Annotated in this window: 57 protein-coding genes and 1 riboswitch (1 of these 58 only partly in view); of the genes, 41 read left to right on the forward strand and 16 right to left on the reverse strand. The window is 74.5% G+C overall.

Annotated elements, in window-relative coordinates; genetic code table 11:
• Window positions 1-123 precede the first annotated feature (123 nt).
• Window positions 124-327 (reverse strand): hypothetical protein, encoded by a 204-nt coding sequence (locus M8330_RS00005; RefSeq protein ID WP_250051700.1) that lies wholly within the window; start codon window positions 325-327, stop codon window positions 124-126.
• Window positions 328-455: 128 nt separating this feature from the next.
• Between M8330_RS00005 and M8330_RS00010 the strand changes: the two genes are divergently transcribed.
• From M8330_RS00010 to M8330_RS00020, 3 genes are all read left to right on the forward strand, one after another.
• The gene (locus M8330_RS00010) at window positions 456-1,466 is read left to right on the forward strand and encodes a hypothetical protein (protein WP_250825652.1); all 1,011 of its coding nucleotides are present in this window, start codon (window positions 456-458) and stop codon (window positions 1,464-1,466) included.
• A 96-nt stretch (window positions 1,467-1,562) separates the two neighbouring features.
• Window positions 1,563-2,030, forward strand: a complete 468-nt coding sequence (locus M8330_RS00015) for a hypothetical protein (RefSeq protein ID WP_250825653.1) — start codon at window positions 1,563-1,565, stop codon at window positions 2,028-2,030.
• Between the two features lie 91 nt (window positions 2,031-2,121).
• On the forward strand, window positions 2,122-3,129 hold the full coding sequence (locus M8330_RS00020) for an NADPH:quinone reductase (RefSeq protein WP_250825654.1): 1,008 nt from the start codon (window positions 2,122-2,124) through the stop codon (window positions 3,127-3,129).
• Between the two features lie 22 nt (window positions 3,130-3,151).
• On the opposite strand, the gene M8330_RS00025 is transcribed toward M8330_RS00020, so the two are convergent.
• Complete coding sequence (locus tag M8330_RS00025) at window positions 3,152-3,577, reverse strand: TIGR03618 family F420-dependent PPOX class oxidoreductase (protein WP_250051708.1); 426 nt, start codon at window positions 3,575-3,577, stop codon at window positions 3,152-3,154.
• Window positions 3,578-3,643: 66 nt separating this feature from the next.
• On the opposite strand from M8330_RS00025, the gene M8330_RS00030 reads away from it, so the two are divergent.
• The 6 genes from M8330_RS00030 (at window position 3,644) to M8330_RS00055 (ending at window position 10,060) form a co-directional block, all read left to right on the forward strand.
• Window positions 3,644-4,081, forward strand: a complete 438-nt coding sequence (locus M8330_RS00030) for a hypothetical protein (RefSeq protein ID WP_250825655.1) — start codon at window positions 3,644-3,646, stop codon at window positions 4,079-4,081.
• A gap of 81 nt (window positions 4,082-4,162) precedes the next feature.
• On the forward strand, window positions 4,163-4,798 hold the full coding sequence (pyrR, locus tag M8330_RS00035) for a bifunctional pyr operon transcriptional regulator/uracil phosphoribosyltransferase PyrR (RefSeq protein WP_443689921.1): 636 nt from the start codon (window positions 4,163-4,165) through the stop codon (window positions 4,796-4,798).
• Entirely contained in the window at window positions 4,795-5,745 is a 951-nt protein-coding gene (locus M8330_RS00040; protein WP_250825656.1) for an aspartate carbamoyltransferase catalytic subunit, read from the forward strand. The genes pyrR and M8330_RS00040 overlap by 4 nt, the downstream gene beginning before the upstream one ends.
• Window positions 5,742-7,031: a dihydroorotase gene (locus tag M8330_RS00045; RefSeq protein WP_250825657.1), complete on the forward strand. Its 1,290-nt coding sequence runs from the start codon at window positions 5,742-5,744 to the stop codon at window positions 7,029-7,031. Before M8330_RS00040 ends, M8330_RS00045 begins: the two co-directional genes overlap by 4 nt.
• 11 nt (window positions 7,032-7,042) lie before the next feature.
• On the forward strand, window positions 7,043-9,511 hold the full coding sequence (hrpB, locus tag M8330_RS00050) for an ATP-dependent helicase HrpB (RefSeq protein ID WP_250825658.1): 2,469 nt from the start codon (window positions 7,043-7,045) through the stop codon (window positions 9,509-9,511).
• Between the two features lie 63 nt (window positions 9,512-9,574).
• Entirely contained in the window at window positions 9,575-10,060 is a 486-nt protein-coding gene (locus M8330_RS00055) for an SHOCT domain-containing protein (RefSeq protein ID WP_250825659.1), read from the forward strand.
• A gap of 10 nt (window positions 10,061-10,070) precedes the next feature.
• On the opposite strand, the gene M8330_RS00060 is transcribed toward M8330_RS00055, so the two are convergent.
• The 8 genes from M8330_RS00060 to M8330_RS00095 form a co-directional block, all read right to left on the reverse strand.
• The gene (locus tag M8330_RS00060) at window positions 10,071-10,259 is read right to left on the reverse strand and encodes a hypothetical protein (protein WP_250825660.1); all 189 of its coding nucleotides are present in this window, start codon (window positions 10,257-10,259) and stop codon (window positions 10,071-10,073) included.
• Window positions 10,260-10,304: 45 nt separating this feature from the next.
• Window positions 10,305-10,724: an aromatic ring-opening dioxygenase LigA gene (locus tag M8330_RS00065; protein WP_250825661.1), complete on the reverse strand. Its 420-nt coding sequence runs from the start codon at window positions 10,722-10,724 to the stop codon at window positions 10,305-10,307.
• Window positions 10,725-10,871: 147 nt separating this feature from the next.
• A complete protein-coding gene (locus tag M8330_RS00070; protein ID WP_250825662.1) occupies window positions 10,872-11,789 on the reverse strand; it encodes a sugar phosphate isomerase/epimerase family protein in 918 nt (305 codons plus the stop codon).
• Window positions 11,786-12,988 carry a phytanoyl-CoA dioxygenase family protein gene (locus M8330_RS00075; protein ID WP_250825663.1) on the reverse strand — a complete coding sequence of 401 codons (1,203 nt, stop codon included), beginning with the start codon at window positions 12,986-12,988 and terminating at the stop codon, window positions 11,786-11,788. Before M8330_RS00075 ends, M8330_RS00070 begins: the two co-directional genes overlap by 4 nt.
• Window positions 12,989-13,077: 89 nt before the next feature.
• The gene (locus M8330_RS00080) at window positions 13,078-14,193 is read right to left on the reverse strand and encodes a Gfo/Idh/MocA family protein (RefSeq protein ID WP_250825664.1); all 1,116 of its coding nucleotides are present in this window, start codon (window positions 14,191-14,193) and stop codon (window positions 13,078-13,080) included.
• Complete coding sequence (locus tag M8330_RS00085) at window positions 14,190-15,068, reverse strand: sugar phosphate isomerase/epimerase family protein (protein WP_250825665.1); 879 nt, start codon at window positions 15,066-15,068, stop codon at window positions 14,190-14,192. Before M8330_RS00085 ends, M8330_RS00080 begins: the two co-directional genes overlap by 4 nt.
• Window positions 15,068-16,069: a Gfo/Idh/MocA family protein gene (locus M8330_RS00090; protein ID WP_250825666.1), complete on the reverse strand. Its 1,002-nt coding sequence runs from the start codon at window positions 16,067-16,069 to the stop codon at window positions 15,068-15,070. Before M8330_RS00090 ends, M8330_RS00085 begins: the two co-directional genes overlap by 1 nt.
• Before the next feature lie 87 nt (window positions 16,070-16,156).
• Window positions 16,157-16,969 (reverse strand): SDR family oxidoreductase, encoded by an 813-nt coding sequence (locus M8330_RS00095; RefSeq protein WP_250825667.1) that lies wholly within the window; start codon window positions 16,967-16,969, stop codon window positions 16,157-16,159.
• Between the two features lie 104 nt (window positions 16,970-17,073).
• Between M8330_RS00095 and M8330_RS00100 the strand changes: the two genes are divergently transcribed.
• Window positions 17,074-18,102 (forward strand): LacI family DNA-binding transcriptional regulator, encoded by a 1,029-nt coding sequence (locus tag M8330_RS00100; protein WP_250825668.1) that lies wholly within the window; start codon window positions 17,074-17,076, stop codon window positions 18,100-18,102.
• Between the two features lie 28 nt (window positions 18,103-18,130).
• On the opposite strand, the gene M8330_RS00105 is transcribed toward M8330_RS00100, so the two are convergent.
• Both M8330_RS00105 and M8330_RS00110 read right to left on the reverse strand, forming a co-directional pair.
• The gene (locus M8330_RS00105; protein ID WP_250825669.1) at window positions 18,131-18,655 is read right to left on the reverse strand and encodes a hypothetical protein; all 525 of its coding nucleotides are present in this window, start codon (window positions 18,653-18,655) and stop codon (window positions 18,131-18,133) included.
• 32 nt (window positions 18,656-18,687) lie between these two features.
• Window positions 18,688-19,188 carry a hypothetical protein gene (locus M8330_RS00110; protein WP_250825670.1) on the reverse strand — a complete coding sequence of 167 codons (501 nt, stop codon included), beginning with the start codon at window positions 19,186-19,188 and terminating at the stop codon, window positions 18,688-18,690.
• 228 nt (window positions 19,189-19,416) lie between these two features.
• On the opposite strand from M8330_RS00110, the gene carA reads away from it, so the two are divergent.
• The 13 genes from carA to M8330_RS00175 all read left to right on the forward strand — a co-directional run bounded on the left by carA (window position 19,417) and on the right by M8330_RS00175 (window position 34,619).
• On the forward strand, window positions 19,417-20,637 hold the full coding sequence (gene carA / locus M8330_RS00115) for a glutamine-hydrolyzing carbamoyl-phosphate synthase small subunit (protein ID WP_250825671.1): 1,221 nt from the start codon (window positions 19,417-19,419) through the stop codon (window positions 20,635-20,637).
• A gap of 3 nt (window positions 20,638-20,640) precedes the next feature.
• Window positions 20,641-24,036: a carbamoyl-phosphate synthase large subunit gene (gene carB, locus M8330_RS00120; RefSeq protein ID WP_250825672.1), complete on the forward strand. Its 3,396-nt coding sequence runs from the start codon at window positions 20,641-20,643 to the stop codon at window positions 24,034-24,036.
• Window positions 24,037-24,061: 25 nt separating this feature from the next.
• Window positions 24,062-25,174 (forward strand): quinone-dependent dihydroorotate dehydrogenase, encoded by a 1,113-nt coding sequence (locus M8330_RS00125; RefSeq protein ID WP_250825673.1) that lies wholly within the window; start codon window positions 24,062-24,064, stop codon window positions 25,172-25,174.
• A gap of 18 nt (window positions 25,175-25,192) precedes the next feature.
• Window positions 25,193-26,071 (forward strand): iron-sulfur cluster-binding protein, encoded by an 879-nt coding sequence (locus tag M8330_RS22260; protein ID WP_250825674.1) that lies wholly within the window; start codon window positions 25,193-25,195, stop codon window positions 26,069-26,071.
• The gene (locus M8330_RS00135) at window positions 26,068-26,940 is read left to right on the forward strand and encodes a beta/alpha barrel domain-containing protein (RefSeq protein ID WP_250825675.1); all 873 of its coding nucleotides are present in this window, start codon (window positions 26,068-26,070) and stop codon (window positions 26,938-26,940) included. Before M8330_RS22260 ends, M8330_RS00135 begins: the two co-directional genes overlap by 4 nt.
• A 71-nt stretch (window positions 26,941-27,011) precedes the next feature.
• The gene (pyrF, locus tag M8330_RS00140; protein ID WP_250051749.1) at window positions 27,012-27,893 is read left to right on the forward strand and encodes an orotidine-5'-phosphate decarboxylase; all 882 of its coding nucleotides are present in this window, start codon (window positions 27,012-27,014) and stop codon (window positions 27,891-27,893) included.
• Entirely contained in the window at window positions 27,890-28,387 is a 498-nt protein-coding gene (locus M8330_RS00145; protein ID WP_250825676.1) for a hypothetical protein, read from the forward strand. The genes pyrF and M8330_RS00145 overlap by 4 nt, the downstream gene beginning before the upstream one ends.
• Before the next feature lie 219 nt (window positions 28,388-28,606).
• Window positions 28,607-28,933 (forward strand): integration host factor, actinobacterial type, encoded by a 327-nt coding sequence (gene mihF / locus M8330_RS00150; protein WP_250051754.1) that lies wholly within the window; start codon window positions 28,607-28,609, stop codon window positions 28,931-28,933.
• A complete protein-coding gene (gene gmk / locus M8330_RS00155) occupies window positions 28,930-29,538 on the forward strand; it encodes a guanylate kinase (RefSeq protein WP_250825677.1) in 609 nt (202 codons plus the stop codon). Before mihF ends, gmk begins: the two co-directional genes overlap by 4 nt.
• Before the next feature lie 55 nt (window positions 29,539-29,593).
• Complete coding sequence (rpoZ, locus tag M8330_RS00160; RefSeq protein WP_250051758.1) at window positions 29,594-29,914, forward strand: DNA-directed RNA polymerase subunit omega; 321 nt, start codon at window positions 29,594-29,596, stop codon at window positions 29,912-29,914.
• 10 nt (window positions 29,915-29,924) lie between these two features.
• Entirely contained in the window at window positions 29,925-31,178 is a 1,254-nt protein-coding gene (gene coaBC / locus M8330_RS00165) for a bifunctional phosphopantothenoylcysteine decarboxylase/phosphopantothenate--cysteine ligase CoaBC (RefSeq protein WP_250825678.1), read from the forward strand.
• A 110-nt stretch (window positions 31,179-31,288) separates the two neighbouring features.
• Window positions 31,289-32,485 carry a methionine adenosyltransferase gene (gene metK / locus M8330_RS00170; RefSeq protein WP_250825679.1) on the forward strand — a complete coding sequence of 399 codons (1,197 nt, stop codon included), beginning with the start codon at window positions 31,289-31,291 and terminating at the stop codon, window positions 32,483-32,485.
• A 61-nt stretch (window positions 32,486-32,546) separates the two neighbouring features.
• Entirely contained in the window at window positions 32,547-34,619 is a 2,073-nt protein-coding gene (locus tag M8330_RS00175; RefSeq protein ID WP_250825680.1) for a primosomal protein N', read from the forward strand.
• Here the strand turns inward: M8330_RS00175 and M8330_RS00180 are convergent.
• The gene (locus M8330_RS00180) at window positions 34,607-35,239 is read right to left on the reverse strand and encodes a DEAD/DEAH box helicase family protein (RefSeq protein WP_250825681.1); all 633 of its coding nucleotides are present in this window, start codon (window positions 35,237-35,239) and stop codon (window positions 34,607-34,609) included. The two genes, M8330_RS00175 and M8330_RS00180, sit on opposite strands and share 13 nt — an antisense overlap.
• Before the next feature lie 78 nt (window positions 35,240-35,317).
• Here M8330_RS00180 and def point away from each other — a divergent pair, with 78 nt between their 5' ends.
• From def to ribH, 13 genes are all read left to right on the forward strand, one after another.
• On the forward strand, window positions 35,318-35,863 hold the full coding sequence (gene def / locus M8330_RS00185; RefSeq protein WP_250051768.1) for a peptide deformylase: 546 nt from the start codon (window positions 35,318-35,320) through the stop codon (window positions 35,861-35,863).
• Complete coding sequence (gene fmt, locus M8330_RS00190; RefSeq protein WP_250051770.1) at window positions 35,863-36,786, forward strand: methionyl-tRNA formyltransferase; 924 nt, start codon at window positions 35,863-35,865, stop codon at window positions 36,784-36,786. Before def ends, fmt begins: the two co-directional genes overlap by 1 nt.
• A gap of 1 nt (window position 36,787) precedes the next feature.
• Window positions 36,788-37,225: an MmcQ/YjbR family DNA-binding protein gene (locus M8330_RS00195; protein WP_250825682.1), complete on the forward strand. Its 438-nt coding sequence runs from the start codon at window positions 36,788-36,790 to the stop codon at window positions 37,223-37,225.
• A complete protein-coding gene (locus tag M8330_RS00200) occupies window positions 37,218-38,654 on the forward strand; it encodes an RsmB/NOP family class I SAM-dependent RNA methyltransferase (RefSeq protein ID WP_250825683.1) in 1,437 nt (478 codons plus the stop codon). Before M8330_RS00195 ends, M8330_RS00200 begins: the two co-directional genes overlap by 8 nt.
• 16 nt (window positions 38,655-38,670) lie before the next feature.
• The gene (gene ligD / locus M8330_RS00205; RefSeq protein WP_250825684.1) at window positions 38,671-39,627 is read left to right on the forward strand and encodes a non-homologous end-joining DNA ligase; all 957 of its coding nucleotides are present in this window, start codon (window positions 38,671-38,673) and stop codon (window positions 39,625-39,627) included.
• Between the two features lie 354 nt (window positions 39,628-39,981).
• The gene (locus M8330_RS00210) at window positions 39,982-41,001 is read left to right on the forward strand and encodes a YegS/Rv2252/BmrU family lipid kinase (RefSeq protein ID WP_250825685.1); all 1,020 of its coding nucleotides are present in this window, start codon (window positions 39,982-39,984) and stop codon (window positions 40,999-41,001) included.
• A 19-nt stretch (window positions 41,002-41,020) separates the two neighbouring features.
• A complete protein-coding gene (rpe, locus tag M8330_RS00215) occupies window positions 41,021-41,689 on the forward strand; it encodes a ribulose-phosphate 3-epimerase (protein ID WP_250826031.1) in 669 nt (222 codons plus the stop codon).
• Window positions 41,686-42,165, forward strand: a complete 480-nt coding sequence (locus tag M8330_RS00220) for a maleylpyruvate isomerase N-terminal domain-containing protein (RefSeq protein WP_250825686.1) — start codon at window positions 41,686-41,688, stop codon at window positions 42,163-42,165. Before rpe ends, M8330_RS00220 begins: the two co-directional genes overlap by 4 nt.
• 87 nt (window positions 42,166-42,252) lie before the next feature.
• A riboswitch (FMN riboswitch) is annotated at window positions 42,253-42,382 on the forward strand.
• Window positions 42,383-42,504: 122 nt separating this feature from the next.
• Window positions 42,505-43,587, forward strand: a complete 1,083-nt coding sequence (ribD, locus tag M8330_RS00225; RefSeq protein WP_250825687.1) for a bifunctional diaminohydroxyphosphoribosylaminopyrimidine deaminase/5-amino-6-(5-phosphoribosylamino)uracil reductase RibD — start codon at window positions 42,505-42,507, stop codon at window positions 43,585-43,587.
• A gap of 3 nt (window positions 43,588-43,590) precedes the next feature.
• Complete coding sequence (locus tag M8330_RS00230; protein ID WP_250825688.1) at window positions 43,591-44,214, forward strand: riboflavin synthase; 624 nt, start codon at window positions 43,591-43,593, stop codon at window positions 44,212-44,214.
• On the forward strand, window positions 44,211-44,942 hold the full coding sequence (gene pnuC, locus M8330_RS00235; RefSeq protein ID WP_372490064.1) for a nicotinamide riboside transporter PnuC: 732 nt from the start codon (window positions 44,211-44,213) through the stop codon (window positions 44,940-44,942). Before M8330_RS00230 ends, pnuC begins: the two co-directional genes overlap by 4 nt.
• A complete protein-coding gene (locus M8330_RS00240) occupies window positions 44,939-46,336 on the forward strand; it encodes a bifunctional 3,4-dihydroxy-2-butanone-4-phosphate synthase/GTP cyclohydrolase II (protein WP_372490065.1) in 1,398 nt (465 codons plus the stop codon). Before pnuC ends, M8330_RS00240 begins: the two co-directional genes overlap by 4 nt.
• Window positions 46,333-46,824, forward strand: a complete 492-nt coding sequence (gene ribH / locus M8330_RS00245) for a 6,7-dimethyl-8-ribityllumazine synthase (protein WP_250051788.1) — start codon at window positions 46,333-46,335, stop codon at window positions 46,822-46,824. The genes M8330_RS00240 and ribH overlap by 4 nt, the downstream gene beginning before the upstream one ends.
• Here ribH and M8330_RS00250 read toward each other — a convergent pair.
• Window positions 46,790-47,917, reverse strand: a complete 1,128-nt coding sequence (locus tag M8330_RS00250; RefSeq protein ID WP_250825690.1) for an ABC-2 transporter permease — start codon at window positions 47,915-47,917, stop codon at window positions 46,790-46,792. The two genes, ribH and M8330_RS00250, sit on opposite strands and share 35 nt — an antisense overlap.
• Window positions 47,918-48,000: 83 nt before the next feature.
• On the opposite strand from M8330_RS00250, the gene M8330_RS00255 reads away from it, so the two are divergent.
• From M8330_RS00255 to M8330_RS00265, 3 genes are all read left to right on the forward strand, one after another.
• Complete coding sequence (locus M8330_RS00255; RefSeq protein ID WP_250825691.1) at window positions 48,001-48,603, forward strand: TetR/AcrR family transcriptional regulator; 603 nt, start codon at window positions 48,001-48,003, stop codon at window positions 48,601-48,603.
• A gap of 79 nt (window positions 48,604-48,682) precedes the next feature.
• Window positions 48,683-49,288, forward strand: a complete 606-nt coding sequence (gene coaE, locus M8330_RS00260; RefSeq protein ID WP_250825692.1) for a dephospho-CoA kinase — start codon at window positions 48,683-48,685, stop codon at window positions 49,286-49,288.
• Window positions 49,285-50,727: a glycoside hydrolase family 3 N-terminal domain-containing protein gene (locus tag M8330_RS00265; protein ID WP_250825693.1), complete on the forward strand. Its 1,443-nt coding sequence runs from the start codon at window positions 49,285-49,287 to the stop codon at window positions 50,725-50,727. The genes coaE and M8330_RS00265 overlap by 4 nt, the downstream gene beginning before the upstream one ends.
• Window positions 50,728-50,746: 19 nt before the next feature.
• On the opposite strand, the gene M8330_RS00270 is transcribed toward M8330_RS00265, so the two are convergent.
• Window positions 50,747-51,715 (reverse strand): sigma-70 family RNA polymerase sigma factor, encoded by a 969-nt coding sequence (locus M8330_RS00270; RefSeq protein WP_250825694.1) that lies wholly within the window; start codon window positions 51,713-51,715, stop codon window positions 50,747-50,749.
• 224 nt (window positions 51,716-51,939) lie between these two features.
• Entirely contained in the window at window positions 51,940-54,150 is a 2,211-nt protein-coding gene (locus M8330_RS00275) for a S9 family peptidase (protein ID WP_250825695.1), read from the reverse strand.
• Window positions 54,151-54,207: 57 nt separating this feature from the next.
• Here M8330_RS00275 and M8330_RS00280 point away from each other — a divergent pair, with 57 nt between their 5' ends.
• Together M8330_RS00280 and M8330_RS00285 are read left to right on the forward strand one after the other, a co-directional pair.
• Complete coding sequence (locus M8330_RS00280) at window positions 54,208-54,948, forward strand: LamB/YcsF family protein (protein ID WP_250825696.1); 741 nt, start codon at window positions 54,208-54,210, stop codon at window positions 54,946-54,948.
• Window positions 54,945-55,464 carry the 5' portion of a 5-oxoprolinase subunit B family protein gene (locus tag M8330_RS00285; RefSeq protein ID WP_250825697.1) on the forward strand. It continues 173 nt past the right edge of the window, so only the first 520 of its 693 coding nucleotides appear in the window; it begins with the start codon at window positions 54,945-54,947; its stop codon lies beyond the right edge, outside the window. Before M8330_RS00280 ends, M8330_RS00285 begins: the two co-directional genes overlap by 4 nt.

The following is a 55,464-nucleotide window of genomic DNA, read 5'->3' on the forward strand; positions in this document are numbered from 1 at the left end:
CGCTGGCCATCCGAGGACGGCATCAACGACTCGATCCGCTCCCACTGAGCGTCATTCAGCACTGCCACACGCGACATGTGTCAACCATCGCCGACCACCACGCCCGGATTAAGCAGACACGCTCTAGACGAACCACTGCCGGCGCTCGCGCGCGGCCTCCTCCTGCGCCGCCTCCGCACGCTGCTCGCGCCGGTGGCGGCCGAGCAGGGAGAGGAAGATGAGGGACGCGGACCCGGCCAGGCCGATGGTCGTGCAGCCCGGCGCCAGGCCCGCGAGCAGCACCAGGCAGACCGTCAGCGCGGCCATGGCGGCGTGCGGGCTCCTCATGCGCGTCCCATCGGCGGGCGCGCGCCGGACCTGACCCGGCAGCCTGTGGAGAGGAGGTGTGAGGGCGGACCTGGCGGGGAATCACTCCCTGCGATCCCCTCATCCGCTCGACATCTCGGGAGATGCCGATGACCCAGACCGACGACCGCACCGAGCAGCGGCAGGGCGCCCCGCGCGGAGGCGCGCACGCCGAGCCGCGTCGGTTCGCCACCGCCACCGACTTCCTCGACCGGCGCGCCGCCGAGGCGACGACCGGTCCGGCCACCTGGGGCTGGCGGGGCGCCGTGCGGCGCATGAGCGGCGGCCTGGTGTCCCCGGCGATGGGTCCGGCCGAGGCCGAGCACCACGACCTGCGCCGTCGCGTGCAGCGCGACCTCGACGGGCCGCGCACCATCGCCTTCGTGAACCCCAAGGGCGGGGCCGCCAAGACCACCGGCGTGCTGGCGGCCGGCTGCACGTTCGGCACGGTGCGCGGCGGCGGGGTCGTCGCCTGGGACAACAACGAGACCCGCGGCACCCTCGGCATCCGGGGTGCCCGCGCCGGGCACCACAACACCACCCGCGAGCTGCTGGAGGACCTGGAGCGCTTCGACCAGGTCGGTTCGTCGCGCATCGGGGACCTCGGTGCCTACGTCCGCTCGCAGGGCGACGCCCACTTCGACGTCCTCGCCTCCGACGAGCGTCCGGACGTCACGGGGACCATCCACGCCGACGACTTCGGCGCGGTGCACGGCCTGCTCGAGCGCTTCTACCGAGTGATCCTCGTCGACACCGGCAACAACATGCGTGCCGAGAACTGGCTGGCGGCCGCCGGTGCCGCCGACCTGCTCGTCGTGACCTCCACCGTCCGCGAGGACACCGGCTACTCGGGCCTGTGGATGCTCGACGCCCTGGCCGACGCCGGCGTCCCGGACCTCAAGCACCGCACGCTCACGGTGCTCTCCGACCCCTCGCCCACGGTGGACAAGGGCCTCGCCGCCGACCTCGTGGACGTCTACGAGCAGCGCACCCGCAGCGTCCACCGCGTGCCCTACGACCCTGCGCTCGTCTCGGGCTCGGTGGTGCCCTACACCGAGCTCTCGCGTGCGACCCAGCGGTCGTGGCTGGCGGCCTGCGCCGCGATGGCGGACGCGCTCTGACCCACCAGCCGGGACCTTGGTCCCGATCCTCGGCGCGACGGCGTGGACTGCCCGGACGTTCCTGACAGGACGGTCCGGCGGCCCTACGCTGCGGGCATGGCCCGACCCGTCCTGCTCACGCGCCCCGAGGGCGCCGACGTCGCCACCGCCACGCAGAAGCCCGTGCTCGGCGACTACCACTACGACGGGCGCCGGTGGCTGCGGTTCAGCGGCCGCCGGTGGCAGCGGGCTCTGTACTCCTGCGACCCGGCGGTGCTCGAGGCGAAGGCGGGGCCCGAGGCCTGGCACGAGGTCGACGACGCGGAGCGATCCCGTCTGCTGGACGTGGCGGTGCGTGACCGCGTGCTGACCACCAACGGGCAGGTCCTGTACCGCGACGACCACTCCGCGGTGCTGCGGCACCGTCGTCGGCCCGCGCACGTCGCGCACTTCCTGTCCACGGTGATCACGCTCGGCGCGTGGCTCGTGGTGTGGATCGCGGCCACCGTGCTGGCCGGCGAGGACCGCGTGATGCTGGTCGTCGACCGGTGGGGCCACGTCTGGCCGCAGACCAGCACCCGCTGACTCTCGCCGACCCGACGAGACGCCGGTTCTCACCCCCTCGTCGGGAACACCGCCCGGGGGTCGGGGCGCTGCACACGACATGCGAGCAGTCGTGTACTCCGAGACCGGTCCGTCCTCCGTCCTGACCCTCGTCGACCGGCCCGTGCCCGAGCCGGGCCCGGGCGAGGTCCGGGTCCGGGTGGTGCGCGCGGGCGTGAACCCGACCGACTGGAAGTTCCGGGCCGCCGGCATGAACGGTGACTTCACCGAGGTCAGCCCCGGGCAGGACGCCGCCGGTGTCGTCGACGCCGTGGGCGAGGGCGTCACGGGGCTGAAGGTCGGCGAGCGGGTCTGGACCTACCTCGCCCAGGCCGCGGGCCGCGCCTACGGCACGGCGATCGAGCACACCGTGCAGCCGGCCGCCCACGTCGTCCCCCTGCCGGTCGGGGCCTCGTTCGACCTGGGCGCCGCGCTCGGCGTCCCGGCGATGACCGCGCACCGCGCGCTCACCAGCGGTGAGGACGCCGACCGGATCGCCCCCGGCAGCCTGAGCGGGACGACGGTGCTCGTGCAGGGCGGGGCCGGCGCCGTCGGCAACGCCGCGATCCAGTTGGCCCGGTGGGCCGGGGCCCAGGTCGTCGCGACCGTCTCCAGCGAGGAGAAGGCCGCCCTCGCGATCGCCGCCGGTGCGCACCAGACGGTGAACTACCGGGCCGGCTCCGTACCGGAGGCCCTGGCCGAGATCTGCCCCGAGGGCGTGGACCTGGTGGTCGACGTCGCGCTCGGGCCGAACCTGGCCGACGACGTCGCCGTGCTGCGCAACCGCGGCACGATCGCCTTCTACGGCGCGAACCCCGGCGACGAGGCCCACGCCCCGGTGCGCGACCTGATGATCAAGAACGTCCGGCTCCAGGGCGCGATGCTCTACTTCGTCGGCGCGGACCTCCTCGAGGCGGCCGCCGCCGACGTCAACGCCGCCGTGGACGCCGGTGCCCTCCGGGTCGGGCCGGACGCCGGCGTCCCGCTGCACCACTTCGCGCTGGAGGACGCGGCGGCCGCCCACGACGCCGTCGAGAACGGCGCCGTGGGCAAGGTGCTGCTCGACGTGAGCGAGGCCTGAGCCGGCCGCAGCCGGGGCGGCCTCAGCCCCGCTTGCTGAGGTCGTCCTTGTGCGCGCCCCAGCCGTGCCAGTCGGAGATCCGCACCCAGACGTTGGTCCGCGGGCTGACCTGGTCGGGGTAGTCGTGGCCGGTGTAGTGCTGCGAGACCTTGTTCGCGCCGGCCAGCCCGGTGTCGGAGGCGATCTCCACGACCTCGCCCTGGAACGAGACGTGGGTGTACCAGTTCTCCGGGTCGGTCACGGTCAGGGCGATCCGCGGGTCCCGCTTCAGGTGCTGGAGACGGGTGCGGGTGTCGTCGAGGGTGAGGAGCACGCGGTCGTCGTCCTCGAGCAGGTACCAGGTGGCGACCGTGATCGGCGCACCGCTCTTGCGCAGCGTCGCCATGACGGCCGGGTTGGGGCGGGAGAGGAAGGCGCGGACGTCGTCCGGGAAGGGGAGCTTCGACATGGTCCGAGCCTCCTCCGTGCCGCCGGCGCAGCCCACCCCCTGGGGGGATCTGGCACCATGGTCGGCATGAGCGAGGACACGACCAACGCCGAGCGGCCCGTCGACCTGTTCACCCCGGTGCCGGGCCTCGACCTCGGCGTGCGGCCCTCGTCCTCCTGGCGGGGCCTGGTCACCCCGCGCCGGCTGCTGGCCACGGTCGTGCTGAGCGTCGTCCTGGTGCTCGTCTACACCTCCGGCGTGCAGGGCACCGTGACGTCCGGCTACCAGGCCATGATCGCCGTGGCGGCGCTGCTCGGTGGCCTCGCGCTGGCCACCTACGTGCCCGACCCGCGGGCCTCGGTCGCGTCCTCGCCCTGCGCCACGATGGCGGCGGCGTGGGTCGTCCTGCCCGCGTTCGTCCTCGCCTCGCCGGCCGAGCCGGTCACGGCGCTCATGGCCATCGGCGCCGCCGGCTTCGGCCTGCTCCAGCGCGTCCGGGGCGGGGCCTGCGGGATGGCCGGGTGAGCCGTCCTCGCTGCTAGGCTGCGCAGCAGTTCGACATCCTTTAACGAGCCGTCCCGTGAGGCGGAGAAGGAGGTCCGCAGCGTGGTGCCGTCCGGCATTGAGCAGCAGCCCGACCAGCAAGGCCCCCCGTCCGGCACGAGCGGCGAGGACCGGCCCGGCCGGGTCGTCTTCGACGCCGACGAGATCGCCCGGTCGCTGACCCGCATCGGTCACGAGATCCTGGAGCGCAACCGCGGCGCGGAGGACCTCGTCCTGCTGGGCGTGCCCAGCCGCGGCGTCCCGCTCGCCCAGCGCATCGCCGCGCGGATCGCCGCCGTCGAGGGCGTCGAGGTGCCGGTGGGCTCCCTCGACATCACCTTCTACCGCGACGACCTGCGCAAGAACCCCGCGCGCGGTCCGCAGCACACCGAGATCCCGCCGGTCGGCATCGATGGCAAGACCGTCGTGCTCGTGGACGACGTCCTCTACTCCGGCCGCACGGTGCGCGCCGCGCTGGACGCGATGAACGACCTCGGCCGCCCCGACGTCGTCCGCCTCGCCGTGCTCGTCGACCGGGGCCACCGCGAGCTGCCGATCCGCGCCGACCACGTCGGCAAGAACCTCCCCAGCGCCCGCAGCGAGCGCGTGATGGTCCGGCTGGCCGAGACCGACGGCTACGAGGAGGTCCGCATCGCGGAGGGCCCGAGCAACGTCGGGCGGAAGGGGGAGCAGGCGTGAAGAAGCACCTCCTGAGCGTCCACGACCTCTCGATGGACGACGTCGAGACACTCTTCGCCACCGCCGCCGAGATGCACGACGTGCAGCACCGGCAGGTCAAGAAGCTGCCCGCCCTGCGCGGCCGCACGGTCATCAACCTCTTCTTCGAGGACTCCACGCGCACCCGCTCGAGCTTCGAGATCGCGGGCAAGTGGCTCTCGGCCGACACCATCAACATCACGGGCAAGGGCTCGTCGGCGTCCAAGGGTGAGTCCCTGCGCGACACCGTGCTCACGATCTGCGCGATGGGCGTCGACGCCCTCGTCATGCGCCACTCCGCCTCGGGCGCGGCCCTGCAGGTCAGCCAGTGGGTCGACGCCGCCGTCATCAACGCCGGTGACGGCACCCACGAGCACCCCAGCCAGGCGCTGCTCGACGCGTACACCCTCCAGCGGTACTTCGAGGCCAAGAACCTCGGCCCGCTCGAGGGCAAGCACGTGGCCATCGTGGGCGACCTGACCCACAGCCGCGTCTTCCGCTCCAACGTCGGCCTGCTGACGAAGCTCGGCGCCCGCGTCACGGTCGTCGCCCCGCCGACGCTGATGCCCTCCGGCGTCGGCCCGTGGAGCCAGGACGCCGGGTACGCCACGTCCTACGACCTCGACGAGGTGCTCCCGACGGCGGACGCGGTGATGATGCTGCGCGTGCAGAAGGAGCGGATGAGCGGCGGCTTCTTCCCGACGGGTCGCGAGTACACGGTCGGCTACGGCCTCACCCGCCAGCGGCTCTCGCTGCTGCGCCAGGACGTGCCGATCCTGCACCCCGGCCCGATGAACCGCGGCCTGGAGATCGCCGCCGACGCAGCCGACGCCGCGTCCTCGGTCGTGCTCGACCAGGTCTCCGCCGGCGTCGCCGTGCGCATGTCGATCCTGTACCACCTGCTCGCCGGCGAAGGGAACGAGAAGTGAGCCGCCTGCTGATCACCGGGGCCTCCATCGAGGGCGGGGCCGCCGCCGACGTCCTCGTCGTGGACGGCGCCATCGCCGAGGTCGGCCACGACCTCGACCGCAGCGGCGCCGAGGTCGTGGACGCCGACGGCCTGGTCGCCCTCCCGGGCCTGGTCGACCTGCACACCCACCTGCGCGAGCCGGGCCGCGAGGACGCCGAGACGATCCTCACCGGCTCCCAGGCCGCCGCGGTCGGCGGCTACACCGCCGTGCTGGCGATGGCCAACACCAACCCCGTCACCGACACCGCCGAGGCCGCCGAGCGCGTGCACGCCCTCGGGCAGGCCGCCGGCGTCGTCGACGTCCACCCGGTCGGCTCGGTCACCAAGGGCCTGGCCGGCGAGGAGCTCTCCGAGATCGGCCTGATGGCCCGCAGCAAGGCGCGGGTCCGGGTCTTCTCCGACGACGGCAGGTGCGTCGGCAACGCCCGCGTCATGCGCCGGGCCCTGGAGTACGTGAAGGCGTTCGGCGGCGTGATCAGCCAGCACTCCCAGGACACCGACCTCGCCGGGTCGGCCTCCTGCTGCCACGAGGGCGAGCTGTCCGGCCGCCTCGGGCTGCCCGGCTGGCCCGGCGTGGCCGAGGACGTCATCGTCGCCCGCGACGTGATGCTGGCCCGGCACACCGGCTCGCGCGTCCACGTCGCGCACGTCTCCACCGCCGGGTCGGTCGAGGTGCTGCGCTGGGCGAAGTCGCAGGGGATCGACGTGACCGCGGAGGTGACGCCGCACCACCTGCTGCTCACCACCGACCTGCTCGCGGGCTACGACCCGACGTTCAAGGTCAACCCGCCGCTGCGCCCGGCCGAGGACGTCGAGGCACTGCGGGCCGCCCTGGCCGACGGCACCATCGACGCCGTCGCCACCGACCACGCCCCGCACGCCCGGCACGACAAGGAGCACGCCTTCGTCGACGCCGCCTTCGGCATGCTGGGCCTGGAGACGGCCGTGCAGGTCGTCGCGCAGGTGATGGTCGAGTCGGGGCGGATGACCTGGGCGGACCTGGCCCGGGTGATGTCCACGACCCCCGCCCGGATCGCCGGGCTCGAGGGTCAGGGCCAGGGCCTCGTGGTCGGCGCGCCGGCGAACCTCACGCTGGTCGACCCCTCGGCCGACGTGACGGTCGACCGCGCCGACTCGGTCTCCCTCTCGCGCAACAACCCGTACCACGGGCGCTCCTTCGGGGCGTCGGTGCGCGCGACGTTCCTGCGTGGTCGGGCCACGGTGCTCGACGGCACGCTGGTCTGACCACCCCGCGCGTGGACGCGCTCGCGCGCCTGCTGGCCGACCCGCCCGACCTCCCGGTCGCAGGCGGGCTCGGCCGGCTCCGCGCCGCGCTGGGCGAGTCCGGCTCGGCGGTCGTCACCGCGCCACCGGGCTCGGGCAAGACGACGCTGGTGCCGCCCGCCGTGGCCCTCGACGTGCCCGGCCGCGTCGTGGTGACCCAGCCTCGGCGGATCGCCGCACGAGCGGCGGCCCGTCGCCTCGCCTCCCTGCTCGGTGAGCGCGTGGGGGAGACCGTCGGCTTCTCCGTGCGCGGCGAGCGGGCCGTCTCCCCGGCCACCCGGATCGAGGTCGTCACCACCGGCCTGCTGCTGCGGCGGCTCCAGGCCGACCCGACGCTGGACGGCGTCGACGCCGTCGTCCTGGACGAGGTGCACGAGCGTGCCCTCGACGCCGACCTCGCCCTCGCGCTGCTGCTGGACGCGCGGGCGGCGCTGCGCGAGGACCTGCGCCTCGTCGCCATGTCGGCGACCCTGTCCGCCGACCGGTTCGCCGCCCTCCTCGACGCCCCCGTGGTCGACGTGCCCGGCTCCCTGCACCCCGTCGAGGTCCGCTGGGCGCCGCCCGCCCCGGGCGTCCTGCCCGTCGACGAGCGGGGCGTGCCGCCGACGTTCCTGGCCCACGTCGCCGCGACCGTCCGCACCGCGCTGGCCGAGCACGAGGGCGACGTCCTGGTCTTCGTGCCCGGCGCCCGCGAGGTCGACCGGGTCTGCTCCGCGCTGGCCGGGTGCGGCGCCGACGTCCTGCCCCTGCACGGGCGGCTGCCGGCCTCCGCGCAGGACGACGCGCTCAGCCCCCGCCCGGGCCGCCGGGTCGTCGTCTCCACCGCCGTGGCCGAGTCCTCGCTCACCGTGCCCGGTGTCCGCGTGGTCGTGGACGCCGGTCTGGCCCGCGAGCCCCGCCACGACCCCGCCCGCGGGCTCGGCGGTCTCGTGACGGTGCGGGTCTCGCGCGCCGGGGCCGAGCAGCGCGGCGGCCGCGCCGGACGCGAGGCCCCGGGCACCGTGCTGCGCTGCTGGTCGCAGGCCGAGCACGCGCACCTGGCCGCGCACCCGCTGCCGGAGATCGCGGTGGCCGATCTCGTCGGCTTCGCGCTCGAGACCGCCGCCTGGGGCACCCCCGGCGGGGTCGGCCTGGCCCTGCCGGACGCGCCGCCCGCCGCCGCCCTCGCCTCGGCCACCTCCACCCTCACCGACCTCGGGGCGCTGGAGGAGACGGGCGGGCTGACCGCGCGAGGCCGCTCGCTCGTCGGCCTCCCGGTCGACCCGCGCCTGGGGCGGGCCCTGCTCGACGGAGCACCGCTCGTGGGTGCCCGCCGTGCCGCCGAGGTGGTCGCCCTGGTCGCCGAGGACCGGACCCCCGACGGCGACCTCGTGGCCGCCCTGCGGTCGGTGCGGAGGGAGAGGCCGCGCAGCTGGACGGAGACCGTGCGTCGGCTGCTGCCGAGCGTCGGCGACGCCCCCGAGCCCCGCGAGACGCTCACCGACGACCTCGCGGTGGGCGCCGTCGTGGCGCTGGCCCACCCCGACCGGGTCGCGCGTCGCCGCACCGGCTCCGCCGGCCACCTGCTCGTCGGCGGCACCGGCTGCGACGTGCCCGGTGCCCTGGCCGAGCTGGAGTGGCTGGCCGTGGCCGACGTCGACCGCCGCCCGGGGCAGGCGCGGGCCCGGGTGCGCTCGGCGGCACCGCTGACCGAGGAGCTGGCCCTGGTGGCGGCGGCCGCGCGCCGCACGACCGAGGACGAGGTGACCTGGCGCGAGGGACGGCTGCGTGCTCGCCGCGTCACGCGGCTGGGCGCGATCGAGCTGTCCGCGACCGCGCTGGCGCAGCCGTCGTCCACGGCCGTGACGGCGGCCGTGCGCGAGGCGCTGGCCCGCGACGGCCTCGACGTGCTGCCCTGGACGGACTCCGCCCGAGCCCTGCGGCACCGGCTGGCCTTCCTCCACCGCGAGCTGGGGGCACCGTGGCCCGACGTCTCCGACGAGGCGCTCGCCGACGGCCTCGACGACTGGCTCGACGTCTCCCGGGTCCGCTCGGGCAAGGACCTCGCGCGGCTCGACGTGCTGAGCGGGCTCCGGGGCCTGCTTCCGTGGCCCGAGGCCACCCGGCTCGACGAGCTCGCGCCCGAGCGGCTGCCCGTGCCCTCCGGTGCCACGCACCGGGTCGACTACGCGGACGCCTCGGGCCAGCCGGTGGTGGCCTGCAAGCTGCAGGAGTGCTTCGGCCTGGCCGAGACCCCGCGGCTGGCCGACGGCCGGGCGCCCGTGCTGTTGCACCTGCTCTCACCGGCCGGGCGCCCGCTGGCGGTCACCGCTGACCTGGCCTCCTTCTGGGCCGGGCCCTACGCCGGCGTGCGCGCCGAGATGCGCGGGCGCTACCCCAAGCACCCCTGGCCGGAGGACCCCTGGTCCGCGCAGGCGACGGCGAGGACCAGCCGGCGCTGAGCACCGGATCGTCAGGACGGGGCTGTCGTGCGTCGTGGGGTCCCCGGGCGATACCGTGGGGGCATGTTCGCGGGCGACGGGGGCTTCTGGCTGGTGGCGGTCGTCGCCGTCGTCGTGCTCCTGGCCGGCACGGGCTCGGCCGTGCGTCGGCTCGTGCGCAGCCGCTCGGACCTGACCCCGCCACCCGAGGGCGTGCGGGCCTCGGCCCTGCGCCAGGAGGGTCGCGAGCACGAGGCGGACGAGGTGGAGGCCCGCGCGGCTGGCACGCGCGCCGCCACCGACGCGCCCGACATGCCTGATGTGTCCGGCGCGGCCGACGTGCCCGACCTCGCGGGGGACACCCTGGCCGACCACCCCTGGCTGGCTGGTGACGCCGGCGCCGCGCGCGGCTCGGCGGTGGGGCCGGAGGCCTCCACCGGGCACACGCAGGACGACGTCAGCCGCTCGCCGGTCGACCGGCTGCGCGTCATCGACGAGCTGTTGGCGAAGGGCTACATCACCGACGAGGAGCACGCGGCCGCGCAGCGCCGGATCGCCCAGGACCTCTGAGCCCGGCGCCTCAGCCCTGGTAGGTCCAGCCGATGCGGTGCCCCACGTGCGGAGCCTCGCCGAGGCCGATGCCGACCCCGGGCTGCACCGGGCGCACCTGGCTGTGGGCACGGCGCCGCTGCGCGCGCTCCAGCCGGACCACGAACACCACGAAGGCCAGCGTGCCCACGACGCCGAGCGTCCACCAGAGCCAGGTCATCCACCGACGGTAAGGCGGCCCTGACGGGTGGTCAAGGGTGCACGCTCATGAGACGGGCACCGGCTCGGCCTTGCGGCTGACGTCGCGCATGCCGAGCCCCAGGAGCACGAAGATGAGCCCCATCGCGACGGCCACGGCGCTCATCCCGAAGGCCAGCACCGAGGTGAACAGCGAGGACTGGAGGAACGCGGAGGTCATCGCGGTCTGGCGCAGCGGGTCGTCCTGGTCCAGCTCCGCGTAGGTCTTGCCGCCGGTGATCCCGAGGGTGTGCTTGTCGATCACCTTGGCCTGGCAGTAGGCGGCGAAGGGGTTGTCGACGTCCGCCCCGGCGAAGCAGTCGGCGTCCGCCGAGACGGTGATCCGCTGCGCGGACAAGGTGGAGGCGACCACCGACCAGGTCACCACCCCACCCAGCACGAGGACGATCCCGAGGACGATCGAGGAGATCCAGGCTGCTGCGCGCATGGAGGGTGCCCTTCCGTTGGTCCGAGTGCCGCCGGCCGGGACGGGTGCCCCGCCACGGCCAGCGAACTCGTGGACACCGAGCGGTGCAAGGCTTTGCACACGACCTCGGCCGTCGCGGTACGCGATACCGCAGGGGGTGTGCGTGTGCTAGGAGCGCGCACCTGCCCCGACCACGGACGAGACGACGGCACGCGCGGCGCGCAGGTTCTCCGCCAGCACCTCGGCCAGGGGGCCGCGGCGCTGCTCGTGCGAGATGATCTCCACGCCCCACGGGCCGGAGAACCCGACGTCGTGCAGGGCGCCGACCATCCCGTGCACGTCGAACGTGCCTCGACCGAGGTCGAGCCTCCGGTCGCGGGTCTCGGGGAACGGCGCCTCGCCGGTGGGAGCCGGCCCGTCGTTGAGCTCCACCACGAACACCTTCTCGCCCGGCAGTGCCCGCAGGTCGTCGACCGTCGAGGGCCCGCGGTCGACGTGCCACAGGTCCACGACGAGCCCGACGCCGGCGTGGTCGGCCGCCAGCACCAGGTCGGCCGCCCGGCGGAAGTCCCGGATGTTCGCGAACGGCAGGGGCTCGATGGCCACCCGCGCCCCGACCGGGGCGAAGTCGTCGCCGAGCCGGTGCAGCTCCTCGGCCCAGTGAGCCACCTCGTCCGGGTCCAGGAGCTCGGGGATCGAGCCGCTGAGGTCCCCGACGGCCGGGCCGGCCTTCACGGAGACGGCCCCGAGCACGCCCGCGGCCTCCACGAGCGCGGCCCGCGTGGCGTCCGAGGCCCGGCGCAGCTCACCCGTGGTCCACCAGTCCTCGACCAGCTCCACCTCGCGGTGCACCAGGCCCAGGTCGTCCAGCATCGCCCCCACCTCCTCGAGCGAGAGGGGCGAGGCCTGGAGGTCCTCGATGGTGAAGCCGATGCCGGTGAAGCCGGCACCCGCCGCCGCCTCGGCCCGCGTGCGCAGGTCGAGGGGCGAGAGGTGCCGACCGCCGGGGCCGGGCTGGGCGTCACCGGTGTGCGACCAGCAGGTGGCGAGGAACGCGGGGGAGACGGCCACGGGGCTCGTGCTCACGCGAGCCCGGGGCGGGTGCGCTCGGCCTGGGCGTCCAGGGCCTGCTCCAGCTCCTCGACCGACCACTTCTCGGCCAGGGCCTGGCGCATGAGGCCGGCCTGGGTCTGGGGTGCGATGAGGCCTACAGGCTGGTCACGGTCGAGGTTCGTCGGGAACGAGTAGCCCTCGGCCGACGACGCGATCACGTTGTCGAGGTCGGCCTGGTCGGCGCCATCGGCCTGCCGCTGGAGCAGGACGGGGTAGAGCGCCTTGCACATCGCGACGCGGTCGACGGACTCCATCGCCCGGCCGAACGGGGAGGAGACCTGGAGGAGGTTCGCCATGCGGCGCACGTCGGCGGAGACGTTGGTGCCGGCCCCGTGGAAGAGCGCGGGGTTGAAGAACGCGGCGTCGCCCTTGGCCAGCGGCAGCTGCACGTAGTTGGCCAGGAAGTAGTCGGTGAACTCCTGGAGGTGGAAGGCGAGGTAGCCGGGCTCGTACTGGTGGGAGTAGGGCAGGTACAGCGTCGGGCCGGTCTCCACGGGCATGTCGCAGTGGGCCACGGCGCCCTGCAGCGTGAGGGCGGGGGAGAGCAGGTGGGCGTGCGCCGGGAACTGCACCGAGGTTGCCGCGTCCATGAAGCCGAGGTGGTAGTCGCGGTGCGCACGCTGGGCCTGGCCCCCGGGATTGACCACGTTGACCTGCGAGGTCACCTGGTAGCCGGGGCCGAGCCAGGCCTCGCTGATCAGCGCGAGGGCGTCGTTGGCGTAGTAGTCGGCGAAGACCTCGGGCTCGGCGACGGCCAGCTTGTCGAGGGCGCCCCAGACGCGGTCGTTGGCGCCGGGCTTGGCGAAGTGGTCGCCCGCGGCGGTGCCCGCGGCCTTCTCGAGCTCGATGCGGGCCAGGAAGGCGTCGGTGGCCCGGTCGACGACGCCGTGGTCGTCGAAGGCGCCCTGGAGGACGACGATGCCGGGGCCGTCGGTCAGCGCCCGCATGAGCTCGGCCTGCACCTCGCGGCGCTGCGGCCCGGCCATGGCGGCGCGGAGCTTCTCGCCGTACAGCAGGACGTTGCTGGCGACCGCGTCCGCGAACGGGTAGTCGGCGAGCTCCGTGGTCTGCTCGACGACGGCCTTGAAGTCCTCCAGCGAGCAGTCGTCGGCCGACAGCCAGCCGGTGGCGGTGCGGGCCGACGCGGCGGTGGAGCTGGTGAGTGAGGGCATGTCCCTGACTCCTTCCCGATGGGGTCGAGGTGGGCTGGTGTGAGGCACGTTACGCCTGGCGTCAGGGCCGCGGAACGTCATCCGATCCGTCAAAAATGCCTCAGCGGACGGGAGCCGTGGGCGGGTTGCTGGGCCGGGGAGCGAGGCCGAGCGCGCGGTAGGCGTCGTCGACCAGCGCCATGGTGGCCGGCGTCGTCGGCGTCCGTGGTCACGGGGCCGCCACCCCGCACGGCTGCGGTGAAGACGCGCAGCTGGTGGGTGTAGGTCGAGTCGGTGCCGCCGTGCTCCACGCGCTCGGCTCCGCCGGCCTCCGGGGAGGCGCGGACGACCACCCGGTCGTCGTCCTCGCGGTAGAGCAGGTCGGGCACGGAGACGGAGCCGCGGGTGCCGTGCACGTGCACGGCCATCTCCCAGTGGCCCGAGGTCATCGAGCAGCGGGCCAGGCCGGTCGCGCCGGAAGGAAAGACGACCTCCACGTCCGCCCAGGCGTCGACGCCGGGGGAGTGCTCCTCGCAGCGGGCGCCGGTGACGACGGGCGCGCCGCCGGCGTGGGCGCCCAGCACGCGCTGGGCGTGCAGGGCGTAGCAGCCGAGGTCCATGATCGCGCCCCCGGCCAGCGCCATGTCCCACCGCGGGTCGGAGTCGTGGGGCGCCGGCATGAGCAGCGTGCTCTCGACGTGCCGCACCTCGCCGACCTCACCGGAGGCGACGATCTCGAGAAGGCGGACGAACATCGGGTGGTAGAGGTAGTGGAACCCCTCCATGAACACCTGGCCGGCGAAGCGGGCGGACGTCGCCGCGAACCGCTGCTGGACCCAGGACGCCTCGGCGTGGTTGCTCGCCGACGGCTTCTCGGTGAGCACGTGCTTGCCGGCCTCCAGGGCCGCCACGTTCCAGGCGGCGTGCAGGCTGTTGGCCAGCGGGTTGTAGACCGCCTCGACGTCGGAGTCGGCGATCACGTCGGCGTAGGAGTCGAGCACGCGCTCGACACCGTGCTGGGCCGCGAAGGCCTCGGCCCGGTCGCGGCTGCGGGCGGCGACCGCCACGAGCCGTGCGCCGGTGGCCAGCGCCGGCTTCACGATCGAGGTCTCGTTGATGCGGGCCGCCCCGAGGAGCCCGATCCGCAGTGGATCGAACGGCTGGTGCTCGAGCCGCTGGGGCTCGTCACCGGCGCCGGAGGCCTCCTCGGGGCGGCCGCCACTCACAGCGAACCCAGGACGGAGCGGACGTGGTCCGCGCTCGTGCGGACGTCGGCCAGCGGGCCCTCGCCCGCCGGAGCCTCGGTCAAGATCGTGTCCTGCTCGAGGACGTACCAGCCGTCGTAGTGGTGAGTGCCGAGCGTGCTCACGATCGAGGCGACGTCCACGTCACCCAGGCCGAGCGGGCGGTACATGCCGTTCGCGACGCCCTCGGTGTAGGAGATGCGTCCCGACTGCACCTTGGCGGCCACCGAGGCGTCCACGTCCTTGAGGTGGGTGTGCGCGATCCGCTCCGGCGCCTGCCGGGTCAGCTCGGCGGGGTCGGTGCCGCCGATGAGCAGGTGCCCGGTGTCCAGGCACAGCGAGACCGTGGAGCCGGCCAGCACGCGCTGCACCTCCTCGCCGTTCTCCACCATGGTGCCCACGTGCGGGTGCAGCACCGCGCGGACGCCGTGCTCGGCCGCCCGGGCGGTGATGCGGTCGAGGTTGCCGAGGAGCAGCTTCCAGCCGTCGCCGTCGAGGACGGGGCGGGAGTCGTAGCCGTCCTGGCCGGAGTCGGCGGAGAGCACCAGCACGTACGCGCCGGTCGCGGCGAACTGCGCGAGCACCCGGTCGACCTCCGGCATCGGGTCGTGACCCTTGACGTGCATGATCACCGGCGTGAAGCCGCCGACCGCGGTGAGCTCGTGCTCCTTGAGCACGGCCGCCATCTCGGCGGGGTCGCGCGGCAGGAAGCCGTCGGGCCCGATCTCGGTGGCCACGAGGCCGGCGTCACGCATCTCCCCGAGCACACGGGTCGGGTCCATCTGGTGGCCCCACCCGGGGACCTCGCACACGCCCCAGGAGATGGGGGCGCCGGCGATCTTCGCGCTGGCGGCCATCACTTCACCTCGTCGATGGTGACGGGGCGGTGCTCCTTGAGGGAGAGGTCGGCGGCCTCGGCCATCCAGGCCACGGCCAGCGCGTCCTGCACGGTGCACGGGGACTCCGTGCGGGCGCCGGAGACGAGCTCGGTGAACGCGGTGAGCTCGGCGCGGAAGGCGTCGGTGAGGCGGTCCATGAAGAAGCCCCACGGCTGGGCCGAGGGCCAGGTGCTGCCGGGCTCGAGGTTGCGCAGCGGGGCCTGGTCGCTCCAGCCGGCGGCGACGGAGTCGCCGGTGCCGTGGACCTCGAGGCGGACGTCGTAGCCGCGCGGGTTGTAGCGGGTGTTGGAGACGACGCCGGTGGAGCCGTCGGCGAAGGTGATCAGCGTCTGGGCGGTGGCGACGTCGCCGAACTCGGCGAACATCGGGTCGCCGTGGGCGTGGCCGGTGGCGTAGACCTCGACCGGCTCCTGGCCGGTGATCCAGCGGACGGTGTCGAAGTCGTGCACCGAGCAGTCGCGGAAGATGCCGCCGGAGGTCTCGATGTAGCCGCGGGGGGCCGGGGCCGGGTCGAGGGTCGTCGAGCGGACGGTGTGCACCCAGCCCAGGTCGCCGGCGACGCGGGCGTCGTAGGCCGCCAGGTAGGCGGGGTCGAAGCGGCGCGGGTAGCCGACCTGGACGGCGACGCCGCTGTCCTCGACGTGCTGGGCCACCGACACGGCGTCGGCCAGCACGGCCGACAGCGGCTTCTCGCAGAACGCGGGGATGCCGGCGTCCACGGCGGCGCGCAGCAGCGGGGCGTGCGCCGCGGTCGCGGCGGCGATCACGACGCCGTCCACACCGGAGGCGATCAGGGCCTCGGGGCTGTCCGCGGGCTCGGCGCCGAACTTCTCCGCCACGGAGGCGGTCGCGGCGGGCACGGCGTCGGCGACGACGAGGGTCTCGACGGCGTCGAGGTTGCTCAGGGTCTCGGCGTGGAAGGCGCCGATCCGGCCGAGGCCGATGAGTCCGAGTCGCATGGTGGTTCCTTCTCTTGGTGAGGCTGACCTGGTCGGGGCCAGCGGTCAGGGTGGTGCTGGTCAGGTGTGGTGCTGGTCAGGGGTGGGTCAGGTGCTGCGGGGGACGTCCCCGGGCGCGAGGCCGAGGCCTCCGACGACCGTCTGGTCCCAGTCGATGACGGAGCCGGTGACGACGCCGCTGCGGTCGGAGAGCAGGAGGACGACGAGGTCGGCGATCTCGTCGACGTCGCCGAGGCGCCCCATCGGCACGGACGAGGCGGCGCGCTCGAGCCACACCGAGCCGTCCGGGTCGTCCGCGGTACCGGCTCCCTGGGTGCGGTGCTCGCCGTCGGTGGCCGTCCAGCCGATGTTGAGGCCGTTGACGCGGACCCTGTCCCAGCGGTGGGCGTGGGCGGCGTTCTTCGTCAGCCCCACGAGGCCGGCCTTGGCCGCCACGTAGGGGGAGAGGAAGGACTGCCCGCCGTGGGAGTCGATCGAGATGATGTTGACGATCGAGCCGGGGGCACCGCGGCCGACCATGTCGGCCACCGCGGCCTGCATGGTGAAGAACGGGCCGCGCAGGTTGACCGCCACGTGGGCGTCGAAGAGCTCCGGGGTCGTGTCCAGCAGGGTGCCGCGGGCCGTCGAGCCTGCGGCGTTCACCAGCCCGTCGATGCGGCCGTGACGCGCGACGGTCTGCGCCACCGCGTCCCGCGCCTGCACGGGGTCCGCCACGTCGGCCCGCACGAAGTGAGCCGAGGCCCCGTCCGCGCGCAAGCCTGCGGCCACGGCCTCGCCACGCTCGGCGTCGCGCCCGGACACCACGACCAGGGCGCCCTCGCGGGCGGCCGCGCGCGCGATGCCCGCGCCGAGGCCCTGGGTGGCGCCGGTGACGAGCACGACGCGGTCATGGAGAAGCACGTGGACGATGTTGTGGCTCGTGACACATCAGCGTCAACAGTGACACTCCCATCAAAAAGCCATCACCCGTTGACGGGGTGCGCGGCTGCCCCGAGGATGCCTGCGTGGGACACCCGTACCCGATCCGGGAGATCGCCCGTCAGGCAGGCCTCAGCGAGGCGACCGTCGACCGCGTGCTCAACGAGCGCCCGGGCGTGCGGGCGAGCACCGTCGCCCTCGTGAAGCAGGCCGTCACGGACCTCGACCGCCAGCGCAGCCAGCTGCGGCTGACCGGTCGTACCTTCCTGGTCGACGTCGTCATGCACGCGCCCGACCGCTTCTCCTCGGCCGTCAAGGCGGCCCTCGAGGCGGAGCTGCCGATGCTGTACCCGGCCGTCATCCGCTCCCGTTTCGACTTCCGGGAGTCCGGGGACGCCGGCGAGATCGTGCGGGTCCTGGAGAAGGTCGGGCGTCGTGGGTCGGCCGGGGTGATCCTCAAGGCCCCGGACGTGCCCGAGGTGGTCGCCGCCGTCGACGCGCTGGTCGAGCTTGGCATCCCCGTCATCACCCTGGTCACCGACCTGCCCCTGAGCCGGCGGGCCGCCTACGTGGGCACGGACAACCGCTCCGCGGGCGCGACCGCCGCCTACCTCGTGGACCAGATGCTGGGCCCGGACGAGGGGGAGGTGCTCGTCGCGCTGAGCAGCAGCGTCTTCCGCAACGAGGAGGAGCGCGAGATGGGCTTTCGCGCCACGATGCGCAGCCGCAACCCCGGACGGGTGCTGGTCGAGCAGACCGACACCGACGGGCTGGACGTCGCCGTGGAGGCCGCGACGCTGCGCACCCTGGAGGCGCACCCGCGGATCACGTCGGTCTACTCGGTCGGCGGGGGCAACCGGGCGATCCTCTCGGCGTTCAGCCAGGCCGGCCGCGACGTCCGCGTCTTCGTCGGGCACGACCTCGACCGCGACAACCTCGACCTGCTGCGCGGTGACGAGCTCACCGCCGTGCTGCACCACGACCTGCGCCAGGACATGCGCACGGCCTGCCAGAACATCATGCGCGCGCACGGTGCCATCGAGGGGGAGCCGGAGACGCTGAGCGCGCCCATCCACGTGGTCACCCCGCACAACGTGCCGGAGCTGCTGGTCTGACCGGGGTGCGTCCCGCGGCGGCCTGTCCTCAGGGCCGCGAGCCGCGTGCCTCGTGCCAGGAGGCGGCGTCGCTGCTGGTGACGCGGAGGATCGCGTCCGTCGCTCGCGCGGCCGGCCACAGGTCGACCGCGTACCGGTCGACGACCTCGTCCGCGAACTCCCCGTCGCGGCCGGCGTCGCGCCCCGTGGCGCTGACGCGGAGGCGGTACTCGCCCGGGGGGACGGGCAGGGGGCCGCTGTCCTCGCCCGCCCAGCTGACCCAGCGCGGTGCTGCGTCCTCGGTCACGACGGTGGACACCTCCACCACGTCCTCCCAGGCGTCGTCGGGGAGTGCGGGCTCGACGTCGTGCAGGGTGACGGTGACCTGCGAGCCCCCCGACCGGCGCGCGAGGGTGAGGTGCACCCCGTCCGCGGAGGCTGCGCCCACCAGCCCGTTCGCCTGCCCCTCGAACAGGGCGTCGACGTCGCCGTCCAGGCCGAACCCGTCCGTCCAGGCGAGGTCCAGCCAGCCGTAGTCGGTGTCGATGACGTCGTCGAGGATCGTGCGTGCCACGCCCTCCATCCTCGCACTGACGACGGCTGCGCTCAGGCGCCCGCGACCTCGACCGTGGAGGTGCCCGAGAGATCGGTGACCTGCAGCTGGGTCGGCGGGGTCTCCAGCCCGGTGACGACGACGACCCACGAGACCGCGTCCATCGTGCACATCGTTTCCTTGTCGCCGCCGGGAGCGAGCGCGAGCGACCAGCCCGCCCGCAACGTCGCCTTCGGTGCGCACGAGCCCGAGTAGCCGACCTCCCCGACGTAGACGAGCGCACCCTCGTCCGCCAACCAGGCGGCCCCGCCGACCGGCGCGGCCTCGGCGTAGGCCATCCCCGCCTCGTCGTCGGCCCGGACGAGGTCGACGGACGCGTCCTCGGGCCACGAGGCCGGCTCCTCGTCGACGGTGCCGGGGGAGGAGGGTGAGGACGAGGCGGCGCCGGGGTCGGAGGCGACCGTGTCCTCCGAGCCGCACGCCCCCAGGACCAGACCGAGCGCGAGGCAGGCGGTCACGGCGAGCGGGGCACGGGTGCGGGAACGGCGCGTCATGGTGGTCATGCTCCGTGGGACGGCGCCCGGCCGTCCAGGGTTCCCCGCCCTCCTGCGTCAGGTCCCGGGCGGGTGGGGCGCCGCTGCGGAGGGGGTCGTCACACGCGCCGTGTCGAGTGGTGGACGAGCGTGGCGCGGAAGGGGCGAAAGGCCTGCGCGCTGCTATTCTCGGGCGCAGTCCGACATCCTTTAACGACCCGTCCTGTGAGGCGGAGAAGGAGGTACGGCGTGCCCTCGCATGCCCCCACGCCCGCGACGTCCTCGACCCGGGAGCCGAAGCCGGCCCTGCTGGTCCTGGAGGACGGTCGCACGTTCCACGGTGAGTCCTACGGAGCCGAGGGCGAGACCTTCGGCGAGGCGGTCTTCTCCACCGGCATGACCGGGTACCAGGAGACGCTGACCGACCCGAGCTACCACCGCCAGGTCGTCGTCATGACGGCCCCGCACATCGGCAACACGGGCGTGAACGACGAGGACCCGGAGTCCTCCCGCATCTGGGTCGCCGGCTACGTCGTGCGCGACCCCAGCCGCGTCTCCTCCTCCTGGCGCGCGCAGCGCAGCCTCGACGACGAGCTGAAGGCGCAGGGCGTCGTCGGCATCTCCGGCGTCGACACCCGTGCGCTGACCCGCCACCTGCGCGAGCGGGGTGCCATGCGCGTCGGCATCTCCTCGACCACCACCGACCCGGCGCTGCTGCTGGCGAAGGTGCAGGAGTCCGCCGAGATGGCCGGCTCCGAGCTGTCCACCGCGGTCTCCACCCAGGAGGTCTACGTGGTGCCGGCCCAGCCCGGTCCGTGGGGCGAGAAGCAGTACACCGTGGCCGCCCTCGACCTCGGCATCAAGGCCATGACGCCGTACCGGATGGCCGAGCGCGGCATCGAGGTGCACGTCCTGCCGGCCACCGCCTCCATCGAGGAGATCAACGCGGTGAACCCGGACGGCCTCTTCTACTCCAACGGCCCCGGCGACCCCTCCGCCACGACCGCCCAGGTCGAGACGCTGCAGGCGGCGCTGGCCCAGGGCCTGCCGTACTTCGGCATCTGCTTCGGCAACCAGCTCTTCGGTCGCGCGCTCGGCTTCGGCACCTACAAGCTGAAGTACGGCCACCGCGGCATCAACCAGCCGGTCATCGACCGCACGACCAACAAGGTCGAGGTCACCGCGCACAACCACGGCTTCGCCGTCGACGCGCCGCTGGACGCCGCCACCACCACGCCCTACGGCGAGGCCACCGTCAGCCACGTCAACCTCAACGACGACTGCGTCGAGGGCCTGGAGCTGCGGGGCGAGGACGGCGTCCTCAAGGGCTTCTCCGTGCAGTACCACCCCGAGGCCGCGGCCGGCCCGCACGACGCCGGCTACCTCTTCGACCGGTTCAAGGACCTCATGGCCGGGGGCCTGACCTCCACGGCCGCCACCACCCCCGTGATCAGCAGCAAGGAGGCCTGAGCCATGCCGAAGCGCACCGACATCTCTTCCATCATGGTGATCGGCTCCGGCCCGATCGTCATCGGCCAGGCCTGCGAGTTCGACTACTCCGGCACCCAGGCCTGCCGCGTCCTGCGGGCCGAGGGCCTGCGGGTCATCCTGGTGAACTCCAACCCGGCCACGATCATGACCGACCCGGAGTTCGCCGACGCCACCTACGTCGAGCCGATCACGCCCGAGTTCGTCGAGCGGGTCATCGCCAAGGAGCGTCCCGACGCGCTGCTCGCCACCCTCGGCGGCCAGACCGCGCTGAACGCGGCCATGAGCCTGCACGAGAACGGCGTGCTCGAGAAGTACGGCGTCGAGCTCGTCGGCGCCTCGGTCGAGGCCATCAACAAGGGCGAGAACCGCGAGCAGTTCAAGCGGATCGTCGAGGACCTCCCGGCCGAGTGGGGCGCCGAGGTGGCCCGCTCGATCATCTGCAACGGCGAGGACCTCGCCCCCGGCGCGACCAAGGAGGAGAAGGTCGCCGCCGCGCTGCAGAAGGCGCTCGACGGCGCCGAGGACCTCGGCTACCCCGTCGTCGTCCGCCCCTCGTTCACCATGGGTGGCGCGGGCTCCGGCCTGGCCTACTCCGAGGACGACCTGCGCCGCATCGGCGGCGCCGGCCTCACCGCCAGCCCGACCACCGAGGTGCTCCTGGAGGAGTCCATCCTCGGCTGGAAGGAGTACGAGCTGGAGGTCATGCGCGACAAGGCCGACAACGTCGTCATCGTCTGCTCCATCGAGAACCTCGACCCGCTGGGCGTGCACACCGGTGACTCGATCACCGTGGCCCCGGCCATGACGCTGACCGACCGCGAGTACCAGCGGCTGCGCAACATCTCCATCGGCGTCATCCGCGAGGTCGGCGTCGACACCGGCGGCTGCAACATCCAGTTCGCGGTGAACCCCGAGGACGGCCGCATCGTCGTCATCGAGATGAACCCCCGCGTCTCCCGCTCCTCCGCGCTCGCCTCGAAGGCCACCGGCTACCCGATCGCCAAGATCGCCGCCAAGGTCGCGATCGGCTACACGCTCGACGAGATCCCCAACGACATCACCTCGGTGATCGGCGAGGACGGCGAGAAGCGCGGCACCCCCGCCGCGTTCGAGCCCACGCTGGACTACGTCGTGGTCAAGGTGCCCCGGTTCGCCTTCGAGAAGTTCCCCGGCGCCGACCCGGTGCTCACCACGCACATGAAGTCCGTCGGCGAGGCGATGGCGATCGGCCGCAGCTTCACCGAGGCCCTGCAGAAGGCGCTGCGCTCCCTGGAGTCCAAGGGCGCCACCTTCGACTGGGACAAGGCGTTCGTCGACCTGGACAAGGCCGACCTGCTCGCCCGCGCCTCCGTGCCGCACGACGGCCGCCTCAAGCTGGTCATGGACGCGCTGCGTGCCGGGGCCACCGCCGAGGAGGTCTTCGACGCCACCAAGATCGACCCCTGGTTCGTCGACCAGCTCTCCCTCATCAACGAGGTCGCGCTGTCGGTGATCGAGGCCGAGGAGCTCACCCCCGCGCTGCTGCGCCGGGCCAAGCGCCACGGGTTCTCCGACGCCCAGCTCGGCAAGATGCGGGGCATGACCGCGGACGTCGTCCGCGGGGTGCGCCACGCGCTCGGCATCCGCCCGGTCTACAAGACCGTGGACACCTGCGCCGCCGAGTTCGCCGCTGCGACGCCGTACCACTACTCCTCCTACGACGAGGAGACCGAGGTGACCGGCCGCACCAAGGAGGCCGTGATCATCCTCGGCTCCGGTCCGAACCGCATCGGCCAGGGCATCGAGTTCGACTACTCCTGCGTGCACGCGTCGCTGGCCCTCTCCGAGGCCGGCTACGAGACCGTCATGGTCAACTGCAACCCGGAGACGGTCTCGACCGACTACGACACCTCCGACCGGCTCTACTTCGAGCCGCTCACGCTCGAGGACGTGCTCGAGGTCGTGCACGCCGAGCAGCAGGCCGGCCCCGTGGCCGGCGTCATCTGCCAGCTCGGCGGCCAGACCCCGCTCGGCCTGGCCCAGGGCCTCGCGGCCGCGGGCGTCCCGATCGTCGGCACCAGCCCCGACGCCATCGACCTCGCCGAGGAGCGCGGTGCCTTCGGCCGCGTGCTGGCGCACGCCGGGCTCGTGGCGCCCAAGCACGGCACGGCCACCTCGTGGCCCGAGGCTCGCGCGATCGCCCAGGAGATCGGCTACCCCGTCCTCGTCCGCCCTTCCTACGTGCTGGGCGGACGCGGCATGGAGATCGTCTACGGCGACGAGTCGCTCGAGGCCTACCTGACCAAGTACGTGGAGGCCGGGCTCATCAGCAGCGCCGCCCCGGTGCTGGTCGACCGGTTCCTCGACGACGCCGTGGAAATCGACGTCGACGCCCTCTACGACGGCACCGAGCTCTACCTCGGCGGCGTGATGGAGCACATCGAGGAGGCCGGCATCCACTCCGGCGACTCGGCCTGCGCCCTGCCGCCGATCACCCTGGGCGCCCGCGAGATCGACAAGATCCGCGAGGCCACCGAGGGGATCGCCCAGGGCGTGGGCGTGCTGGGCCTGATCAACATCCAGTTCGCGCTCGCCGGCGACATCCTCTACGTCCTCGAGGCCAACCCCCGCGCCTCGCGCACGGTGCCGTTCGTCTCCAAGGCCACCGCCACCTCGCTGGCCAAGGCCGCCTCCCGCGTGATGCTGGGCGAGTCCATCGCCCACCTGCGCGAGGTCGGCGTCCTGCCCACCACCGGCGACGGCGGCACCCTGCCCGCCGAGCAGCCGATCGCCGTGAAGGAGGCCGTGATGCCGTTCAACCGGTTCCGCGCCCCCGACGGCAGCCAGGTCGACACCATCCTCGGCCCGGAGATGAAGTCCACCGGCGAGGTCATGGGCTTCGACGCCGACTTCGGCACCGCCTTCGCCAAGTCGCAGGCCGCCGCCTTCGGGCTGCTGCCGACCGGCGGTGCGGTGTTCGTGTCGATGGCCAACCGCGACAAGCGGTCGATGATCTTCCCGGTGAAGGTCCTGGCCGAGCACGGCTTCGAGATCATGGCCACCCAGGGCACCGCCGAGGTGCTGCGCCGCTCGGGCGTGCCCTGCACCGTGGTGCGCAAGCACTTCGAGGGGGAGGGGCCGAACGGGGAGAAGACCACCGTCCAGCTCATCGCCGAGGGCAAGATCCAGCTCATCGTGAACACGCCGTACGGCGCGGGCGGCTCCGGCCACGCGCGCCTGGACGGCTACGAGATCCGCACCGCGGCGATCCGCGCCAACGTCCCCTGCATCACCACGGTCCAGGGCCTCGCGGCCGCCGTGCAGGGGATCGAGGCGATGCGCCGCGGCGACGTCGGCGTGCGGTCCCTGCAGGACTGGGCCGCGCTCGTCGGTCGCTGACCGGGGATCTGGTAGGAGTCAGCACATGGGTGCCTACGACCTGCTCTTCGACCAGGTGGCCACACGGATCGACCCCGAGCTGGCCCACCGGCTCGGCTTCGTCGGCGTCCGTGCCGGCGGGCCCGCCCTCGCGGCGGCCCGCCGGGGCGTGGCCCGCCTGCGGGGGACGACGGCGACGCCGGTGCACACCCTCGGCCTGACGTTCCCGCACGCGCTGGGCCTGGCCGCCGGGTTCGACAAGAACGCCACCGGCATCGACGCGCTGGCCGCGCTCGGCTTCGGCCACGTCGAGGTCGGCACCGTGACGGGGCGGCCGCAGCCGGGCAACCCGCAGCCGCGGCTGTTCCGGCTGCCCGCCGACAAGGCGATCGTCAACCGGATGGGCTTCAACAACGACGGGGCCGCCGTCGTGGCCCGCCGCCTGGAGCAGCGTGCCGAGCGGCTGCGCGGGCGCGACCCGCGCGGGCGGCCGGTGCTGGGCGTCAACATCGGCAAGTCGAAGGTCGTGCCGGACGACGACCAGACGGCCGTCGAGGCCGACTACGCGATCAGCGCGCGACTGCTGGCGCCGTTCGCGGACTACCTGGTCGTCAACGTCTCCTCGCCGAACACCCCCGGCCTGCGCAACCTCCAGGCCGTGGAGAAGCTGGGGCCGCTCCTCGAGCACGTCCGCCAGGTCGCCGACGCGGCGACCCACGACGGTCGTGGTCACTCCGGCCGCCGCGTGCCGCTGCTGGTCAAGATCGCGCCCGACCTGGCCGACGAGGACGTCGACGCCGTGGCCGACATGGCCGTCGCCGGTGCGCGCGACGGGGTGCTCGACGGCGTCATCGCCACCAACACGACCATCGGCCGCGGCGGGCTCGTGACGCCCGAGGCCGACGTTGAGGCGCTGGGGGCCGGCGGGCTCTCGGGCGCGCCGCTGCGCGAGCGCTCGCTGGAGGTGCTGCGCCGGCTGCGCCGGCGGGTCGGCCCGGACCTCACCCTGGTCGGCGTCGGCGGCATCTCCACGGTGGCCGACGCCCGGGAGCGGATCGCGGCGGGAGCGGACCTCGTCCAGGCCTACACCGGCTTCATCTACGGCGGGCCCGCGTGGCCGTCGCGGATCGCCGCGGGAGCGGGTGCCCGCACCCAGTGAGCACCCGGTGATGACCCAGTGAGCGCGCCCGTGCACGGCCCGGTCCACCTGACGGCCGAGGTCCTGTCCGGATCGCGCTCGGGGGCGTTCACCCAGCTCACGCTGGCCGCACCCGGCGTCGGGGAGCGCTTCCGCCCCGGGTCCTTCCTGGCCGTCTCGGTCGGCGAGCCGGGGGAGCGCACCCGCCTGGCGCGCCGGGCGCTGTGGATACACCAGGTGCGTCCGCTGGGCGGCCACGCCACCTCTGTCTCCGTGCTGGTCGACCCCGTGGGGCCGGGCACCCGGTGGCTCGCCTCCCGCGCCCGCGGGGACCGGCTCGAGATCACCGGCCCCCTGGGCGGGCGCGTCTTCGCCCTGCCGAAGGAGCCGGTCAGCACGCTGGTGGTCGGCGAGGGCGTGCACGCGGCGCCGCTGTTCGCGCTGGCCGAGCGGCTGCGCGAGCGGGACTGCCCCGTCCACCTCCTCCTCGCGGCGCCGGACGAGGCCCACCTGCTCTCCGCGCTCGAGGCCCGGCGCACGGCCCGCAGCGTCACCGTGGCCACCCTCGACGGCTCCGTCGGCACCCGGGCCCCCGCCGCCGACCTCCTGCCCGACCTGCTGCGCCGCACCGGGGCGGCCGTCGTCTACGCCGCCGGCTCGACGCCGCTCCTGCACGCTGTGGCCCGTGCCGCCGAGGACCACGGCGCCTGGAGCCAGACCGCGCTCACGCTGCCCACCCCGTGCGGGACCGGCCTGTGCCTCGGCTGCCCCGTGCCCGTCGTCGGTGAGGACGGCGTGGCCCGCACGGCCCGCGTCTGCGCCGAGGGGCCGGTGCTGCGCGGCGACCGGGTGCGCTGGGACGACCTGGTGGGCGCGGAGAGTGCCCCGCGGACCGGGACGGGGGAGGAGCGCGGATGAGCCCGACCACCCCCGGCACCCGCGTGGCCGGGCTGCACCTGGCCGAGCCGGTCATGCTCGCCGCCGGCTGCGCGGGCACGGGCCGGGAGGCGGCCGCCTACGCACCGCTGAGCACCTACGGCGCGGTGGTGAGCCGCACGATCACCCTGGACGCCCGAGCCGGCTCGCGCGCGCCCCGGGTGCTGGAGAGCCCGGCCGGGCTGCTGCACGCCACGGGGCTGCCGAACCCCGGCCTCACCGCCTTCTGCGCCACCGAGCTGCCCGCGCTGGTGCAGGCCGGGGCCCGCGTCGTCGTCTCCGTCGCCGGCGCCACGCCGGAGGAGATCACGCAGGTCGTCCGCGGCCTGGCCCGCACCTCCGGCGTCTCCGCCGTCGAGCTGCACCTGTGCGCGCCCGACGCCGCCGAGGCCGGGGTGCTGGCCCCCCGCGACGGTGCGGGCGTCTCCGAGGCCGTGTCCGCCGCGGCCGGGGTCCTGCCGCCGGGCGTGCCGCTGCTGGCCAAGCTCGCCCCGGTGCTCGCCGGCGTCGCCGAGCACGCACGGGCGGCCGCCGGGGCCGGGGCCGCCGCCGTCGTGGTCGGCGGGGCCCAGCCCGCCCTGCTGCCCGACGGCCGCCCCGCCGGTCTGTCCGGCCCGGCCGTGCGCCCGCAGGCGCTGCGCGCCGTCCACGCCGCCGCGACGGCCCTGGCGGGCACCGGCGTCGACGTGGTGGGCTGCGGGGGCGTCACGGTCGCCGCGGACGCCCGGGCGCTCCTGGACGCCGGCGCCGCCGTCGTCCAGGTGGGCTCGGCGCTCCTCTCCGACCCGACCTCCGCCGCCCGGCTCGTCACCGACCTGCGAGCCGGACGAGCCCCGGACGACCACACCTGACGCCCCTGACTCGACCGCCCAGCACGACCGCCCCGCACCCGCCCCGCACCCGCACCCAGGAAGGCCCCTGCATGACCATCGCGCCCCAGACGACGACCGCGCCGTTCGGTGCCCGCCTCGAGTCCGCCCTCGCCACGCGCGGGCGCTTCTGCGCCGGCATCGACCCGCACGCCGGCCTCCTGGCCGCCTGGGGGCTGGAGGACACCGTGGCGGGGCTGGAGCGGTTCGCGCTCACGGCCACCGAGGCCCTCGCGCCGGTGTGCTCGGTGATCAAGCCGCAGTCCGCCTTCTACGAGCGCTTCGGGAGCCGCGGCGTGGCCGTGCTGGAGCGGGTGCTGGCGACCGCCCGCGAGGCCGGCGCCCTGGTGGCGCTGGACGTCAAGCGCGGCGACATCGGCTCCACCTCGCAGGCCTACGCCGACGCCTACCTGGACCCGGCCTCCCCGCTGTGCGCGGACGCCGTGACGGTCAGCCCCTACCTCGGTTTCGGCTCGCTGAGCCCGTTCGTGGAGACGGCGCGCGCCCACGGGGGCGGCCTGTTCGTCCTCGCCCTCACCTCCAACCCCGAGGGCCCCGAGGTGCAGCACGCCCGCACCGCCGACGGCTCCGCCACGCCGGGGGAGCGGGTCGCCGACCGGGTGCTCTCCCACCTGGCCGCGCTGAACGCGGCCGAGGTGGAGGCGGGCTCGCTCGGCTCCTTCGGCGCCGTCGTCGGCGCGACGCTGGCCGACGGCGTCGTGACGCACGCCGACCTGGACTTCGGCGGCCCCGTGCTGGCGCCCGGCTTCGGCGCCCAGGGCGGCACCGTGGCCGACATCGACCGGATCTTCGGCCCCGTGGCGCCCCACGTGCTGGCCAGCTCCTCGCGCGAGGTCCTGGGCAAGGGCCCGGACGCCGGGATGCTCGCCGCGGCCGCCCGGGACGCCAACGACGCGCTGGCCGGGCTGGGGTGACGCGTCACCGGGGCGTCGCCGCGGCCGCCCGGGGCGCCGGAGTCGCCGGAGCCGCCGTCACCCTGGCGCTCCTGCTCTCCGGCTGCGCGGGCGACCCCACGCAGGAGTACTGCGACACCGTCACCGACGGTCAGGAGCAGCTGGCCGCGGCGGTCGACGCCGGCAGCCCCACCGCCCTCGTGGACGCGCTGCCCGCCCTGGAGCGGCTGCGCGACGCCAGCCCTGACGACGTGGCCGACGACTGGCAGTACCTCACCGGTCGCGTCGTCGCCCTCGACGACGCACTCGAGGACGCCCTCGACGGGACGGACCTGACCGCGCAGGACCTGGTCGACCTCGACGAGGACGAGGTGCCGGCGGGCGTCGAGGAGGCCGACCTCGTGGCCGTGCGGGCGGCGGCCGCCGAGCTGGCCTCGACGCAGACGCAGCAGGCGCTGGCGACCGTCACGGCGGAGGTCCGCGCGGTCTGCGGCACGTCCCTGACCGGTGGCTGAGACGGGGGCCCGACCCACCCCCGGACGCCACCCTGAGCGACCTCCTCACCCCCGCGCTGACCGGCGCGAACGGCCGTGAGCCGGCGCTCCGGGGCCCCCGCCGGGCGCCTGTCGGACGTCCAGCGCGCACCTGTGTGGTGGCCCGCGTTGCCGCTCACCCGGACGTGTGACTAGATTGGCCCCGCCCTGCACCACCCACCGCGTAGAAGGATTGAGCCCGTGGCCCTTCCCCCGCTGACCCCCGAACAGCGCCAGGCGGCGCTCGAGAAGGCTGCTGCGTCCCGCAGGGAGCGTGCGGAGGTGAAGAACCGGCTCAAGAACTCCGGTGCCTCGATCTCTGAGGTGCTCAAGGAGGGCCAGACCAACGAGGTCATCGGCAAGATGCGCGTGGTCGACCTGCTGCAGTCCATGCCGGGCCTGGGCAAGGTCCGCGCCCGTCAGATGATGGAGCGCCTCGGCATCGCCGAGAGCCGCCGCGTCCGTGGTCTGGGCTCGAAGCAGGTCGCTGCGCTCGAGAAGGAGTTCGGCGCGGACGCGGGTCTGTGACCCCTCCCGCTCCCTCCCGCACCACCGACGGGCCGGCCCGCAGCCGGCTCGTCGTCCTCGCCGGGCCCACCGCCGTCGGCAAGGGCACCGTGGCCGCCGCCGTCCGCGACCAGCACCCCGACGTCTGGATCTCGGTCTCCGCGACGACCCGCAAGCCCCGCCCCGGCGAGGTCGACGGCGTGCACTACCACTTCGTCACCGAGGCGGAGTTCGACCGCCTGGTCGACGCGGGCGACATGCTCGAGTGGGCGGTCGTGCACAAGGTGGCCCGCTACGGCACCCCGCGAGGTCCGGTGGACGAGGCGCTCTCCGCCGGGCGCCCGGCGCTGCTGGAGATCGACCTCCAGGGGGCGCGGCAGGTCCGCGACTCCATGCCCGAGGCGCTCCAGGTGTTCCTCAAGCCCCCGTCGTGGGAGGAGCTGGTCCGCCGGCTCGTCGGTCGAGGCACCGAGACCGAGGAGGAGCGGGAGCGCCGACTGGCCACCGCTCGCGACGAATTGGCGGCCGAGCCGGAGTTCGACGTCACCATCGTCAACCACGAAGTTCATGAGGCCGCCGACGAGTTGGTAACCTTGATGACGGCCGACCCGCAGGTCCGGCCCTAGCGTCCGCCGGCGCACCGACCTGCACCCCCGAGAAGACTTTGTGAGGCTCATCAGCGTGGCTGCCCCCAACATCGAGGCCGTGGGCGTGACGAACCCGTCCATCGACGACCTGCTCAGCAAGACGGACAGCAAGTACCAGCTGGTTCTCTACGGCTCGCAGCGTGCCCGCCAGATCAACGCCTACTACTCCCAGCTGGGCGAGGGTCTTCTGGAGTACGTGGGCCCCCTCGTGGAGACCCACGTCCAGGAGAAGCCCCTCTCCATCGCCCTGCGCGAGGTCAACGAGGACCTGCTGACCCTCGAGCACGTCGACCCGGCCGAGCTCGCCGCCGAGCAGGCCGCTGCCGACGCCGCTGCGGCCGACTTCTCCGAGTGAAGCCTCGCGGGTGAACGAGACCCGCGCCAGCGATCCCGTCGCCGACGCCCCGACCCGCGTGGTCCTGGGCGTCAGCGGCGGGATCGCTGCGTACAAGGCCGCCGAGCTGCTGCGCCGGTTCACCGAGTCCGGCCACGACGTCACCATCGTGCCGACCGCGGCCGCGCTGGAGTTCGTCGGTGCCCCCACCTGGGCCGCGCTCTCCGGCAAGCCCGTGCACACCCGGGTCTTCGAGGACGTCCACGAGGTGCCGCACGTGCGGCTGGGCCGCGAGGCCGACCTCGTGGTGGTCGCGCCCGCCACGGCCGACTTCCTGGCCCGCGCCACGCACGGGCGCGCCGACGACCTGCTGACCTCCACGCTGCTCACCGCCCGCTGCCCGGTGGTGCTCGCCCCGGCGATGCACACCGAGATGTGGGAGCACCCGGCCACCGTCGCCAACGTGGCGACGCTGCGTGAGCGGGGCGTCGTCGTCCTCGAGCCCGCCAGCGGACGCCTGACCGGCGCCGACACCGGCAAGGGCCGGCTGCCGGACCCGGTGGAGATCTTCGAGGCGTGCGTGGACGTGCTGGCCCGCCCCGGCGTCGCCGACCTCGCGGGCCGGCACGTGGTCGTCTCAGCGGGCGGCACCCGCGAGCACCTCGACCCCGTCCGGTTCCTCGGCAACGCCTCCTCGGGCAAGCAGGGCTACGCGCTGGCCCGCGCCGCGGCCGCCCGCGGCGCACGCGTCACCCTCGTCGCCGCGAACACCTCGCTGCCCGACCCGGCCGGCGTCGACGTCGTGCCCGTGGTCAGCACCGAGCAGCTGCGCGACGCGGTGCTGACGGCCGCCAAGGACGCCGACGCGGTCGTCATGGCCGCCGCGCCCGCCGACTTCCGGCCGACCAGCCACTCCGGGGTCAAGATCAAGAAGCGGGCCGACGGCACCGTCGACCCGGTCGCGCTGGAGCAGAACCCGGACATCCTGGCGACGCTGGCCCACGACCGGCCGCGCGCCGGCCAGGTCGTGGTCGGCTTCGCGGCCGAGACCGGGGACGAGACCGGCAGCGTCCTGGAGCTGGGGCGGGCCAAGCTGGCCCGCAAGGGCTGCGACCTGCTGGTCGTCAACGACGTGGCGGGGGGAGCCGTCTTCGGCGCGGACGAGAACGAGGCCGTCATCCTCGGGGCCGACGGCGCCGAGACGGCCGTGCCCCGCGCTGCGAAACGGGTGCTCGCGCACGCCATCTGGGACCAGGTGCTGCTCCGAACCACCCACGCACGCTGAACGACGGCCCCCGACCGGGGCGCCGCTGAGACACGCCACCCGGGTGACGCCCGCGGTGGTTACCGTGGGCGGGCCACCCCCGCCGGTACGAAGGATCGAGGACGACACACATGACCGGACGCCTGTTCACCTCCGAGTCGGTGACCGAGGGGCACCCCGACAAGATCGCCGACCAGATCAGCGACGCCGTCCTCGACGAGATGCTCCGGCAGGACGCGCACTCCCGCGTGGCCGTCGAGACGCTGCTGACCACCGGCCTGGTCGTCGTGGCCGGCGAGGTGACCACCAAGGGCTACGTGGACATCAAGAACATCGTCCGCCAGAAGATCCTCGACATCGGCTACGACCACTCCGACAAGGGCTTCGACGGCAAGACCTGCGGCGTCATGGTCGCCATCGGCGGCCAGTCAGGCGACATCGCCCAGGGCGTCGACAAGGCGCACGAGCACCGCACCGCCGCGTCCGTGGACGAGAAGGACCTCCAGGGCGCCGGCGACCAGGGCCTGATGTTCGGCTACGCGTGCGACGACACGCCCGAGCTGATGCCGCTGCCGATCAAGATCGCCCAGACCCTGGCGGAGCGGCTCACCGCCGTCCGCAAGGACGGGACGCTGCCCTACCTGCGCCCCGACGGGAAGACCCAGGTCACCGTCGAGTACGACGACGAGGGCGTGGCCCGGCGCATCGACACCGTGGTGCTCTCCACCCAGCACGCCGAGGGCATCGACCTCGACACCCAGCTGCAGCCCGACATCGCCAAGCACGTCATCGCGCCGGTGCTCGAGCAGTTCGACATCGACTCCGACGGCTACCGGCTGCTGGTCAACCCGACCGGCACGTTCGTGGTCGGCGGGCCCATGGGCGACGCGGGCCTGACCGGCCGCAAGATCATCGTCGACACCTACGGCGGCATGGCCCGCCACGGTGGCGGTGCCTTCTCCGGCAAGGACCCGTCGAAGGTCGACCGCTCGGCCGCCTACGCCATGCGCTGGGTCGCCAAGAACGTCGTGGCCGCCGGCCTGGCCAAGCGCTGCGAGGTGCAGGTCGCCTACGCGATCGGCAAGGCGCAGCCGGTCGGCGTGTTCGTGGAGACCTTCGGCACCGGCACCGTGCCGGACGAGAAGATCCAGGAGGCCGTGCTCGCGGTCTTCGACCTGCGCCCGGCCGCGATCATCGCCGACCTCGACCTCAAGCGGCCGATCTACGCGAGGACCGCCGCCTACGGACACTTCGGCCGTGAGCTCGAGGACTTCACCTGGGAGCGCACGGACCGCGCCGAGGCGCTCGCGGCAGCCGTCGGCCGCTGAGCCCTCCACCGACCCCGACCGGTCGCCGGCGGGGTCGGTGGGCCCTGGTAGGAATCCTCGCGTGAGCCCGCCACCACACCCCGCCGACGAGCAGCCCGACCTGCTGCCGGGGCTGGCGGGCGTCCGTGAGGCCAAGGCCCGGGCCACCCGGGCCCGCAACGCCGTCCAGGTGACCCCGGCCGAGACCGAGCCGGTCGCCCGGGTCCTCCTCGACCTGCCGCCCGCCCACCTGGACCGGGTCTTCGACTTCGCCGTGCCCGCGAAGCTGGACGCCTCCGCGCGTCCCGGGGTGCGGGTCAAGGTGCGCTTCGCCGGGCAGGACGCGGACGGCTGGCTGCTCGAGCGGTGCGCGACCTCCGAGCACGCCGGAGTGCTCGCCCCGATCAAGCGGGTCGTGGGCGCCGAGCGGGTGCTGACCCCGGCGGTCGCCGCCCTGGCCGAGGAGGTCGCACGGCGCTACGCCGGCACCCGCGCCGACGTGCTCCGGCTCGCCGTGCCTCCTCGGCACGCCACCGCCGAGGCCGAGGAGGCCCAGGTCCGGCCCGACCCCGTGCCGCCGCTGCGTCCGGTGCCCGCCGGGGCGGCGGAGCAGGCGTGGGGCGCGCACGAGCACGCCGCCGCCTGGCTCGGCCACCTGCGGGCCGGAGGCGCCCCCCGCGCGGTCTGGAGCCCTCCGCCGGGCACCGACTGGGCGGTGCTGGTGGCCGAGGCCGCGCTGGCCTCTCCCGGTGGCGTCGTCGTGTGTGCTCCCGACGGCAAGGACGTCGCCCGGCTCGACGCCGCGCTGACCGCCGCCGCGGAGCGCGCCGGCAGCGCCCCCCAGCACGCGCTGCTCACCGCCGACCTCGGCCCCGCGGTGCGCTACCGGCACTTCCTGCGGCTCCTGCACGGGCAGGCCCGCATCGCGGTCGGCACCCGCGCCGCGGCGTTCGCCCCCGTCGCCGACCTCTCCCTCGTGGTCGTCTGGGACGACGGCGACGACCTGCTCTCCGAGCCGCGGGCGCCCTACCCCCACGCGCGTGAGGTGCTGCTCCTGCGCGCCGAGAGCGAGGGCGCCGCGGCGCTGGTGGGCGGCTTCGCCCGCACGGTCGAGGCCGACCACCTGGTGCGCTCCGGCTGGGCCCACGAGCTGGGGGCGCGACGCGACGTCGTCCGGGCCGCTGCCCGGATCGAGGTGGCCGGCGCCAGCGAGCACGACCTCCTGCGCGACCCGCACGCCCGCACCGCGCGGATGCCGCAGCAGGTGCACCACCTGCTCCGCGACGCGCTCGAGCACGGCCCCGTGCTGGTGCAGAACCCCCGGGCCGGCTACGCCGCGACGCTCGCCTGCGAGCGCTGCCGGACGCCGGCCCGCTGCCCGGCCTGCACCGGACCCCTGCGGCTCACCGGCCCCACCACCCCGCCCGCCTGCGGCTGGTGCGGCGCGGAGCAGCCGGCGTGGGCCTGCCCCGAGTGCGGGGACCACGGTCTGCGAGCCCCGGTGCTGGGCCAGGCGCGCACCGCCGAGGAGATCGGGCGTGCCCTGCCGCGCGCCCGGGTGCGGACCTCGGCCGGGGACCACGTGCTGCACACCGTGCCCGACCGGCCCCAGGTCGTCGTCGCCACGCCGGGCGCCGAGCCGGTGGCCGAGCACGGCTACGCCGCCGTCGTCCTGCTGGACGCGTGGCTGCTGCTGGCCCGGCCCGACCTGCGCACCGAGGAGGAGGCACTGCGCCGGTGGGCGAACGCCGCGGGTCTCGTGCGCCCCGGCGGGCGGGTCCTCGTGGTGGGCGACGCCGCCCACCCGGCGGTCCAGGCGCTCGTCCGGTGGGACATGGCGGGCTTCGCGGCACGCGAGGCGGCCAGCCGCGGGGAGGCCCACCTGCCGCCGGTGTCGCGGCTCGCGGTGCTCACCGGGGGAGCCGGGGCGCTGGACGACGCCCTGGTGCTGCTCGACGCGCCCGAGGGCGCCGAGGTGCTCGGGCCCGTGCCGGTGGACCCGCTGGCGGGCGAGGACCCGGGCCACCGCGTCGTGGTGCGCGTGCCGCGCAGCCGCGGCGCGGCGCTGTCGGCGGCGCTCGGAGACCTCCAGCGGGTGCGCTCGGCCCGCAAGCTCGAGCCCGTCCGCATCCAGGTGGACCCCTACTCGCTCTGAGGGCTCCCCGCCCCCGGCCGCGAGGGCAGGGAGGGCAGTGGGGGCAGGCCCAGGAGCTCGCACACCCGCCCCGCCGTCTGGTCGGCGTCGCCGTGGTCGTTGGCCACCACGACGTGCCGCGACCCCGGCAGGTCGCGCAGCGGGAACGGCTGCTCGGGTCCGGTGTTCATCACGTGCGTGCGCCCGGCCTCGCGCACGTGGGCGCGTGCCCACGCGACGTCCGCCTTGGAGGGCTTGGCGGCCAGGCGCTCGGGCGTGCCCTCGCGTGCCACCCGGGTCTCCTCGGTGGCGGTGAGCTCGACGAAGTCGACCCGGCCGCCGGCGTCCAGGACGGGGGCGAGGAGGTGGCGCACGTAGGCGGTGTCCTCGGGCAGCTGGAAGGCCCAGACCAGGGTCAGGACGAGGCCGGGCACGCCGCTGGCGACGGCCTCCTCGATCACGCGTCGCCGGAACTCCAGCTTCAGGGTCTCGAAGGGCGGGGTGCCCCAGTCGAAGACCTCCAGCAGCGGCTCGATGGTCGCGTGGTTGTGGAAGAGCCGGTAGCGCGTGCGCGCGGCGATGCGCCGTCCGACGGCCATCTTGCCGACGGCGGGCGGCCCGAGGAGCAGGACGAGGTGCACGGGGGCACCCTCTCAGCAGCGGCCGTCGGAGGCGACGGGGTTTCGGGAGGCCGGGCCGCGACACCTAGGATCACAGCCATGGCAGTCCAGCCCATCCGACTCTTCGGCGACCCGATCCTGCGCAAGCCGGCGGTCGAGGTGACGGACTTCGACAAGGAGCTGCGCACGCTCGTCGCGGACCTCACCGACACCATGCTCGCGGCGCCCGGCGCCGGCCTGGCCGCGCCCCAGATCGGCGTGGGCCTGCGCGTGTTCACCTACCACGTCGAGGGCACCGTCGGGCACCTGGTCAACCCCACGCTCGAGCTCTCCCAGGAGACGCAGGACGGCCTCGAGGGCTGCCTCTCCATCCCGGACATGACCTGGGAGTGCCTGCGCGCGCTCTCGGTCGTCGCCCACGGCTTCGACATGCACGGCGAGCCGGTCACCATCCACGGCTCGGACTACCTGGCCCGCGCCATCCAGCACGAGACCGACCACCTCGACGGGGTGCTGTTCGTCGACCGGCTCGACACCGAGACCCGCAAGGCCGCCATGCGGGCCATCCGCGAGGCGGAGTGGTTCGGCCTGGACAAGCCGACCGTGAAGGTCTCGCCCCACCCGATGAACGGGTTCGGCATCTGATGCGGGTCGTCTTCGCCGGCACCCCCGAGGTGGCGCTGCCCGCGCTCGAGGCCGTCGCCGCGTCCGCGCACGACCTGGTCGGGGTCGTCACCCGCCCCGACGCCCCCGCCGGGCGGGGCCGCAAGCTGGTGGCCAGCCCCGTCGCGCAGCGCGCCGAGGAGCTGGGCGTGCCCGTGCTCAAGCCCGAGCACCCCCGCGACCCCGAGTTCCAGGCGCAGCTGGCCGCCCTCGAGCCGGACGCCTGCCCCGTCGTCGCCTACGGTGCGCTGCTGCCGCAGTCGGCGCTCGACGTGCCGCGGCTGGGCTGGATCAACCTGCACTTCTCCTGCCTGCCCGCGTGGCGCGGGGCCGCGCCGGTGCAGCACGCCATCTGGGCCGGTGACGAGGTCACCGGCGCGACGACGTTCCGCATCGTCAAGGCGCTCGACGCCGGCCCGACCTTCGGCGTGATGACGGAGCGGGTGCGACCCGAGGACACCGCCGGCGACCTGCTCGGTCGGCTCGCGGAGGGCGGGGCGCACCTCCTCGTCCGCACCCTGGACGGCCTGGAGTCCGGCGAGCTGGAGGCGCGGGAGCAGCCCGAGGACGGCGTCAGTCTCGCCCCGAAGATCCTCGTCGAGCACGCCGAGGTCGACTGGACGCAGCCCGCGGTGGCGATCGACCGCCAGGTCCGTGCGTGCACGCCGTTCCCCGGCGCCTGGTCGACGCACGAGGGCGAGCGGCTCAAGCTGTTCCCGGTGCAGCACACCGACCAGGTCCTCGAGCCCGGGGTGCTGGAGGTGGGCAAGAACCACGTCCTCGTCGGCACCGGCACCACCGCGGTCCGACTCGGCGAGGTGAAGGCCTTCGGCAAGAAGCAGATGGACGCGGCCGCCTGGGCGCGCGGGGCGCGGCTCGAGGCCGGCGTCCGGCTGGGTGGCTGAGGTGGCAGCGACGAGCGGCACCGACCGCCCCGCCACGCCCGACGACGTCGACGCGATCTGCGGCGCGCTGCCCGAGGCGACCCTCGGCACCTCGTGGGGCGACGTGCCCACCTGGCTGGTGCGCGGCAAGGGCTTCGTCCTGTACCGGCACCCGCGGCACGACTGCACCGACCCGGTCACGGGGGAGGAGTGGGACGACGTCCTCGTGCTCTCCACCGCCTCCCTCGAGGACGCGGCGGCGCTGGTCGACGACCCGAGCACCCCGTTCTTCACCATCGAGCACTTCGCCCGCACCCGCTCCCGCGCGGTCCTGCTGCGCGCCTCCCGGGTCGGCGAGATGAGCCGCGAGGAGCTCGCCGAGCACCTCACCGACGCCTGGCTGGCCAAGGCGCCGAAGACGCTGGCCCGCGGCTGGGTCGACGGAGGTCGACGTGCCTGAGCGTCCGTCCCGTCCCCGCCCCCGCGGCACCCGCCCCGGCCAGCGTCCCGTCGGTGGCCGACCCCCGCGCGTCGACGTCACGCGCCTGGCCGCCCACGAGGTGCTCACCACGGTGCGCACCCAGGACGCCTACACGAACCTGGTGCTGCCGGCGGTGCTGCGCAAGCACGGCCTGGCCGGCCGCGACGCCGGCTTCGTCACCGAGCTGGCCAGCGGCACCATCCGCCGCCGCTCCACCTACGACGCCGTCATCGGTGCCTGCTCCGCGCGCGGGCTGCGCGCGCTGGACCCGCCGGTGCTCGACGCGCTGCGCCTGGGCACCCACCAGCTGCTGTCGATGCGGGTGCCCGCGCACGCGGCGCTCTCGACGACGGTCGACCTCGTGCGGCACGTCGCCAACCAGGGGGCGGCCGGGTTCGCCAACGCCGTGCTGCGCAAGGTCGCCTCGCGCGACCTGGACGACTGGCTGCAGGAGCTCGCCCCGGCCCGCGAGGCCGACCCGGTCGCCCACGACGCCCTCGTGCACGCCCACCCCGCCTGGGTCGTCGCCGAGCTGCGCAAGGCGCTGCACGCCTCCCACCCCGACGACGACGTCAGCGACCTGCTGGCCGCCGACAACGTCGCACCCGGGGTCACCCTGGTCGCCCGGCCGGGCCTGTCGACCCGGGGGGAGCTGCCCGGTGAGCCGACGCCCTACTCGCCGCACGGCGTGCACCTCGACGGCGGGGACCCGGGCGCGGTCGAGGCCGTGGCACAGCGCCGCGCCGGCGTCCAGGACGAGGGCTCGCAGCTCGTGGCCACGGCCCTGGCCGGCGCCGACCTCGACGGCCGCGACGAGCGCTGGTTGGACCTGTGCGCCGGCCCGGGCGGCAAGAGCGCGCTGCTGGCCGCCCTGGCGGCCGGGTCCGGTGCGGTGCTCACCGCGCACGAGCGCCAGCTGCACCGGGCCGGCCTGGTCCGCCGCAACCTGACCCTGGCCGACGGCACCGCGGTGCCCGGCGCCGGTGCGGTGGTCGTCGGCGACGGCACCCGCCCGGCCTTCGCCCCGGGCTCCCTGGACCGGGTGCTCGTCGACGCGCCCTGCACCGGCCTCGGCGCGTTGCGGCGTCGTCCGGAGGCCCGCTGGCGCCGCCGCGCGGAGGACCTGCTCGAGCTGGTGATGCTCCAGCGGCGGCTGCTGGCGGCGTCGCTGGACCTCGTCCGCCCCGGGGGCCTGGTGCTCTACGCGACCTGCTCCCCGGTGCTCTCCGAGACCGCCGACGTCGTGGAGAGCGCGCTGGCGCAGCGCCGCGACGTCTCGCTGGTCGACCTGGGCCCGGCGTTCGCCCACGTGCCCGGCAGCCGGGGGCCCCTGGAGGGCACGGTCCAGCTGTGGCCGCACCGGCACGGCACCGACGCGATGTTCCTCGCCCTCCTGCGTCGGGACTGACCGCTAGCCTCGCCCCATGCCCAGCAAGCCGCCGTCGGTGGAGATCGAGGTGGACGACCGCGTCGTCCGCGTGAGCAACCCCGACCGGGTCTACTTCCCGGCCACGGGCGCCACCAAGCTGGACCTGGTCGAGTACTACCTCGCCGTCGGGCCGGGCATCGTCAACGCCCTGTGGGAGCGGCCGTGCATGCTGCACCGGTTCCCCCAGGGCCTCGACGGCCCGAAGGTGCACCAGAAGCGGCTTCCCGCGGGCGCTCCCGACTGGGTCGAGACCGTCCGGCTCCACTTCCCCCGGTGGAACCGGACGGCCGACGAGCTGTGCGTCACCGAGCTGGGCGCGGTGATCTGGGCGGTGCAGATGTCCACGGTCGAGTTCCACCCCTGGAACAGCCGCCGCCCCGACACCGAGAAGCCGGACGAGTGGCGCATCGACCTCGACCCGGGCCCGGAGTGCGACTACGCGACCGTCCAGCGCGTCGCCGGCGTCGTCCAGGAGGTGCTCGACGAGCTGGGCGCCGTCGGCTACCCCAAGACGTCCGGCAGCAAGGGCCTGCACGTCTACGTGCGGGTCCGGCCCGAGCACGGGTTCCCCGACGTCCGCCGTGCCGCCTGGGCGTTCGCCCGCGAGGTCGAGCGCCGGACCCCGGAGGCCACGACGACCTGGTGGACGAAGGACCGCGACCCCTCGGCCGTCTTCGTCGACTACAACCAGAACGCCCGCGACCACACGATCGCCGCCGCCTACTCCGTCCGCGGCCTGCCGGACGCCCGGGTCTCCACCCCGCTGCGCTGGAGCGAGGTGCCCGAGGCCGACCCGCGCGACTTCACCATCGCCACCGTGCCCGCCCGGTTCGCCGAGGTCGGCGACCTCATGGCCGACATCGACGACCACCCCTTCGACCTCGCCCCGCTGCTGGAGTGGGCGGCCCGGGACGAGGCGGAGGAACCCTCGGCCGCGGACACCGACGGCTGAGACCCGGAGCACACAGGTTCTCCTGGGGTGGGCTCTCAGGCTCCGCTCAAGCAGGGTGCCTAGGTTCGTCCACGTGATCGAGGAACCGCTCGGTCCCCGAGGTTCTCGCGGAGGAGCCCGACCACGGTCGGGGCGCGAGCCCGGCGGGCGCCGGCGGTCATGCCCGGACAGCGAGGTCCGGCCCCTCCCACGCCCGACGTCCAGCCCTTCCGGTCCCCGGCCCAGCCTCCGGGGGTCGGGAGGGCTCCGACGTTCCCGGCTCATGTCGCAGCCGACCTTCACAGCCGACCTTCACAGTCGCCGCTCAGCCGTCGGCCAGCCGGTCTCGCGCACGGGCTGCCTAGGGTCGCAGGCATGAGCACCCAGCCGTCGTCCCCGCCCGCCGCGTCCCGCCGTCGGTTCGGCCACGTCCAGGTGCTGCTGAACGCGGGCGCACGTCGCGCCCCGGGCGCGGCGGCGAAGATCCGGGCCCAGCTCGCCGCCGCCGGCTGGGGCCACGCGCACCTGCGCGTCCTGGCCGACGGCGCTGCCATGGCGGTCGCCCTCGACCGCGCGGTGGCCGAGCAGCCGGACCTGCTCGTCGTGGGCGGGGGAGACGGCAGCGTCACCGCGGCGGCGCACCGCGTCGCCGGTACTGGCACCGTGCTCGGGGTGCTCCCGCTGGGCACCGCCAACGACTTCGCCCGCACCGTGGAGGTCCCCGTCGACCTGCGCGGCGCCGTCCGCGCCCTCGTCGAGGGGCACGTGGTGGACGTCGACCTCGGCCGCACCGGCGACCACTCGTTCCTCAACGCCGCCAGCATCGGGCTGTCGGTGGCCGTCACCGAGCGGCTCACCCCGCGGCTGAAGAAGCGCCTCGGCCCGCTGGCCTACCCCGCCGCCACGCTGATGGCCTACCGCGGCACGCCCGGCTTCGCGGCCCGGCTCGAGTTCCCCGCCGGCGACCGGCCGCCCCTGGAGCTGGACGACGTCCTCCAGGTCACCGTCGGCAACGGCGTGCGCCACGGCGGCGGCAACCTCGTCGGGCCCGAGGCGTCCATCGACGACCACACCCTCGACGTCTACGCGATCAGCCGCGGACGGCTGGGCGACCACGTCTCGATCGTCCGGTTCCTCAAGGACGGGCGGTTCATCGAGCACGAGCTGGTGCACCACGTCCGCACCCCGGCCGTGCGGGTGCACGCCGAGGCGCCCGACGGCAGCGCGCTGCCGGTCAACGCCGACGGCGAGCTGGTCGCCACGACCCCCGCGTCCTTCCGCGTGGAGCGCAACGCCCTGCACGTGCTCGTGCCCACCACGAGCGCGGCGGCCCGCTGGGACGGGTCCTCCGACCAGCACGGCGAGGAGGGTGGGGGCCCCGCGCTGCGCGTCTGACAGGATCGGCGGCGTGGCCATGCAGATCACACCCAGCATCCTCAACGCCGACTTCGCCGCCCTGGGCGCGGAGGTCGCCCGCATCCCGAGCGCCGACATGGTGCACGTGGACGTGATGGACAACCACTTCGTCCCGAACCTCACCTTCGGCACGACGATGGTCGAGGCGCTCGCGCGCAGCACCGACCTCCCGCTGGACGCGCACCTGATGATCGAGGCCCCCGACCGGCACGCCCCGGCGTACGTGGAGGCAGGCGCCGCGTCGGTGACCTTCCACGTGGAGGCCACAGCCGCCCCGGTGCGACTCGCGCGCGAGATCCGCGCCGCCGGCGGCCGCGCCTCCATGGCGCTGCGCCCGGCGACCCCGGTGGAGCCGTACGAGGACATGCTGGGCGAGCTCGACATGCTGCTGCTGATGACCGTCGAGCCCGGCTTCGGCGGCCAGAAGTTCCTCGACCTCGTGCTGCCGAAGATCGCCCGGGCCAAGGCCATGACGGACAAGCACGGCCTCGACCTCATGCTCCAGGTGGACGGCGGGGTCTCGCTGGAGACGATCGCGCGCTGCGCCGAGGCCGGCGCCGACACGTTCGTCGCAGGCTCCGCCGTCTACTCCGCCGACGACCCCGACGCGATGGTCGTCGCCCTGCGAGAGACGGCCGCCGCCGCGGTGAGCGGGGCCGGCGCATGAGCCTGCCCGAGTCCGGCGAGGCCTACCGCCGCGCCGCCGACGCCTTCCGGTCCGCCACCGCCGGGCTCGCCGTGGCCGAGCTGGACGCCGCCGTCCCCACCTGCCCCGGCTGGACCGTCTCCGACCTGCTCACCCACGTGGCCGAGAACCACGAGCAGGTGTTCGCCGAGGTCGGGATCGAGCCGGTCGGCGCGGACGTCCTCGCGTCCTGGCACGAGCAGCTCTCCAGCCACCCGCGCACCTCGGCGCAGGCCGTCGACCTCGCCGTCCACGCCTGGGACGTCGGCCGGGCGACCGGCCGCCACGTCCGCCTGGACGCCCCCGTGGTGCGTTTCCTCGACGCCTTCGCGACCGACGCCGGGCCGCTGCTGGCCGCGGACGAGGCGTTCGCGCCGTGCCCGCTGACGCCGGACGAGGTCGCGACCCTCGACGAGCACGACCGTGTGCTCACCCGGTACGGCCGCGACCCCCGCTGAGGCGCCCCGTGCGTCCCGTGTGACGCACCCCGCGGGAACAACCACGCCCGATCGTGGTTGACTACGGGTGACGAGCAAGCACCACGCTCGCGTGCTCTGGGGTCGGTGAAAATCCGAGCCGGCGGTGAAAGTCCGCGACCCGGCCGCAGCCAGCGGCCGGCTGACCAGGTGGAACTCCTGGACCGACGGTGAGAGTCCGGATGGGAAGCGCACGCAGCAGTGGGAGCGGTCCGTCGACCCCCGCGCACCGTCGTGCGCGCGGAGCCGGCGCGAGCGTCCCCCTGCGTCCGAACGCGACCCCGGAGTCCCGCGGGCCCGTACCGGACGAGGACGCACCACATGAACGCGCAGGCTGCCGAGACCGAGGCGATGCGCCGCGCCCTGGCGCTGGCCGCGACCCCCGGCGTGCCGCTGGGGCCGAACCCGCGCGTAGGCTGCGTGATCCTGTCGCCCGCCGGCGAGGTGCTCGCCGAGGGTCACCACCGCGGCGCCGGCACCGCGCACGCCGAGGCCGACGCGCTGGCCCGGGCCCGCGCGGCCGGGATCGACGTCACCGGCGCCACCGCCGTGGTCACCCTCGAGCCCTGCAACCACACCGGCCGCACCGGGCCCTGCGCCCAGGCGCTGCTCGAGGCCGGTGTCGCCCGCGTCGTGCACGCCCAGGCCGACCCGAACCCGGTCGCCGCCGGGGGAGCCCGGACCCTGCGCGACGCCGGCGTCGAGGTCGAGTCCGGTCTGCTGGTCGAGGAGGCCCGGGCGCTCAACGAGGTGTGGACCTTCGCGGTCGAGCACGGTCGCCCGTTCGTCACCTGGAAGCTCGCGGCCACGATCGACGGCCGCTCGGCCGCCCCCGACGGCACCAGCCGCTGGGTCTCCAGCACCGCCAGCCGTCGCGACACCCACCGGCTGCGGGCGCTGGCCGACACGATGATGGTCGGCACCGGCACGATCCTCGACGACGACCCGCTGCTCACCGTCCGCGACGACGACGGCCACCCCCTGCCGCACCAGCCGCTGCGCGCGGTCATGGGCCTGCGCGAGGTGCCGGCGACCAAGCGCGTTCTCAACGACGACGCCGAGACGGTGCTGCTGCGCACCCGTGACCCCCACGAGGCCCTCGCCGAGCTCTACGCCCGCGACCGCCAGCACGTCTTCCTCGAGGGCGGCCCCACGCTCGCGGGCGCCTTCCTCCGCGCCGGCCTGGTGGACGAGATCGTCTGCTACACCGCGCCCTTCCTCCTCGGCGCCGGCCGCTCGGCCGTCGCCGACCTCGGCATCGGCACCATCGCCGAGGCCTACCGTCCCCGGGTCGTCGACGTCGCCGTCCTGGAACCCGTCGTCGAGGGCGAGACCCCCGACGTCCGCTTCACCCTGCGCACGGACGGCCTCGCCGCCGGCCCGCGCGCCGCAGAAGGAGAGTGAGAGATGTTCACCGGCATCGTCGAGGAGCTCGGCACCGTCGTCGACGTCACCGACGTGGGCGACGCCGCCCGCCTGACGTTCCGCGGCCCCCTCGTGCTGGAGGGCACCGGCCTGGGCGACTCCATCGCCGTCAACGGCTGCTGCCTCACCGTCGTCGAGGCGATCGCCTCCGACCCCGACGGCCCCATCGACTCCTTCACCGCCGACGTCATGGCCGAGACGCTGCACCGCACCAGCCTGGCCGGCATCGCCGCCGGGGACGCGGTCAACCTCGAGCGCGCCGTCACCGCCGAGAAGCGCCTGGGCGGACACATCGTCCAGGGCCACGTCGACGCCTACGGCGAGATCCTCGCCCGCACCCCCAGCGAGCACTGGGAGGTCGTCGAGGTCTCCCTGCCCCGCGACCTCAACCGCTACGTGGTGGAGAAGGGCTCGATCACCGTCGACGGCGTCAGCCTCACCGTCGTGGAGGTGAAGGACGACTCCTTCACCATCAGCCTCATCCCCGAGACCCTGGCCCGCACCACGCTGGGCGCCCGCGCCGTCGGCGACCGGGTCAACCTCGAGATCGACGTCATCGCCAAGCACGTCGAGAAGCTGCTCGCCCACCGCGTCGAGGGCCAGTGATGAACCCCGTCACGTGGCTGCTGGAGGGCACCATCGAGGTCGGTGGGGGCTACCTGTCGGTCCGCGAGGTCGTCGGCAACCTCTTCGGCCTGGCCAGCGCGATCCTCGGCATGCGCCGGCTCGTGTGGGCCTGGCCGGTCGGGCTCGTCGGCAACGTCCTGCTCTTCACCGTCTTCCTCGGCGGCGAGATCGGCCAGGTCACCGAGGAGCCGCTCTGGGGCCAGGCCGGCCGGCAGATCATGTTCGCCGCCGTCGGCGCCTACGGCTGGTGGAAGTGGCGGCGCTCCGCACGGGCGGACGACGGCGGTGCCGTCGCTCCGCGCTGGGCGACGGGTCGCGAGCGGGCCCTGCTGCTCGCGCTCGCGGTCGTCGGCTACGTCGTCTGCTACCTGCTGCTCGGCGTCATCGGCTCGTACTCGCCCACCACCGAGGCGTGGATCCTCGCCGGCTCCATGCTCGCCACCTACGGCATGGCCCGCGGCTGGGTGGAGTTCTGGCTCGTCTGGATCGCGGTCGACGTCGTCGGGGTGACCACGCTCGTGGACGCCGGCTACTACCCGACGGCCTTCATGTACCTGTTCTACGCCGTGTTCGTCGTGTGGGGCTTCGTGACCTGGTGGCGCGTCAGCGCCCGCGTCGCCCCCGCCACGAGCGGCGACACCCCCCAGCCCCCGCTCGAGTCCCGGCCCGACGCCGAGAACGGGCAGCACGAAGGAGTCCGCGCATGAGCGACCACGACCACCCCGACGCCCAGCACGACCAGTGGCACTCCTTCGGGGCGGACCCGAAGGACGGGCACGACGCCGACGCCCCGCACGCCAACGCCGAGCTGCGCGAGGTCCGCCTCGACACGGTCGAGCGCGCCGTCGCCGACATCGCCGCCGGCAAGGCCGTGGTCGTCGTGGACGACACCGACCGCGAGAACGAGGGCGACATCATCTTCGCCGCCTCGAAGGCGACCCCGGAGCTGATGGCCTTCACCATCCGGCACTCCAGCGGCGTGATCTGCGTGCCGATGTCGGGCAAGCGGCTCGACGAGCTCGAGATCCCCCTGATGACCCCGCACAACCGGGACGCCTACCGCACCGCCTACACGATCTCCGTGGACTCCCGCGACGGCGTGACCACCGGCATCTCCGCCGCCGACCGGGCCAAGACCGCCCGCGTGCTGGCCGACTCCGCGACCGAGCCGTGGGAGCTGACCCGCCCCGGCCACGTCTTCCCGCTGCGCTACCGCGAGGGCGGGGTGCTGGCCCGTCGCGGCCACACCGAGGCCGCGGTCGACCTCTCCCGGATGGCCGGCCTCGGCGAGGTCGGCGTGCTGGTCGAGCTGACCAACGACGACGGCACCATGAAGCGGGCCCCCGAGCTGCGGGCCTTCGCCGACGAGCACGACCTCGCGCTCATCTCGATCGAGGACCTCGTGGCCTACCGTCGCCGCACCGAGGTGCTGGCCGAGCGACAGGCCGAGACCCGGCTCCCGACCCGCTACGGCGACTTCACCGCCGTCGGCTACCGGATGAACGTCGACGGCTCCGAGCACGTGGCGCTCGTCTACGGCGACCTCGACGACCTCGCCTCGGGCGAGCCGGTGCTCACCCGTGTGCACTCCGAGTGCCTGACCGGCGACGTCTTCGGCTCCGCCCGCTGCGACTGCGGCCCCCAGCTGGAGGAGTCGCTGCAGCGCGTGGCCCGCGAGGGCCGCGGCATCGTCATCTACCTGCGCGGCCACGAGGGCCGCGGCATCGGGCTGCTCGCCAAGCTCCAGGCCTACGAGCTCCAGGACGGCGGCCGCGACACCGTCGACGCGAACCTCGACCTGGGCCTGCCCGCCGACGCACGTCACTACGGTGCTGCGCGGCAGGTGCTCGGCGACCTGGGCATCGAGCGGGTGCGCCTGATGACCAACAACCCCGACAAGGTGGCGAACCTCGTCGAGTACGGCATCGACGTCGTCGAGCGGGTCTCGCTGGCCACCCACCCCAACGACCACAACCTGGCCTACCTGCTCACCAAGCGGGACCGCATGGGCCACGTCCTGCCCGACCTGGACGACGAGACCACCAGCACCACGACCCCGACCTCCACCCCGACCTCCACCCCGAACGGAGCACACGCATGAGCGGACACGGAGCCCCCTCGACCGAGCCCATGGACTGCAGCGACCTCAAGGTCGCCGTGGTCGCCGCCTCCTGGCACACCCAGGTGATGGACGGCCTCCTCGCCGGCGCCCAGCGCGCGCTGGACGCCTACCGGGTGACCGACGCCCCCGTCGTCCGGGTGCCCGGCACCTTCGAGCTGCCCGTGGTCTGCTCGGCGCTCGCCGCGCAGGGCTACGACGCGGTCGTCGCCCTCGGCGTCGTCGTCCGCGGTGGCACCCCGCACTTCGACTACGTGTGCAACGCCGCCACCGACGGCCTCACCCGGGTCGCGCTCGACCACACGACCGCGGTCGGCTTCGGCGTGCTCACCTGCGACGACGACGCGCAGGCCTTCGACCGTGCCGGGCTGGAGGGCTCCAAGGAGGACAAGGGCTGGGAGGCCACCTCCGCGGCCCTCGAGACCGCCCGCACCCTCAAGCTCGTGCAGCGGGGAGCGGTGCAGGGCTGAGGGGAGCCGCGTCCGTGGTGGGCCGGCCGACGGGCCGGCGCACCAGCAGCACGGAACCGACCGCCCCGACGACGAGCCAGCCGGCGAGCACCAGGAGGCCCCAGCCGCCTCCGGTGCCGCCGAGCGGGCCGTCGAAGTAGACCGTGTCCCGCACCAGGGTCGTCGTGGCGCCGTTGGGCAGCCAGGGCCCGAGGACGCGGAAGAACGCCGGCAGCAGCGGCTGCTGGTAGGCGCCGCCCGCGCTGGGGTTGCCCAGGATGACGAACAGGGCGATCGCGGCGCCGATGCCGAGCGTGCCCAGCAGGGCCTGGAGCGTGAGCGTCACCGCGGCCACCGCCAGCACCGTCAGGCTGCCGACCAGGCCCAGGGGCAGCAGGTGCCCCGACCACACGCCCAGCGCGTCGGTGACCACCCAGGAGCCCCCGAAGCCGCCCAGCAGCGCGTAGGGCACCAGCACGGCCAGCCGCACGAGCGCGTGCCGGCGTCCTCGGGCCCGGGAGCCGTCGGCGATGCCGACGAGGCTCGCCACCAGGTAGCCGCCCACCACCCAGCCCAGGGCCAGGTAGAAGCCGGAGAGCCCCCGTGCGTCCCCGTCCGAGACCGGGACGACGTCGCTGACCGTCACGGTGCGACCCTGGTCGGCCTCGACCGCCGTCACGACCTGCTCCACGGCGCTCGCCAACGACGTGCCGCCACCGGAGGCGATGACGAGCAGGTCGGAGTCGGCGTCGGGCCGCAGCACCAGCGCCGCGGTGACCGTGCCGTCGGTGACGTCCTCGCGGGCCTGGGCCGCCGTGTCCGCGGTCGCGGCCGCCAGCGGCTCGCCCTCCAGCCCGTCGAGCGCCTCGGCGACCTGGCTGCTGCCGGTGCCGGCGACCTCGATCGTGACCGCGTGCGGGGTCGGGTCGTGGAAGGCCCCCACGTACCCGGCCACGAAGCCGAGCTGGAGCACCAGCGCCCCCAGCACCAGCAGCACCGTGCGGCGGGAGAGCCAGGGGGAGTGGCCGGCCGGGTGCCCGGTGCCGGTGCCGGTGGTGGTGTCGGGTTCGGTCTCGGGTTCGGTCTCAGGTTCGGTCTCAGGCGGCGTCGTCATGCCTCCACGTTACGATGCAGAATGCATTCAATACAAAGTGCATCGAGTGTGCTGTTGGCCATGCCCGGAGGCAGGATGCCGTCATGACCGCCGCCCCGCGCCGCCGCGAGCAGACACGTGCCCGGCTGGTGGAGGCCGCCTCGGACCTGGTCGACGAGACGGGGTCGGTCTCCTGGGGCGTGCAGGACGTCTGCCGCCGCGCGGGGTTCACCCGTGGCGCGTTCTACTCGAACTTCTCCGACCTCGAGGAGCTGCTCGTCGCCGTGTGGGGCGAGCGGGCCGAGGCGCTGGTGACCCACCTGGAGGCGGAGGTCGCCGGCAGGGTCGCCGCAGGCCCGCTCGACCTCGAGCGAGCCGTGGCCGACGTCGTCGCCGTGCTGCCGCTGCGGCCGGCCTACGCGGTGGCCCGCATGTCGCTCCTGGCCAGCGCCGCCACGTCCGACGCGGCGCGCGAGGTGGTCGCGGAGCACCAGCGGGTGCTGCGCGCCCGGCTCGGCCCCCTGCTGGTGGCCGCCGTCGAGGGTGCCGGCCGTCGACCCACCGTGGAGGCGGGCGAGCTCGCGGACCTGCTGATGGCCGCCGTCGACGGTGCCCTGCTGCAGGCCGGCGTGGACGGGCGCGAGCCCTCCGCCGCCGTCCTGGCGCCCGCGCGGGTCGTGCTGCTGGGCGCCTCCGTTCCCGTCTGACCCCCGCAGGGCGTCCGCCCACCCCTGTGGGCGCGCTGTCGGCTGGGTCGGGGCGGGTCGCCGACCTAGCATGTGCCGCATGCGGGTGGGCCTGACCGGAGGAGTGGCCTCGGGCAAGAGCACCGTCGCGGCGCTGCTGGCCGAGGCCGGTGCGGTGATCGTCGACGCCGACCGCCTGGCCCGCGAGGTCGTCGAGCCGGGCACCCCCGGGCTCGAGGCGGTCGTCGCGTCGTTCGGCGCCGGCGTCCTCGCCGAGGACGGCGGCCTCGACCGCCCCGCGCTGGGACGCCTCGTCTTCGGCGACCCCGACGCCCGCGCCCGCCTGGAGGCGATCATCCACCCGCTCGTCCGCGCCCGGGGCGCGGAGCTGGAGGAGGCGGCCCGGGCCGAGCACGGCCCCGACGCCCTGGTGGTCCACGACATCCCGCTGCTGGCCGAGACCGGCCGCGCGGGGGAGTTCGACGCCGTCCTCGTCGTCGACGCGCCTGACGACGTCCGCATCGAGCGGATGGTCTCCACCCGTGGCTGGACCCCGGAGGAGGCCGCCGCCCGCATCGCCGCGCAGGCCACGCGCGAGGCGCGTCTGGCCGTCGCCACGCACGTCGTGGAGAACACCGGCACCCGCGAGGACCTGCGCGAGCGCGTCGCCGCGGTGCTGGCCCGGCTGCAGGAGGACGCCCGGTGAACGGCCCCGAGGGGGAGCGCCCCGTGGACCGGACGCCGCACCGCCACCGCGGCCTGCGCCCGCGCCGCAGCCGCCGTGGCGTCGTGCTGGGCGGCCTGGGGCTGCTCGGCGCCGGCGCGCTGGGTTCCGCGGCTGCCTGGGCCGGCACCCGGTTGACGGGAAGTGGCGGGGACGTCGCCTCGGAGGCGACCGGGTCGCCGGTGGCCCGGCGCAGCAGCGGGCCCAGTGGGACGGACGAGCCCGAGACCAGCACCGACACCGGTATCGACACCGGCGACACCGCCGCGGACGCCGACACCCCCACGTCGTGGGGCCCCACCCTGGGCGAGGTCGAGCAGGCCCGTGCCCTGGTGGCGGAGATGTCCGCGGCCGCGCTGGCCGGGCAGGTGATCGTGGGCCGCTTCGCCTCGCCCGACCCGACGGTGCCCGCTGCGCTCGTGCGCGACCTCGGTCTGGCCGGGGTCTGCGTCACCCCCGACAGCGTCACCGACGGCGAGCAGGTGCGGGCGCTGACCGCGGCGGTCGAGGCCGCCGTCCGCGAGACCCGCCCCGACGTGCCCGCCGTCATCGGCGTGGACGAGGAGGGCGGCAGCGTCTCCCACCTCTCCGGGGTCGCCACCACCTTCCCGGCCTTCGCCACCGCCGGCGTGGCCGTCACCGCGTCGGGCGGGGCGGGTCGCCGCGCGGTGCGCGAGGCCGCTCGCTGGACCGGCACCGAGCTCCGCGGCCTGGGCTTCACCTGGGTCTTCGCCCCGGTCGCCGACGTCACCGTGGGCGCCGCGGACGTCACCATCGGCACGCGCTCGCCGTCCTCGGACCCCGAGGTGGCCGCGACCGCGGTGACCTCCGCCGTCCGCGGCTACGAGCGGGCCGGCATCGTCAGCACCCCCAAGCACTTCCCGGGGCACGGCTCGGCGACCGTCGACTCCCACGAGAGCCTGCCGGTGATCACGTCCTCGCTGGAGGACCTTCGCGCCCGCGACCTGGTGCCGTTCGAGGCCGCCGTGGCGGCCGGGGCGCCGGCCATCATGGTCGGGCACCTCGACGTCACGGCGCTCGAGACCGAGGGGCTCCCCACGAGCCTGGCGCCGGAGGCCTACGCCTACCTGCGCGAGGAGCTCGGCTTCGAGGGCGTGGCGATCACCGACTCCCTCGGGATGGGCGCGGTGATGGCGACCCCCGGGTCGGCGGTGAAGGCGCTGGCTGCCGGCGCCGACCTGCTGCTGATGCCGGCGGACACCACCGCCACGCACGACAACCTGCGGCGGGCCATCCTCGACGGCCGGGTCCCGCGGGAGCGGGCCGAGGAGGCGGCGACGCGGGTGGTGGCGCTCCAGCTGTGGCAGGCGCGGGCGGCCGCGGCCACCCCGGTGCCCGAGGACGTGACGGTCCGGACGCAGCAGGCCGCCGCGGATCTCTCCACGGCGGCCTACGGCTGAGGCTGGTCCGGCCGGCGGCTCAGGCGGCCCCGGCAGCCAGGTCCGGGTCGGCGAAGCGGCGCAGCTTCTGCAGCGCCTCCCGCTCCAGCTGGCGCACCCGCTCGGCGGAGATGCCGTGCTTGGCGCCGATGTCGGCCAGCTTGTGCTGACGGCCGTCGGCGAGGCCGTAGCGGGCGCGGATGATGTCGGCGGCGCGCGTGTCGAGCTGCTCGACGAGCGTGTTCAGCCGGTCGCGGGACTCGATGTCGAGCACCGTCAGGTCCGGGCCGGGCGTGGTCTCCTGCGCCATCAGGTCGCCGAGGCTGGTGTCGCCGTCCTCGTCCACCGGGGTGTCGAGGGAGACGTGCTCCCGACCCCAGGAGAGCAGGTCGATGACGCGCTCCACGTCCATGTCGAGCTCGGCGGCGATCTCCTCGGGCTCCGGGTCGCGGCCGAGCTGACGCTCCAGGGTGCGGCGTGCGCCGCCGACCTGGTTGAGCTCCTCGACCACGTGGACGGGCAGCCGGACGACGCGGGCCTGCTGGGCGATGCCGCGCGTGATGGCCTGGCGGACCCACCAGGTGGCGTAGGTGGAGAACTTGTAGCCCTTGGAGTAGTCGAACTTCTCCACGGCGCGGATGAGGCCGGTGTTGCCCTCCTGGATGAGGTCGAGCATTGGCATCTGCGCCCGGCCGTACTTGCGGGCGATGGAGACCACCAGCCGCAGGTTCGCGGTGATGAACTCCTGGACGGCCCTCTCGCCCTCCTCGGCGAGCCACTCCAGCTCCTCGCGGGTGGCGCGGCCGGGGGCACCACCCTTGGCCCGGCCGACGCGGCCGGTGTCGAGCAGGTGCTGGGCGTAGAGACCGGCCTCGATCGCCTGGGACAGCTCGACCTCTCGGGCAGCGTCGAGCAGGGGGTTGCGGGCGATCTCATCCAGGTACAGGCCGACGCTGTCCCGGCCCTCGATCTCGCGCGTGGTGCTGCGGTTGGCGGTGCTGGTGGCCATGAACCCTCCTCTGCGCGTGGACGATCGGGGACGTCCACACTGATCCAACGACCCTGGGGTTGCCCGGATTCCCACCGGCCAACCCACCCTTGCGGTGGGCCCTTCACCTCCAGCGACGAACGGAAGGGCCCACGAGTTGCACCGCAAGACAACTCTCAGTGTCTTCTCAGCACCTCACCTGGGCAGAGGTGTCCCAGGTCACATCCCGGTGCTGCCGGGCAGGCTCAGCGCGGGTCGATGCCGGCGAGGCCCATCCGGTCCAGCATCCACGCGAGGGCGAACGCGCGGTCCTTCCACGCCTTGTACCGGCCGGAGACGCCACCGTGGCCGCCGGACATCTCGGTGCGCAGGAGCACCTCGGGGCGCCGGTCGGGCACCGAGGCGCGCAGGCGGGCCACCCACTTCGTGGGCTCCACGTAGAGCACGCGGGTGTCGTTGACGCTGGTCTCGGCGAGGATCGGCGGGTACGGCCCCGAGGTGACGTTGTCGTACGGCGCGTAGGAGGCGATGTAGTCGTAGACCTCGGCGTCGGCCTCGGGGTTGCCCCACTCGTCGTACTCGGTGACGGTCAGCGGCAGCGTCGCGTCCAGCATGGTCGTGAGGTTGTCGACGAACGGGACGCCGGCGACGATCCCCGCGAACATCTCCGGTGCCTGGGTCGCGACCGCACCCATCAGCAGCCCGCCGGCGCTCGCGCCCTCGGCGACCAGCGTCTCCGGGCTGGACCAGCCGGCCTCCACGAGGTGCCGCGCGCAGGCGACGAAGTCGGTGAAGGTGTTCTGCTTGTGAGCCATCTTGCCGTCGTCGTACCAGTGGCGACCCATCTCGCCGCCGCCGCGGACGTGCGCGATGGCGAAGGCCGCGCCCCTGTCCAGCAGTGAGAGCCGGGCGATGGAGAAGTAGGGGTCGATGGACGCCTCGTAGGAGCCGTAGCCGTAGAGCAGCGTCGGCACCGGGCCGTCGGCGTTCGCGCCCGTGCGCGCCACGAGCGAGATCGGCACCCGCGTCCCGTCGGGGGACGTCGCCCAGAGCCGGTGCTCCTCGTAGTCGTCCGGGTCGTAGCCGCCCAGCACCGGGGTGCGGCGCCGCGGGGTGAGCGTGCGGCTGCGCACGTCGTAGTCGTAGATGCTCGCCGGGTGCGCCATCGAGGTGTAGCCCAGGCGCAGCACCGGCTGGTCGAAGACGGGGTTGCCCGAGGCACCGACCGTGTAGACCTCGGCGTCGAAGTGGACGAGGTAGTCGTCGCTGATGCCGTTCTCGTCCAGGTCCAGGACGCGCAGCTGGGTCAGGCCGTCGCTGCGCTGGTGGACGACCAGGTGGCCGGCGAACGCGTCGACGTCCTCCAGCCGGGTGCTGGCGTCGTGCGGGATGAGGGCCGTCCAGCCCTCGCGAGGCGTCGGCGCGGCGGGCGTGCGGGCCAGCTCGTAGTCCGGGCCGGTGGCGTTGTGCAGCACCAGGAAGCAGTCCTCGCCGCCGATCACGGCGTGCTCGAGGTTGTAGTCGACGCCCTCGGTGCGCGCGCAGAACAGCTGCCACCCGGCGTCCTCGTCCTCGGCGTCGAGGAAGCGGTACTCCGAGGTGGTCTTCGAGCCCGCGGCGAGCACGAGGAAGCGGTCGGAGCGCGAGCGGCCCACCCCGACGAAGAAGCGCTCGTCGGTCTCGTGGTGCACCAGGTCGTCGGTGTCCTGGCTCGTGCCCAGGGTGTGGCGCCAGACCTTGTCGGCGCGCCAGGACTCGTCGACGGTCGTGTAGTAGAGGTGGGTGCCGGAGCGGTCCCACGTGCCGCCGCCCAGCGCCCCCTCGATGACGTCCTCGAGGATCTCGCCGGTCGCCAGGACCTTCACCCGGATCGTGTAGCGCTCGTCGCCGACGGTGTCGACGGCCCAGGCCAGGTAGGTGCCGTCCGGGCTGATCGCGGCGCCGCCCAGGGAGAAGAACTCGTGGCCCTCGGCCAGGGCGTCGAGGTCGAGCAGGACCTCCTCGCCGGGCAGCGCGGGCTGGCCGTGGGCGGCGTCCTCGGCCGGGGTCGGGGGCGTCCAGTCGTCGGGGTCCGTCACCGGCACCCGGCAGGTGGCGCCGTACTCGCGGCCCTCGAAGGAGCGCGAGTAGTACCAGTGGCCTCGGTTGCGGGTGGGCACCGACAGGTCGGTCTCGCGGGTGCGGGTGCGGATCTCCTCGAACAGGCTCTCGCGCAGGTCCGCCAGGTGTGCGGTGCTCGCCTGGGTCCACGCGTTCTCGGCGGCCAGGTAGCCGGTCACCTCGTCGCTGTCCTTGGCCCGTAGCCACTCGTACTCGTCGGTGCGCACGCGCCCGTGGATCTCGCGGGTGGTGGTGCGGGTGGCGGCCAGCGGGGGCTCGCTCGGCTGCACGGCGGGGATCTGGGCGGGGACCTGCTCGGGCTGCTGGTCGGGCAGGGGGGAGGAGTCGGTCGCCATGTCCGCGAGCCTAGGTGGTGCCACCACCGCCCCTGTGGTTGCCCTACCGTGCGGAACATGGCCGTCACCGACCTGTCCGGACCGGACCTCTCCACCGCGCGGAGCACGGTGGACCTCAACGCCGACCTGGGCGAGGAGGTCACCGACGACGAGGCGCTGCTGACGGTCGTGACCAGCGCCAACGTGGCCTGCGGGTTCCACGCCGGGTCACCGGCGATCATGCGGGCGGTCTGCGAGGGCGCGGTGGCCCGCGGGGTCTCGATCGGGGCCCAGGTCTCCTACGCCGACCGCGAGGGGTTCGGACGTCGGCCGCTCGACGTGCCGCACCGCGTGCTGCGCGCCCAGGTGGCCGAGCAGGCCGGCCTGCTGGCGGACCTCGCCCGCGCCGCCGGGGGAGCGGTGGCCTACCTCAAGCCCCACGGTGCGCTCTACCACCGCACGCGCACCGACCACGAGCAGGCGGACGCGGTGTGGGCCGGCTGGGTCGACGCGGGGCTGGGCGCCCTGCCCGTCCTCGGGATGCCCGGTGCGCTGCTCACCCTCGCCGCGAGCACCGGGCGCGGGGTGCGGCACGAGGGCTTCCCGGACCGCGCCTACACCCCCGACGGCGCGCTCGTCGACCGCTCCCTGCCCGGCGCGGTGATCACCGACGGCCCCGAGATCGCCTCGCGCGCGCTCGTCCTGGCGCCGACCGTCGACTCGCTGTGCCTGCACGGCGACCACCCCGGCGCGGTCGAGCACGCCCGCGAGGTGCGCGCAGCGCTCGAGGCCGCCGGCTGGCGGCTGGCGGGCCTGTGACCGCCGGCCGCGTCCCCGGGCTCGCGCCCGCGTTCCTCCCCGCGGGCCCCACCGCGCTGCTGGTCGACCTGCCCGGCGCGGCGGCCGGGGAGGCGGCCTCGTTGGCCGCCCACGTGCGTGCCGGTTCGGTCGCCGCCGGGCTGAGCCTGCTCGACGTCGTGCCCGGCGCCGCCACCGTGCTGCTCGACGGGCTCGACCTGCCGGCGGAGCTGGGGGCGGTCCGAGCCCTGGTCGCCTCCTGGTCGCCCTCCCGGCACGGGGACGTGGCGCCGGGCCGCCTGGTGGAGGTGCCCGTCGTGTACGACGGCGAGGACCTCGCGGACGTGGCCGGCGCCTGGGGCTGCAGCGTCGAGGAGGTCGTGGCCCGCCACACCGGGGCCGAGCTCGTCAGCGCCTTCTGCGGGTTCGCCCCCGGCTTCGCCTACCTCACCGGCCTCGGGTCCGCCGACCCGCGGCGCCCGGGGGAGACCACCTGGCCCTGGTCGGTGCCGCGCCGTGCCTCCCCGCGTCCCCGGG

The sequence above is a fragment of the Nocardioides bruguierae genome (assembly GCF_023656415.1).
In the GTDB taxonomy this organism is placed as follows: domain Bacteria; phylum Actinomycetota; class Actinomycetes; order Propionibacteriales; family Nocardioidaceae; genus Nocardioides; species Nocardioides bruguierae.

Coding starts and splice junctions, on each gene's coding strand:
- coaE (WP_250825692.1), top strand. CDS start 48,683: ATGCGGGTGGGCCTGACCGGAGGAGTGGCCTCGGGCAAGAGCACCGTC.
- M8330_RS00270 (WP_250825694.1), bottom strand. CDS start 51,715: ATGGCCACCAGCACCGCCAACCGCAGCACCACGCGCGAGATCGAGGGC.
- M8330_RS00255 (WP_250825691.1), top strand. CDS start 48,001: ATGACCGCCGCCCCGCGCCGCCGCGAGCAGACACGTGCCCGGCTGGTG.
- M8330_RS00065 (WP_250825661.1), bottom strand. CDS start 10,724: ATGCGCGCAGCAGCCTGGATCTCCTCGATCGTCCTCGGGATCGTCCTC.
- M8330_RS00025 (WP_250051708.1), bottom strand. CDS start 3,577: ATGTCGAAGCTCCCCTTCCCGGACGACGTCCGCGCCTTCCTCTCCCGC.
- M8330_RS00250 (WP_250825690.1), bottom strand. CDS start 47,917: ATGACGACGCCGCCTGAGACCGAACCTGAGACCGAACCCGAGACCGAA.
- rpe (WP_250826031.1), top strand. CDS start 41,021: ATGCAGATCACACCCAGCATCCTCAACGCCGACTTCGCCGCCCTGGGC.
- M8330_RS00085 (WP_250825665.1), bottom strand. CDS start 15,068: ATGGCCGCCAGCGCGAAGATCGCCGGCGCCCCCATCTCCTGGGGCGTG.
- ribH (WP_250051788.1), top strand. CDS start 46,333: ATGAGCGGACACGGAGCCCCCTCGACCGAGCCCATGGACTGCAGCGAC.
- M8330_RS00280 (WP_250825696.1), top strand. CDS start 54,208: ATGGCCGTCACCGACCTGTCCGGACCGGACCTCTCCACCGCGCGGAGC.
- metK (WP_250825679.1), top strand. CDS start 31,289: ATGACCGGACGCCTGTTCACCTCCGAGTCGGTGACCGAGGGGCACCCC.
- fmt (WP_250051770.1), top strand. CDS start 35,863: ATGCGGGTCGTCTTCGCCGGCACCCCCGAGGTGGCGCTGCCCGCGCTC.
- M8330_RS00005 (WP_250051700.1), bottom strand. CDS start 327: ATGAGGAGCCCGCACGCCGCCATGGCCGCGCTGACGGTCTGCCTGGTG.
- carB (WP_250825672.1), top strand. CDS start 20,641: ATGCCGAAGCGCACCGACATCTCTTCCATCATGGTGATCGGCTCCGGC.
- M8330_RS00090 (WP_250825666.1), bottom strand. CDS start 16,069: ATGCGACTCGGACTCATCGGCCTCGGCCGGATCGGCGCCTTCCACGCC.
- M8330_RS00075 (WP_250825663.1), bottom strand. CDS start 12,988: ATGCCCTCACTCACCAGCTCCACCGCCGCGTCGGCCCGCACCGCCACC.
- pyrF (WP_250051749.1), top strand. CDS start 27,012: ATGACCATCGCGCCCCAGACGACGACCGCGCCGTTCGGTGCCCGCCTC.
- M8330_RS00210 (WP_250825685.1), top strand. CDS start 39,982: ATGAGCACCCAGCCGTCGTCCCCGCCCGCCGCGTCCCGCCGTCGGTTC.
- M8330_RS00110 (WP_250825670.1), bottom strand. CDS start 19,188: ATGACGCGCCGTTCCCGCACCCGTGCCCCGCTCGCCGTGACCGCCTGC.
- M8330_RS00010 (WP_250825652.1), top strand. CDS start 456: ATGACCCAGACCGACGACCGCACCGAGCAGCGGCAGGGCGCCCCGCGC.
- M8330_RS00230 (WP_250825688.1), top strand. CDS start 43,591: ATGTTCACCGGCATCGTCGAGGAGCTCGGCACCGTCGTCGACGTCACC.
- ribD (WP_250825687.1), top strand. CDS start 42,505: ATGAACGCGCAGGCTGCCGAGACCGAGGCGATGCGCCGCGCCCTGGCG.
- M8330_RS00060 (WP_250825660.1), bottom strand. CDS start 10,259: ATGACCTGGCTCTGGTGGACGCTCGGCGTCGTGGGCACGCTGGCCTTC.
- M8330_RS00030 (WP_250825655.1), top strand. CDS start 3,644: ATGAGCGAGGACACGACCAACGCCGAGCGGCCCGTCGACCTGTTCACC.
- def (WP_250051768.1), top strand. CDS start 35,318: ATGGCAGTCCAGCCCATCCGACTCTTCGGCGACCCGATCCTGCGCAAG.
- M8330_RS00055 (WP_250825659.1), top strand. CDS start 9,575: ATGTTCGCGGGCGACGGGGGCTTCTGGCTGGTGGCGGTCGTCGCCGTC.
- M8330_RS00125 (WP_250825673.1), top strand. CDS start 24,062: ATGGGTGCCTACGACCTGCTCTTCGACCAGGTGGCCACACGGATCGAC.
- M8330_RS00275 (WP_250825695.1), bottom strand. CDS start 54,150: ATGGCGACCGACTCCTCCCCCCTGCCCGACCAGCAGCCCGAGCAGGTC.
- M8330_RS00135 (WP_250825675.1), top strand. CDS start 26,068: ATGAGCCCGACCACCCCCGGCACCCGCGTGGCCGGGCTGCACCTGGCC.
- M8330_RS00240 (WP_372490065.1), top strand. CDS start 44,939: ATGAGCGACCACGACCACCCCGACGCCCAGCACGACCAGTGGCACTCC.
- M8330_RS00220 (WP_250825686.1), top strand. CDS start 41,686: ATGAGCCTGCCCGAGTCCGGCGAGGCCTACCGCCGCGCCGCCGACGCC.
- M8330_RS00015 (WP_250825653.1), top strand. CDS start 1,563: ATGGCCCGACCCGTCCTGCTCACGCGCCCCGAGGGCGCCGACGTCGCC.
- ligD (WP_250825684.1), top strand. CDS start 38,671: ATGCCCAGCAAGCCGCCGTCGGTGGAGATCGAGGTGGACGACCGCGTC.